Here is a 57,671-nt window from a genome sequence, read left to right on the forward strand (position 1 = left end):
ATTCGGTATCGGCAAGGCGTTTACATTCACAATCAGAAAGGTGAATACCATGAGCAAATACCGAACGCTTATGAAGTAGTCCGTAATGGTCATAGACATCTAGGTAACTGTCACGCTCTGGGAACAGCGATTTCACCCACTCGATCTCTTTCTCGTTTTCAGAAAGGTGAGTGTGCATGTACACGTCTGGATATTCTTCTAGCAGTTTACCGACAGTAGCAAGTTGCTCTGGTGTGCTGGTTGGCGCAAAACGAGGCGTTACCGCGTAAAGCAAACGGCTGCGGTTGTGCCATTTCTCAATCAGCTCCTTGGAGTCAGCGTAGCCAGATTCTGGTGTGTCGGTGAGGTAATCAGGCGCGTTGCGATCCATCAATACCTTACCTGCGATCATGCGTAGGTTACGCTTCTCGGCTTCTTCGAAGAACACGTTAACGGACTCTTTGTGCACCGTGCCGAACACGAGTGCCGTGGTGGTGCCGTTGCTCGCCAGTTCGTCTAGGAATAGCTTCGCCACTTTGTGTGCGTAGACTGGGTTTTTAAAGCGTTTTTCTTCTGGGAAGGTGTAGTTCTCTAACCAATCAAGAAGCTGCTCACCGTAAGACGCGATCATCCCTGTTTGAGGGTAGTGGATGTGCGTATCAATAAAGCCAGAGGTGATCAGCTTGTCTTTGTATTCTTTAACTTCGAGTGTTTTAGGTTGGCGAGCCAATACCTCATCGGCATGGCCCAAGTCGATGACATGGCCGTTCTCAACCACTAAAACACCATCTTCAAAATAGTCGTAAGACTCATCGATACCGACATCTTTTGGGTCGGCGACGCTGTGTAAAATACTGGCGCGATAAGCTTTGCGTTGTGTTGTCATGTTTACTTCCTTTTAATGACTTCAGCGACGTTATGGCCGCTAAAGCTTTGCGACTTGTGTTAGGCGATCTTCTCTTCCAATGGTGGTTCGCCTACGTCGCTTGGTTGACTGTGTTGATCGGTCAAATCCTGATTTCGATATTGTTTGGTTGGGCGCTTTTGTTCAAGGGCTTGGCCTTGATAGTGTGCGATCAGTTCACCCGCAACCGATACCGCAATTTCGGCAGGATGTTTGCCATTCACAGCACTAATGCCAATAGGGCAAACCATGGTTTCGATTTGTTCTTGGCTGTAGCCGCGCTGCTCTAAGCGGAAGTCGAACTTCTTACGCTTAGTGAGTGACCCAATCATGCCAAAGTAACGGCTGTCTTCACGGTCGATAATGGCTTTGGTTAGGTCAAAATCGAGCTGGTGGTTGTGCGTCATCACTAGGTAATAGCTGTTCGGTGGCATGTGCTTCACTTCACCGACTGGGTCGTCTGAGACAAGCTTTTTAACACCGTGTGGCAGCGTTTCAGGGAACACTTCTTCACGTTCATCAATCCAGGTCACACGGAAGGGCAGAGTCGCGACAATGTGTAGCAGCGCTTTGGCAACGTGGCCAGCGCCGAACAGCACAAGATGGTTCTGCTGAGTGCCAATCGGCTCAAAGCTTAACGTCGCCATTCCGCCACAACATTGGCCTAGACGAGCGCCTAGGTTGAAGCGTTCTACCTTGAGTGATTTCTCACTGGCAATCAGCATCTCGCGCGCCATTTTAGTGGCCACATGTTCAAGGTGACCACCACCAATCGTAGCGATGATTCGGTCACGAGTGACAAGCATCTTGGTACCCGCATCACGCGGCACTGAGCCTCTGTCTTCAAGCACTGTCACCATCACACATGGCTCGTAGTTCTCTTCCAGTTTTGCCAGTTCGTGAATCCAATTATCCTTAAACATATGTCCTCCTAAATCCCTTTTATGCTTCCTACGCTCTACATCAGCCTTATTAAGCCGTTTCTGATTGAGCATCGACCGAGGTCGGAGCCGTTTCAGTGACTTCCTGAATCGCCATCAGAATACGTTCTGGCGTTGCAGGGGTGTTGAGCTTAGGAATCGCGCCATCGACGGCGACATAGCTGATTGCGTCTTTCAGTGCGCTCCATACCGACATACCCAACATGAAAGGCGGTTCACCCACGGCTTTCGAGTTGAAGACTGTGTCTTCTGGGTTGCTGCGGTTTTCCAAAAGGTGCGTTCTGAAATCAATCGGCATATCAGCAATCGCTGGGATTTTGTAACTCGCAGGGCCATTGGTCATTAAGCGGCCTTGTTGGTTCCACACCAACTCTTCCGTTGTTAGCCAGCCGACACCTTGCACAAAGCCACCTTCAACTTGGCCGATATCAATCGCAGGGTTCAGTGAAGCCCCCACGTCGTGCAGAATATCGACACGTAGAATCTTGTTTTCGCCGGTTAGAGTATCGACGATAACCTCTGAACAAGATGCGCCATACGCGTAGTAGTAGAACGGGCGACCGCGTGCTTTCTCGTGATCGTAATAGATCTTCGGAGTGCGGTAGAAGCCAGTGCTCGATAGCGAGATTTGGTTAAACCAAGCCAGTTCAACAAATGAGTTGAAGGTCATGATCTCATCGCGGATCTGCACCATGCCGTTCTTAAATATGACTTCTTCAGGCCACACTTTGAAGTGCGAAGAAGCAAAGTCGATCAGGCGCTGCTTAATCGTTATTGCGGCGTTTTGCGCGGCCTTACCGTTGAGGTCGGCGCCCGATGAGGCTGCGGTTGGTGATGTGTTCGGAACTTTGTCTGTGTTTGTAGCGGTGATCTGGATACGTTCGACATCGACTTGGAACTCCTGTGCAACGATTTGTGCCACTTTGATGTTCAAGCCTTGCCCCATTTCCGTACCACCGTGATTCAAATGAATACTGCCATCGGTGTAGATATGGATGAGCGCACCTGCTTGGTTCAAGAAAGTCGCAGTAAACGAGATGCCGAATTTCACTGGTGTGATAGCAAGGCCTTTCTTCAAGATAGGGCTCTGCTTGTTGAACTCAGCGATTTCTTTACGACGTGCGTGATAGTCACTGCTGCGTTCAAGCTGTTCGGTTATCTCAGGTAAAAAGTTGTCTTCAACGGTTTGGTAGTAATGGGTCACATTACGGCCTTCTTCGCCGTAGTAGTTCGCTTTACGTACTTCCAAAGGATCTTTTTTCAGGTAACGCGCAATCTCGTCCATGATGTGTTCAATGGTCATCATGCCTTGCGGGCCACCAAAGCCACGGTAAGCGGTGTTCGATGCTGTATTGGTTTTGCATCGATGACCGACCACAGTTGCATCGCCTAGGTAATAAGCGTTGTCTGAGTGGAACATCGCACGGTCGACAATAGAGCTTGATAAGTCTGGTGAGTAACCACAGTTACCTGCAACGGTAATGTCGGCACCTTGAATCACACCATTGTCGTCAAAACCGACCGTGTATTGGTTGTAAAACGGGTGTCGTTTGCCGGTTTGCTGCATGTCTTCACTGCGCAGCAAACGCATTTTGGTTGGGCGACCGGTGAGGTGAGCAATAACCGCAGCCATACACGCTGGAGAGGCTGCTTGAGTCTCTTTACCACCGAAACCACCACCCATACGACGCATATCAATCACGACTTTGTGCATTGGTACGCCAATCACTTCCGCCACCAGTTTTTGAACTTCGGTCGGGTTTTGAGTCGAGGTGTACACGATCATGCCGCCGTCTTCGGTTGGCATCACGCTACTGATTTGAGTTTCTAGGTAGAAGTGTTCTTGGCCGCCGATCTCTAGGTCACCAGAGATCACGTGTTTCGCTTGTGCCAGTGCGGCTTTAGAGTCACCACGTTGTTGAGTGTGGCTCTCTGTGACGAAGTGTTCTTTCTCTAGCGCTTCTTTTACATCAAGAATCGCTGGAAGCTCTTCGTATTCAATGATCGCAGCGTGTGCAGCTTTGCGAGCGGTTTCTAAATCGTTAGCTGCCACGGCAATCACAGGTTGGCCGTAGTATTCCACCTTGCCATCAGCAAGCAGTGGGTCACCCGGAAGAATTGCACCAATATCCAGTTCACCCGGTACGTCTTTGGCTTGAATGGCAATTGCCACGCCTTCAAATTCGTAACACGGTGATAAATCTATTTTGGTGATGTTGGCGTGTGCTTGAGTGCTCAGGCGTGCGTAAACGTGCAGCTGATTTGGGAACTCAAGACGGTCATCAATGTATACCGCTTCGCCCGTGACTTGCTTGGCTGCACTGTCGTGTTTAACGCTTTTACCTACGCCAGTTTTTAGGTCTTGTTTTGCAATGGTAACCATCTCTTCGTGGGTCATCGCATGCTCGTGTGATTTAGACATAAGACGTTACCCTTGTTTCGATTTGGTTGTTTTTGTTCTGTTGTTCAATGAAGTAGCGACGCAGCATGTTGGCCGCCGACAATGAACGGTATTCTTGGCTTGCACGGAAATCAGATAGCGGTTCAAAGTCGTTATACAGTTCCTGCATCGCTAACTTAATATTAGCGTCTGTCCACGGTTTGCCTAATAACGTATTTTCACAACGCGCCGCGCGCTTAGGTGTTGCAGCCATACCGCCAAAGGCGATACGAGCGTAAGAAACCTTGCCGTCTTCGATTTGAATATCAAACGCACCACACACTGCGGAGATGTCGTCATCTAAACGCTTAGACAGTTTGTAAGCTCGGAAGCTATCGTTAGTTGGCTTAGGAATGATGATCTGTTCAATGAATTCACTCTCTTTTTGCGCCGTCACTTTGTAGCTGATGAAGTAATCTTCAATCGGCATGGTGCGAGACTCATCACCACAACGAAGTTTGATCTTCGCGTTTAGGGCTATCAGCAGAGGAGGGGTGTCTCCGATAGGCGAGGCATTCGCCACATTACCGCCGATGGTGCCTTGGTTACGTACTTGCAGCGAAGCAAAGCGATGCAATAGTTCACCAAAATCTGGGTAGTGTTTTTTCAGTAGTGAGTAAGAATCACTGATAGGCAGGTTAGCGCCAATGATTAAATCGGTGTCGGTCTCTTCACATACTTTCATGTCTTCAACAAGGTTCACGCTGATCAGCGTTTCAATCTCACGATGGAATTGCGTCACTTCCAGAGCTAAATCCGTACCGCCAGCAACCAGCTTAGCGTTCGGGTGGGCTTGAAAAAGCTTGGCCAGCTCATCGGTACTTTTAGGGGAAAAAGCGGTGAGGTGACCAAGGCGTAAGTTGGCCTCGGTGTCTTGAATATTTTCTAGCTTCTTGATGGTGTTGCGTTCGAGCTCTGCGAACTGGTCGATCAAAGGTTGGTCTGTTGAAAGCGACATCGCAGCATCAACAATTGGTCGGTAGCCCGTACAGCGACATAGGTTACCCGCCAGTGATTCCATGACGTCTTCTTTGCTCGCATCGGGTTTGTTTTTGCCTAGTGCAAACATCGACATGATGAAGCCCGGTGTGCAGTAACCACACTGTGAACCGTGAAAATCAACCACCGCTTTCTGTACAGGATGCAATGACTTATCTCGGTTTTGTAGATCTTCTACTGTGATTAGCTGTTTTCCGTGCAGCGCTGAAACGAACGTAAGGCAAGAGTTCACCGAGCGGTATTGCAACTGTCCATCAACCACTTCACCTAAAACGACGGTACATGCGCCACAGTCACCAGACCCACAACCTTCTTTGGTACCAGTTTTATTAACCTTGGTACGAAGGTAGTTGAGCACTGTCATATTCGGCGACAGATTGTCTTCACGTCTTATTTCCTGATTGAGCAAAAAAGTAATCAAGAGACCTCCTTGTATATCGACATATTTCCATGTGTATTCTTTTTGACTTCTAGGTCAATAATTATCCATCCTGACCCTGTGGTCAACTATTTATTTACAAAAATGCAACAATGAGATGTTGTTATGAATTGTATACAATTTATTTAATTGTCTATTTGTTTGTTTTATAAGGATTTGGTGGTCTTTTGGTAAGTTTAATCGTGTGAATGTGTTTTTAGCTATGTATACAAAAATTGTAGGGTTTTAAGGAAGCGAGTACATCGGTGTTATTCAGTTCTATAGCCTCATTCAGGCAAGTAATAACAAGGCGAACAGGGGAGGTAGTGGTGATTTTCTAACGATGGAAAAGGACTTTACGCATAAAAAAGAGAAGTAAACGCTGAGGCTTACTTCTCTTCTGTTTTGTTAACAAAAAGTTGTTAACAAAAGGTTCGGCTATCTAGTTAGCAGAACTATGATTTGCTCTTGAGCAGATCAGAGAACACCACATGCAGGTCGCTCGAAGCTGTGTTGCTGTCTAGGTTGAGCTTGGAGCGAATGTGGCTTAAATGCTCTCGCATTAGGTCAACGGCTTGCTCTTCATCGCCAGACTCTATCGCATCAAGCAATCCTTCATGCTCATCCAAAGAGCAATTTGAGTGGCTGCCGGTTTCGTACTGGGCAATAAGCAGAGAGGTTTGCGATACCAAGCTGCGTTGAAAAGCCAGCAGTGGCGCGTTCTCTGCCATTTCAGCCAGTTTGATGTGGAACTCACCAGATAAACGTAAGCCAGAACCATAGTCACCTTGGTCAAAGGCGCAGTTCTCTTTCGCGACCAGTTTTCTACACTCGTCGATTTGGGCTTTGGTTGCGTTCTTAACCGCTAGCTCAGTGATAGCAAGCTCCATCACTTCTCGCGCTTTAAATATTTGTTTGGCTTCGTCTACTGTTGGGGCTGCAATCACAGCACCTCGGTTAGGACGGATCACCACAACTTGTTCTAAGGAGAGGCGCAGCAAGGCACGGCGGATAATAGTACGGCTAACGCCAAAGATTTCTGCTAGTGCTTCTTCGCTTAATTTGGTGGCTGGTGGCAGCCTTTGTTCTAGTATCGCGTCGAAGATATGGCAGTAAACAACATCGTCTTGAGTCTGGCCTGTTACTTTCGTTTTTACACCTTTGGAGACAGAGTTTTTGAGAACTGTCATAGAGATAAGGACCCTTGTTTAGTCGAGTTAGCTTGGTCGAGAATAATTCATGAGTATTACTCTATATTGTATACATTTATCTATACAATGCCACTGGATGAAAGTGCGATGCACGCTTATTTGTTAATGACTTATAACATTTAGTTTGCAGAGAACTGTGTGCAATCTAGAGCTTTAAGTCATTCTCTCTAAAACTAGACGCGATTATCGCCGCAGCTGTACGCCACGATCTGGCTGATTTCGCTGAGGCTACGACCTGATTGTTGCTGCCACTCGTTGAAAGCCTTGCTCGCCGCGACTTGTGCTCGCTTGGTGTTACGACCGCTATCGACCACATCGGTGCTGCGTAGGTGCGCTTCAACGTCCGATGACAAGATGAAGGTATCTTTACCCATTTGACGTAGAGTGTAAGCGCCCGTATTACCACCTAATCGCTTGCCGTGTTTCTTCAGATAATCCCAAAGTTCAGTGATACGTTCTGATGGCCAGTCGGCAACCATTTGTGAGAATGAATCGGCTTCACGCTTGGCGTTGTGAATCATGGTGGCATTGGCAGGGATGGTCATCACCTTAGTCAGGTGACGAATAATGCGCGGGTCTTGTGCTTTCTGTTCCCACATTTCGTTCGGCAGCATCAGCATTTTTTCGATATTGAATTCAAAGAACACTTCTTCAAATTGCGGCCACTTCTTTCTCACCACATTCCATGAAATACCACACTGGAATACCTTTTCGGTAAAGGCAGCGAGCCAGCGGTCGTCGGTGATTTGCGATAACTCGGCTTGGGAAAGGGGCGCACGAACAATCTTTTCGAGCTCGGCAGCTCCGCCTTTACGGTGGGCCGCACGTTGATAAATAGTGTCGAATTTTTCTTGGGTCATTGGAGGTTCCAAACTAAAGCGATTCTTTATGATATGGGGACTAATTTCTATATGAAAAGGAGCTTAAGCCAGTGTCTTCAAATCAAATGAAAGCCAATTAAGAGAGCTTTAATTCCATCTGATACAAGGGCCATATTTGACCATTGAACTCTTTCACGCTCGGCTCTTTGTCGACCACCTCAAAGCCCGCTTTGTCGTAGCAGCGTTTTGCGCCGTGGTTTTGCTTGAATACGGCCAAGGTGATGGTGGTGACATCAGGGATTTGTTTCGCAGCGTCTAATGCACTTTCTATCATGGATTGCCCAAGCCCTTTGCCTCGTTGGTTTGGGTGAATCGCAACTCGGCAAAAGCGAAGTTCATTGTCTGACATGCGTTGAAATTCCATAAAGCCAAGCAAGTCCCTGGCGTTTGAGTTGGCGTTTGAATCGGCGTTCGGTTCAGAGTGTGACTTAGATGCAGAGAAGGTATAGAGCTCGACATGTGGCTCTTGAGAGCGTTCGATGATAGAGGCTGATTCTAATGGCCACCCAAATGTTCGTCCACCCCACAGAACGTAGTCTTCTAGGGATGTAAACCAAGTGACGATCTCTTCAGCGTCGGATGCTTTAAAGCGGTTTATTTCCATATCCTTCCCTCTCACTTATCGCGTGTCTCTTTTTTAATCCGTTAAACTTCTGCGCCCAACTGTTCTAGAAAACCGCGCATGTAGTCGGTGCGCTTGTTGGCTTCTAACTTGGCGGATTCTGTATTCATGGTTTCAGCCAGCTTAAACAGCTTCACGTAGAAATGGTCGACGCTGTAATGCTTGTCATCTAAGTCACGTTGCTTCGCGAACGGATCTTGATGGTTATAGAGTTCAGCGTTAAAGCTTTGGCCGACGTACAGGCAGCGAGCAATGCCAATCGCACCGAGAGAATCTAGGCGATCGGCATCTTGGACTATTTGAGCTTCCAAAGTTTCTGGTGTGATGTTGGCGCTGTAGCTGTGCGTGACAATCGCATGATGGATCTCGTCGAGATAGGGCGCAGGATACTCGATAGATTTGAGGAAAGAGATCGCCTTGTCTGCCGCCATTTGTGAGCTTTGGGCTCGGTCTGGGTGGTTCTTGGGAAAGGTGAAACAATCATGAAGGTAAGCGGCAGGCAGAACGACCTCAAGCTTAGCTTGTTCTTGAGTACATAAAGCCTTAGCAGCTTTGACGACGCGCTTGATGTGGCTGATATCATGCGCCGCATCTTGTGTCATTTCTTGTTGTGCAAAATCAAGCAGTTGGCTTTCAATTTTTTCAATCACGCGTCCCTTTCTCCCTTTCTAGACGTTATCAATGTTGCTTGTCAGTTAGCATCAGTTTCACATCGACTGTAACAGTTTCTAGCGCGATTTTTTATCTTTTATAAAAGGAATACCCACAAAAAAACCGACTCAGTGAGTCGGCTTAATATTGGTCTTAAATTGCTGTGATGGGCTTTTAAGCGGCGGCCTGTTGCAGCTGCGCCAATACATGATGCAGTGACGGGCTGATCGTGTGACCAAGCGCTTTAACTTCTTCGCAAGGTTCAACCAAATCTGGAATTTGGAAGCTGATCATGTTCGCTGCCATTGATGCACGAATACCGTTGTTTGAGTCCTCAAACGCTAGGCAGGTTTCAGGTGCAACACCTAAGCGTTCTGCCGCCAGTAAGTAGATCTCTGGGTGAGGCTTGCCGTGAGTCACTTCGCAGCCTGTGCTTAACGAGGTGAAGTACGAATCTAGGCCAGCCAGCTCAAGCTTCTTCTTTGCGATATCAAGCTGAGTGGAGGTCGCCACCGCGATTGGAATGTCGTTTGATTTTAGCCATTCAAGCAGCTCAATCACGCCATCTTTTACTGGGATTGCTTGGTTTTTAACAATTGCACTGTAGCGCGTGCGCCATTCATTATTCAGCGCTGGGTAGTCTAACCCTTCACCGTAACCATTTCGAAAAATCTGTTCGATGGTTTTTGCGTTACAACCAATGATGCCTAGGTAGACATCTTGTAAAAACGGAACACCTTGCGCGTGACATGCTTCTTCAAAAACCTGCATACAAAGTCGCTCAGTGTCGAGCAGCAGTCCATCCATATCAAAAATAGCAGCTTGAAAATTCATATACGTGGTTCTTTCTGTGTTGTCGTCGTGAGGGCAGGTATTTTGACATAGTGTCTAGTGATAGGCGAGTCAGCGTTCAGTAAGAATGTATCCAATCGGCTCGGCAATATGCTTCTGAATGACTTTAAGTGTGATTGATTGTAGTTGGAATAATATCGTTAAGTTATGAGCCTGATATTTTATAGGCCATCCAGATCTAACAGAAACAATTATGATTATTCCAAATAACAAATCTAGCTTGTGCGTCTGGCTTCTTATTACATTTCATAAACTTACGGGCGTGTTAGCGTGACCATAATCTTATAAAAAACAATTACCGGGAGCCTGCAATCATAGTGTGACCAAGCAATAAGTAAATGGCTGAACTTAGGGAGAAAATAACATTAGTCCACATTTTTAGCAGGGTTGCTTATGTTGTATTTTGAGTTTCTATTTTTATTAGTCGTCCTTTATATCGGGTCTCGGTATGGCGGTATTGGCTTAGGTGTTGTTTCTGGTATTGGTTTGGTTATCGAGGTGTTTGTCTTCAAGATGCCACCAACGTCTCCACCTGTCACCGTAATGCTGATCATCCTCGCCGTTGTTACTTGTGCTTCGATACTCGAAGCGGCTGGTGGCTTAAAATACATGCTGCAAGTAGCGGAAAGGGTGCTAAGAAAGAACCCGAAACGCGTCACCTTGATAGCACCGTTTGTGACTTACTCGATGACTTTCCTATTGGGTACTGGCCACGCGGTTTACTCCATCATGCCAATCATTGGTGATGTCGCACTGAAGAACGGTATTCGTCCTGAGCGCCCAATGGCAGCTGCGTCTGTCGCGTCTCAACTAGCCATTACGGCATCACCAATTTCAGCGGCTGTGGTTTACTACCTCGCACAGCTTTCTGATATTCAACACTCTATTACACTGCTTTCCATTTTGATGGTGACGGTTCCTGCAACCTTGTTTGGTACGTTTTTGCTTTCTTTGTACAGCCTGAAACGCGGCAAAGAACTGAACGACGATCCTGAATATCAAGCACGCCTAAAAGATCCTGAGTGGAAAAAGCGTATCGAAAGCACCACTGCGACGTCTTTGGATGAAGTACTGCCAACTTCGGCTCGTAATGCGGTATTGATTTTCCTACTTTCAATTGTCGTGATTGTTATCGTGGCGATGGTGCCTGAGATCAGAACCATCGTAGACGGCGACAAGCCAATCAAGATGTCGGTGATCATCCAAATGATGATGCTCTGCTTCGGCGGTATCATCTTGCTGACGACTAAAACTGACCCTCGTGACGTGCCAAACGGTGTGGTATTCAAATCCGGTATGGTGGCAGCGATTGCTATCTTCGGTATCGCTTGGATGTCGGATACCTACTTCCAATACGCAATGCCTCAGTTCAAATCTGGCATCGTGGAAATGGTGACCAACTACCCATGGACGTTCGCACTAGCACTATTCATCGTATCGGTTGTGGTGAACTCGCAAGCAGCAACTGCACGTATGATGCTACCGGTTGGCCTTGGCTTAGGATTAGATCCAGCACTACTTATCGGCTTGATGCCAGCGGTTTACGGCTACTTCTTCATCCCGAACTACCCATCAGACATTGCAACAGTTAACTTCGATGTGTCTGGCACTACCAAGATTGGTAAGTGGTACTTCAACCACTCATTTATGTCGGTTGGTTTAATCGGTGTAGTAGGCGCATGTTGCTTAGGCTACGCACTGGCACAGATTTTTATCGCTTAATGAATTAGCTAAATAACAAACAAAAACAGCGCCTGAATTGGCGCTGTTTTTGTTTAATCTGTCTTGGGAATTAGCTTTGATACGAGCTCTTAAGCAGTATTAGCGAGGCTCAAAAGCCAAAGACTGAATCGCTTCTTCGATCGTTAGGAAGTGGATCTTCATCAGGCACACTTCTGCTTTTTGGAACTCGTGATTTCGAATCAGTTTGGTCACGCTTTCAACCGAATACTGGTTGGCTCGTTTAGCTAGAGACAGTTGGTTAGAACTCGATTGAAGCGAATAGCTGTCGCCAACTGAATCAATCAGGTAATCATCTTCACCTAAGAGCATCTCTGAGCATTCCGCTTGAAAATCTTGTTCGGACGCGACGTAAATAAGCTCATCGTCACCGTCGAGTTTTACCAAAGATGGCCAACTGATCATTACTGCCCTTTCTATGTGCTGCTTACTGCTTTTAATAGTGGTGACGACAAGCAATTATGTAAAAGTTATCGTCATCTGCTTTATACACTAATCGATTCTTGTCATCGATTCGTCTTGACCAAAAGCCAGACAGGTTGCCGACTAGTGGCTCCGGCTTTCCAATCCCTTCAAAGGGCATTCTTTTGGCAGCTTCAATCAACTTATTTAGTTTCTTGAGCGTTTTCTTGTCTTGGGTTTGCCAGTATAGGTAATCTTCCCAAGCATTATCTGTAAATACAATCTTTCGATCATTCGTCATTATTCAACTCTCGAACGGTTGTATTTCCGGCTTCGAGTTGAGCAATGGATTCAGCCAATCTTTCAGCGTTTTTAGGCGAGCTCATTAGGTACAAGGTTTCTTGCATTGAATTAAAATGATCAAGAGACATTACCACGGCATCTTCTGAATCGCGTCTGGTTATTACCGTAACATCAGAATCGTCTACCACTCTATCGAGCACAGACTTAAGGCTATTTCTGGCCTCAGTAAAAGAAACAATATTCATCACTTATTTACCCTGTTGTTTTTGGATATGTTTAATCTTTCAATATACACAGAATAGTTAATCATTCATGGATTAACCATTATACATGTTCCGCTTGTCGTACATGTTATATCAGAGGTTGCACATGATCAACTTATGGTACATGTCATTCACTGTAAATCTGCAGAGTGCTACTGACTCAAAACGCTATTTACTTAAAGATCGGCCTAATGGTGCGAAGTAACCTTGCAGGGCTTGGTATATCTGTTCTCGGTGCGCCATATCAGGATACACGGGGTACATATCAGGCTTGGTTGTGCCATCCACTAGATAAGCGTTCTTGATATCGGAACACGATTCAATCACGGACTCAAAAGCACGCGCCATCATCTCTGTGGGTAGTGAGAAGTAACGGGCAGACATCACCTTGTCGGCAATAACGCTGCGAGCCACGTAATCGTGTTTGTCCAAGTTATTGTCGCTAAGCAAAGTGGCGTCAAACAAAGACATCAAACTCTCGTTTAATGGATGTGGTCTTACTTTTCTATCGTGTAGCCAACAGTCACTGGCGAACAAGATTTGCTTGCGAGGACCGGAGGTGTCACCAATCTCAAACGCCTTTTCGGCGATGTAGTGGTCAAACGCATGCCAGAACTCGTGTGCGAGCGCGCCAGCTCCAGCGTTCTTGGCGAGGGCTAATTCTCTCTGGTTTGGGGCGTAGTGTGCTTGTACACCCTTTCTGCCACCACTGCCGAACGCTAAGCCTAATGTGCCACGTAAGCCAATTGCTTCTGGTGGCAAAGCCAAGATGTAAGCCAAGTCGGCTAGCGAGTCGAATATCAGATTTGCGGCCAACTCTTTTTCTTCTTTCGTGACCCAAGCCCCCACACGAATGCTGCCCATACCGAAGGTCTGTTTGATGTCCATAAAAGACACCTGGTCGCCGTGTCGGTAGTCTGGGCCTTCGCGCGTTTTGTATTTAAAGTGAGTTAACTTCAAAAGGGTCCTTGGAAACAGACGTAAGAATGAATGGGGTGCTCAGCGAGATGCACTTGTGTGAGATGCATCTCTTGGAATTAAAGGACGTTAGCACTTTTGATAGCAAATTGCCGAACAAAATTAGTCTAGATTGAGTTCGAACGCTTCCCACGAGGTTGGGTTACCTTCACGAGTGAGTGGAAAGAGTGGCTGTTGTGGTTTTGCATAGCTTAATCGGTGCAGTCTTTGAGTTACGTGGTAGCTATCAAGCCCCGATACCGTGACTAAATCCAAAGCTTCTAGATCAAGGTAGCCATCCGGCATCACGGCGCGTTTGGGGGCGTGAATCGTTATAACCTCTCCGATCAACATTTGTGTTTGATTGCTTTCGATTGTGATCTGTTCTTTGAACGCTAACCCTATCTTTAAACTGCTCTCCAAGACGAATGGAACTGGGAATGTGTCGTCATAATAGGCCGTTAAGCCGACCGCGTTGAATTCTGAGACTGGTTTTGGGTAGCGAGCCGAGGTTTGATGAGCCTTTTTAACAAAGTCAGCACCAATGTTGTTAACGGTGAAGTACTTTGTTTCTAGAATGTTTTCTAGCGTATGACGGCGGCTTTTATCTGGGCGAACAATAAAACCAAGCAGCGCGGGATCAGACCCTAGATGAATGACAGAGCTTACTATCGCAAGATTTTCAAACCCCTGTTTATCGCAAGTACCAATTAGGTTGGCGCTTTTAAATCCAGACAAGGAATTAACCAAACGAATGCGGTGGCGCTGGTCCATTGTTTGGATATCTTGTTTAGAAAGGGTCATGTCTTTCATATCTTCTCTTCTTCTCATTTATTGTTATCTTCGAGCATGCTCACTAACGAACTTATATGTACGAAGAATCCGCTTTTATCGATCAAAGAGCGCTTAGTTTGGCCGTGGGCAGTTTGTCTCTTTTATCTCTGCTACAGCACAATGAACGAGATCCTTTGCATAGATTTACGCGCGTTGACGTCCCTTTACATCACAGGAGCTAAAGTAATGATGTCGTCTTTATGAGTGTTAAAAATGAAAACAGTCCGCAATATCATTTGGGCAATGATTGCCACAATGTCAGCCTTTTGGTTTGCGATGGAACCGCAATTATTCGCTTCAAGCGATGTCTTTGAATGGCGCTCAGCCATGATTCAGTACTCAGGTATTTTGTCTCTGATGTTAATGTCCATCACCATGATCTTGGCGATGCGTTTGCCTATGGTTGAGAATTGGCTGAAAGGTATGGATAAAGCATATCGAGTCCATAAATGGCTCGGTATCGGTGGTATTGCACTGGGTGTGACACACTGGTTGTGGTACCAAATTCCTAAGTCATTGGTGGTGTCTGGCGTGTTAGATAAGCCTGTTCGACACGATGGTTCAGGACCGCAAGCTGTTTTGGCTGGTTGGGAGTTATGGGTCAATGAATTGCGCGGTATTGCTCAGAGTATTGGCGAATGGGGCTTCTACTTATTACTCATTTTACTTGTGGCGTCACTATGGGCGGCAGTGAAGTACAAACCGTTTAAACTGTCGCACCGTCTGATGTCGGTTGCGTACCTGTTTATCGCTTTTCACTCAGTAATACTGCTTAAACGAGCGTATTGGGGAGAGCCTGTTTATTATCTAACTGTGGCATTTGCTTTGGTTGGGTCTATCGCAGCGATTTACAGTTTGTTGGGCTTGGTTGGGCGTCGTAATCGTCACTCAGCGACCATTACCTCGACTCGTTATTTTCCACAAGCTGAGGTGATGGAGCTTGTGTTAAAACCTGATGCATCTTGGCATGGTCATAACGCTGGGCAGTTTGCATACCTGCGTTTTGGTAATGAAGATCCTCATCCGTTTACTCTTGTTTCTGGCAGTGAAGACTCAGAGCTACGCTTTTTGATCAAAGAGCTGGGTGATTTTACTAATGGCCTATATGAACGAGTGAAAGCTGGCGATGCTGTTACGGTTGAAGGACCCTATGGTCGACTTGATTTTGACCTAAGCAAGCCACAAATTTGGATTGCTGGTGGTGTCGGGATAGCGTCGTTTTTTGCAACACTTGAAGCGCTCAAAACAGAACGAGATCATCCTCGTATTGAACTGTTTTATTGTACTCGTGGTGTTGATAATCAATTAATCGATGAGTTGTGGCACCTTGCACACGCGGTTGGTGTTAAGTTGACCGTGATAGATACCTTACATTCACCTCGACTGAACGCCGGAAGAATTGTCAATCAATGTGGCGATCTCAACGAATACGAGATGTATTTCTGCGGGCCGGAGTTGTTCTCTACATCACTGAAAAAAGAATTAGACACCTATCAATTTGATATTGAAAAGCACTACCACGAAGAGCTGTTTGTGATGCGTTAAAGCCACCTATTGGGGCTGTGACTGTTAAATGAGTCAATCGGCACAGTGCAAAAAGGCGTAAAGTCACTCAATTTGTTATTGCAGCGGTTTGCTATTGAGCGATACCATATAGGGCTGTTTCTTTGGTAAAGATGTAATTATGTCAGATGAAAAACTCGCACTCGAATGGATGCGCCAACAAGCTCATAAAGTTGACCCATACGTTATCGATCCATCGTTTGATGAATGCGTTGAGTTGCTTGATCCTGCCTTCAAGAAAGGCAAGAGTGTTGCTCAACTAAAGTATCTGTTATCAGAAGCAGATCGCCGAGCGGGCGCGGCAGAGCGTAAGCATGCAGCCTTAAAGTATGCCAAAGAAAAAAGCCCAAATGCTGGTCAGATTCTGCGTCTGCAAAGCAAACTTCAACAAGTCCAGTTGGCGTTGAAATTGGCGACTGGCGACAACAACATGACTATCTCTCAGTTCTGTTCAGAGTATGACGTGACTAAGCGTGACGGCAATACGGCATGGAATGAAAAGTTGGTGGAGCAGGGTAAGAGAAAGTAGCGATCTCTATTTTTATTTTTTGATTTAGTCGTTTTTCTATTGAACTTTAAATCATGCTCGCAGAGCTGTTAACTCGGTATCTTGAACCCCAATCATTGATATGCATTGCCGTGGTTTGAGCACGGCGTATTGTCTCAACGATGCCCTCATTATTTTGGTGACGCACTCATGAACCTCTCCCAGATTGACCTGAATCTTCTTTTCGTTCTTAAGCATTTACTCGAAGAAAAACACGTTTCCAATACTGCTATGTCTCTGAACATGAGCCAGTCTTCGGTAAGCCGTACCTTGCAGAAAATGCGTATCTTCTTTGATGATGAGCTGTTAGTACGTAAGAAGTATGGCTATGAGCTGACCCCAAAAGCAGAGTCGATTAAAGACGATATCAACACCGTTATTACTAACCTGGAAAAGTTGGTTCATAAGCAGTCGTTCGACCCAAGCAAGGTTGATAGTACTGTGAAATTTTATGGCTTACTGCCTCAAATTAATACCTTAATGCCCAAGGTGATCGCTAAGATCCGCAAAGAAGCGCCGAACATGATCGTGAGTTTAGATTCTGCGCCCAAGCGTCATTTCGAAGCCTTGGTCGCAGGTGATGTGCACTTTGCCTTATCTTCGCATCAGCCGCCTTCTGCTGAGCAAAATATCTATCGTATGACAGTGGCGAAGCGCACGTTCCGTTTGTTGATGAGCCGAGAGCACCCATTGGCGAATGAAACTCTGACCCCACAAAAGCTGGCGGAATATGATTTTGGCCAAGTATCACTACAAGGTGAGAAAAGGCTCTCTTTCGAACACAAGTACCAAGAACTCGGTTTAGCCAATAAAAAGCAGCGCCTGTCTGCACCTGTGCAGTTGAGTAACTTCAGCTCTGCACCAAGTATTGCTGCTGAAACCGATATCATCTTTCATCTTCCAACGCCTTTCGCAGAAGCGGCGTGTCATGATCCCCGTCTGATCACCAGAGAAGTCCCAGAAGAACTCCACTTGAGTTTTCAGGAAGTTTATTTGTACTGGCACAAGCGATTTCATGATGACCCGATGTGTGAATGGGTACGTGAAATCTTCAAAGACCTCTATGTAGGCAAAGATACGTACTCTTAAAAGAGAGTGACTTCTAGTTAAGTAAGCCCCGAAGTCTGAGTGATTTGAGAGCCGTTATTCGCTACATCATCAGTTTCATATCAAGCATAAGGTGAAGGTAACTATCCGTCTGGCGGATAGCGATATTCTATTTTGGCGATAGCATTATGCTTGAAGCGAATGATTTACGCTGCTCTAATTGAGAATGATTATTAAATGCAATCTCAATTTAAGTAGAGCCAAGATGAACACTATTCAAACGTTTACTCGTTCCCCCCTTTCTAAATCTATAGCTGCTGCGTGTTTTGTATTCCCTGTGATGGGCTTTGCTAACGAACAAGCAAATCAAGTTGATACCGAAGCTTTGACCATGGAAGCGACGACTATGGAAACCATGGTTGTGACAGCAGCTGGTTATGAGCAGGTTGTCACTGAAGCGCCAGCATCGATCAGCGTTATTACTCGAGAGCAATTGGAAAATCGATCGTATAAGGATTTGACGGATGCACTGCGTGATGTACCCGGTGTGATAGTGACAGGTGGTGGTTCGAGCCAAGACATTTCAATACGTGGTATGCCTGCAGAATACACGGCGATTTTGGTCGATGGACGCAAGCAGTCTGGCCGTGAAACACAACAAAACAGCAGTGGTGGCTTTGAGCAAGATTGGCTACCACCTCTAAGCGCGATTGAGCGAGTTGAAGTTGTGCGTGGCCCAATGTCGACGCTTTACGGTTCAGACGCGATTGGCGGTGTGATCAACATTATCACTCGTAAAGATTATCAAGAGTGGCATGGCAGCGTACGTGGTGAAACAACACTGCAAGAGAACTCAGACTCGGGCAATTCATATCAAAGCCAAGTGCATCTAGCGGGCCCTCTTATTGATGGTTTGTTGAGTGCTTCTTTCTCTGGTTTAGATCAAGAGCGTAAGGAAGATGAGATTCTTTACGGATACGGCGGCAAAACATTAGAGAGTTATCGTGGCGCACTACACTTGACGCCTACGGATGACGATACCTTCTCGTTTGATTACACCTATCACGATCAAGAACGTGTGACGACCGATGGAAAATCGAAAACCACAGATTCAGAGCGTGTGAACAATCGTCAATCATTGGGCCTATCTCACTCAGGCAACTACGACTGGGGATCGGGCACTTCATACATCAACAGTGAAACGGTTGAGAATGAAGGCGGAGAAATGGAAGTGGAAAACCTGACTCTGAACTCACAATGGTCTATGCCTGTGCTTGAGGCGCACTACCTAACTATCGGCTTCAACTATACACGTCAGGAGCTGACAGATTCTGGAGAAGATCATGTCTTCAAAAATAACCAATGGTCACTGTTTGCGGAAGATGAATGGTACATCACCGATTCTTTTGCTCTAACAACTGGCCTCAGATTTGATCAAAATGACGTGTTCGAGTCTCATCTGAGCCCTCGCGTTTATGGTGTGTGGAGTGTCGACTCATATTGGACAGTGAAAGGCGGTGTTTCAACGGGTTATCGAGCACCAGGCTTAACTGAGATGGAAGCGGGTTGGGCGCAAGAAAGTTGTGGTGGCGACTGCTCGGTTTACGGTAATCCTGATCTAAAAGCCGAGACGTCAGTGAACAGTGAAGTGGGCGTGTACTTTGTTGGCGATGCCGATTTAAGCTCGAACATCACCGTGTTCTACAGTGACTTTAAAGACAAGATCGACAAGAAAGAGCTGAGCACTAACTGTGGCCGACGTGGTTGTGATTCTACCTACGTGAACATTGAAGACGCGATGACTTACGGTGCTGAATACACGATAAATAAAGGCATTACCGAGACGATTTCTGTCGGTTCGACGTATACCTATACACATACTGAGAAGCAGTCTGGTGAAGATGAAGGTAAGCCACTAACGCAAATTCCTGAGCATTTAGCTACCGTAAATGCAGATTGGCAAGTACGTGATGATGTCCAATCTTGGATGCGAGTGACATACCGTGGCAAAGAGTCAGAACCGACAACGAGTAGTTCAAGAACACAATACGAAGCGCCATCAATTACTTATGTTGACTTAGGTGCCAACTGGTATGTGCAAAAGAACCTTAAGCTGATGGCTGGTGTTTACAACCTATTTGATGAACAAACCGATTACGAAGAGTTTGGCTACGTTGAAGATGGTCGTCGTTACTGGTTAGCAGCAGAAGCGTCATTCTAGATAAGAGGTTCACAATGAAAAAGATAACAAAATTACTGATGCTTTCATTTGTTGGATTATCGGCTGCTAATGCTAATGCTAATGCTAATGCTAATGCTAATGCTAATGCTAATGCTAATGCTAATGCTAATGCTAATGCGGTATACACAGTAGAAAAGGACATCTTGTTTAAGGCGGTAGAAGCACGAGAGATCAAGCTTGATCTCTACCTTCCCAAAACAGAAGCAAAGGTTGATGGAAAATATCCGTTGCTCGTTTGGGTACATGGCGGTGCGTGGAAGCGTGGCACAAAAGACGATATCCCGACTAAAAACCCGTTGTTGCTTAATTCTGTTTTAAGTGAAGGTTATGCGTTGGCTGCGGTCGATTATCGTTTAAGTGGCGAAGCAACCTTCCCAAAACCAGTCGCGGATATTAATGATGCCATTAACTATCTTCATGACCATGCTAACAAGTACAATCTTGCCGCCGATAACGTGGTTATGATGGGGCGTTCAGCTGGTGGTCATTTAGCGGGATTGGTCGGAGCAAGTAATACGCACGGTGACATTAGCTTTTACTCAGAACCTAAGTATCGAGTGGCTGGAGTTGTAAGCTTTTTTGGCCCGACGGACCTGCTGGAGCTAGGTAATAAAGGGAACAGACCGACTAGTAAAAAGTCGTCGGTGTCTCGCTTCTTAGGAGATATCCCGAGTGAAGTGCCAGATCTAGCGGCACAAGCTTCAACGACCAGTTATATAAACAGTGATGCTCCGCCTTACATTCAGTTCCATGGAACGCTGGATAAGCGAGTGCCTTTAGCGCAAAGCCAGATCCTCAAAGATGTTTTGGACAAATACGGCATTGAGAATAAGCTATTTGTCGAGGAAGGTGTTGGCCATAGTGCTCCGATATTTGATACCGATAAGTACGTACCGCATGTGATTGCGTTCTTAGAGCGACATTATCCAATTAAATAATCTCTACTTTTGTGGCATTACAACGCGCTAGAAAGCATTCATTGAGCCATTTAAAGTCAAGTTGATCACTCAAGTTCAACTTGGCTTTTTTATTGGATGCTTTCATAAGTATCTGGGTTCATTTCTAACTTCCACTTTTATGATTCGATCGTCATTTATTAGATCGAACAAAACCGTGTTCACTTTCGATAATCGAGTTATTCATCAGTTAAAGGTGACGGTTATTGTGTGATTCATCACGCTTTGTGCGTAATTGACTCTAGCTTATCGACGACCTTGATAAAGGCTTCAATGTGCGCGAGACACAGTTTTTCGCTTATTAATCAATTCCACTTGTGACAAAGTTATCAGAATTATGTATTTTCGGTAACGTTCCCGAAATTATCGATCTATCATCCAGGTAGATACAAAATATGAAGAGATCAACACAAGTGATTTCTATTTCTTCTTCGATATTAAGCTTGTACATCAAAGTATAAGCTTGAAATGCGCTTACGAATTATTTTGGGAACGTTTGCAATTCATCCAAAACAATTAACGTGAGAACATCAGAATGAAACGACACATTTTAGCGGTTGCTGTAACAATGGGGCTAATGACTACATCGGTATTAGCAAGTGAAGACGTTGCAGCATTAGAGCAACGTATTAATGAATTAGAACAAAGGGTTGCACAAACAGAGCAGGTCTCCGTCGAGGCCAATGAAAAGGCTTCTTCGTTTGAGTTTCACGGCTATGCTCGCTCTGGGTTATTGATCAACGACGACCTCAATGGCGCGACAGGCACTGGACCTTACATGACGGCAGCTGGTGCCATTGGAGCTCCAATTGGACGTCTTGGTGTTGAAGATGATCATTACGTTGAAGCGAACTTGATTCATAAGCGATTTGCAGACGATGGCTCTAGTGCCTTGTTTCGCATCATGTTGGCCGACAGTACGGAGACAAATAACGAGTGGACTGCCAGCGAAAGCCAGTTGAATGTGCGACAAGTGTATTCGGAACTGAATCGCCTGAGTATGTTCTCTGAATCCGAAGCGTTTTCTGAAGCAACGTTTTGGGCGGGTAAACGATTCGATCGCGACAATTTTGATATTCACTTTTTCGACTCGGATATTGTCTTCCTGTCAGGCACTGGCGCAGGTGTTTACGACGTTCAAATGAGCGACGACTGGAAAGCGAATTTCTCTATTTATGGCCGAGATTTTGGTGAGATTGATAGCTCATCAACCGATGTAGAAAACTACATTGCAACCATGAATAACCGTATTGGCCAGTGGCAGGTGATGTTGAGCGGTATGACCTCAGCAGACAACGATAGTCGTTTAAATGGTGCAGCCAAAAGCGGTGTACACGCAATGTTTGCGTACCATGGAGACAACTTTTTTGGTGTGAGCGAAGGCTTCTCTAAAACGGGTATGTTAGTGGGTAGCGGCCTTGGTGCAGAGCTAAAAGGCATCGGCTCAAATGGTGATCTGCTGGATGACGCGAAAGCCGTTCGCCTGTTTAGCTACGGTGTGACTCGCATTGGCGACAACTGGCGCTTAGCACCTGCATTAATGGCAGAGCATAGCCAAGACCGTTTGAAGAAGAATGACGAGTTCACATGGGCTTCTTTAAACGTTCGATTAGCTCAAGAGTTCACAGAGAACTTTGAGATGGTTTACGAAGGTTCATTGCAGTACATGGATTTGGACAACTCGACAGAGCAAGCGAGCGGCGGTTTCTACAAAGCGACAGTTGCACCAACACTAAAGCTTTCAACCAGTACTGGCTTTTTTGACCGACCAGAACTGCGTTTCGCTGTGAGCTATGTGGATTGGAGTGAAGACTTGAATGGTTACTCGATCAGCACTGACGCAGATGCAGCAACAATGGGTGAGGGCGGTGAGGTTCTATTTGCACTGCAGATGGAAACTTGGTTCTAATTGCTTGATATATCGTTTAGATAGAGAGTGTTAATCATGATGTGAAATTCACATCATTAAATGCCAACCTTATCGTTTCAACTCGAAGGTTGGCATTTTTTTATCTTGAGAGCACTTGAACTCTGAAGTAAATCGTTAGCAAGACTCTCGGTCAATGGTGGTGAAGGTCAACACCATCTTACTCATTTCAAAGCCTTTTTTCTCAATACGGTCGAGTAGCAGCTTGGCTCCATTTTCTCCCGCTTTATCAAATGCATAGTTAAACGTAGAAAGCGTTGGCGTACATACTGAAGCGAGCTCATCGTCACCCACACCCAACACCAATATATCCTTTCCTGGAACGAGCCCCGCTTCCTGAATCGCTCTGATCGCGCCGATTGCGATACGGTCAGTGGCGCAGAACAGGCCGTCGAGCTTGGTGTGTTCCTTGAGATACTGTTTCGCAAGCTTGTAGCCAGAATCGATGGTGAAGTCGCCACGGGCGTGAAATTGCAGTGTGAGATCGTTGAACTGAAGTGATTGAGCAAAGCCTTCCGATCTCATCTTATCAACCGCAATATCATCGCCTTGTACGCCAATGAACCCCATGTATTTACAGCCCTTCGAGATAAGGCGGTTGCCTGCTTCAAACCCTACACGAGTATCGTCGTGCACAATGCTTGGGATGTTAAACATTGAACCGTCTTGACCAACCAATACCACGGGTACGGCAGAGCTTTGAATCGCTTTGACCAATTGGTTGTCGAGGTGGGTTGCGTACAAGATAATGCCTTCAACACGCTTCTGGTTAAATATCTGAATATATTCAAGCTCTTTGTGGTGTGTTTGGTGCGTGCTCGCTAATAAAACATGCTTGCCCGCTTGCTCTAATACTGCGGTTAAACCGTCGACGCCTTGAGAGGTAGCATGGGAAGAAACCCTAGGAACAATCACGCCAACCAGGTTGGTTTTCTGAGATTTTAAGTCTTTAGCGACCTGGTTTGGGAGATAGCCACACTCTTCAACCGCTTTGCGAACTTTAATCTTGGTCGCGTCTTTTACGCCATACTCATCATTGATTACTCTTGAAACCGTCGACTTGGAAACTCCAGCGAGACGAGCGACATCATGAAGACTAGCCATTATAAATTATCCATTATCATTTTAGTTTTGGGATTGTTTGCAAACTGGTCATCAAATTCCCCTGTTTATGAGGAGATTTTAACCCTCTCTCCTCATCCTAGGGAGATAATTTAAAGATCATTCTCACACTATTGAGCAGTTATCTTTGATCATTTGTTATTTCTAGGCAAAAATTTGTTTTGCAAACGTTCCCGAAAATTCAAAAGCTCAAATGATAATCCAATGGGGTATGTAATGAATTATCCAAAAATAGCAAAAGAGCTGCTCACTCTATTAGGTGGTAAAAGTAATATCACTGCACTCGCACATTGTGCGACTCGTCTGCGTCTTGCTGTCGCAGACCAAGATAAAATTGATGAACAGGCGATTGATAACCTAGAAGGGGTTAAGGGCCAGTTTAAAGTAGCCGGTCAATATCAAATCATCTTTGGTTCAGGCATCGTCAATCAAGTTTATGCTGAGATGGCAAAGCTGACTGAGATGACAGAGATGTCGACTAACGATGTGGCGTCTGCGGGGGCTGAAAACCAAAACATCATACAGCGCGCGGTTAAAGGCCTGTCTGATATTTTTGTACCAATTATTCCTGCGATTGTAGCTGGTGGTTTGTTGATGGGTATCTACAACCTATTGACGGCTCAAGGTTTGTTCATTGATGGCAAATCTTTAATTGACGCTAACCCGGGTTTGACCGACCTAGCAAACATGATCAACACATTTGCTAATGCACCTTTTGTGTACTTACCTATTTTATTAGCATTCTCAGCGAGCAAGAAATTTGGTGGTAACCCATACCTTGGCGCGGCTTTAGGTATGTTGATGGTTCACCCAGACCTTCTTAACGGTTGGGGCTTCGGTGGCGCATCGGTGGCAGGCAATATTCCGGTTTGGAACATTCTAGGATTCGAGATAGAGAAGGTTGGCTATCAAGGTTCTGTACTGCCAGTTCTCGTTTCTGCGTTTATTCTCGCGAAAATAGAACTTGGCCTGCGTAAAGTTGTGCCTTCCGTTCTGGATAACTTGCTAACGCCGCTACTGGCTATCTTTGTGACAGGCTTACTCACATTCACAGTTGTTGGTCCATTGACTCGTGATATCGGCTTCTTGTTGGGTGACGGTCTGAACTGGCTATACAACAGTGCGGGCTTTATTGGTGGTGCGGTATTTGGCTTGATTTATGCGCCATTCGTTATTACAGGCATGCACCATAGCTTTATCGCTATAGAAACCCAATTATTAGCAGACATTGCCGTAACGGGTGGTACGTTTATTTTCCCTATCGCGGCTATGTCTAACGTGTCACAAGGGGCGGCGGCACTGGCTGTTGGTTTCATGACTCGCGATACAAAAATGAAGAGTATCGCTATTCCTTCTGGTGTGACGGGACTACTTGGTATTACAGAGCCTGCAATGTTCGGTGTGAACTTGAAGCTTCGCTATCCATTCATTGCTGCGGTTTGTGCAGCTGCGGTTTCAAGCGCATTCATCACCATGTTTAATGTGAAAGCACAAGCGCTCGGTGCTGCTGGTATTCCAGGTATCATCTCAATATCACCAGAAAAAATCGGTTACTACGTGGTCGGTATGATTATCGCGTTCGTGACTGCTTTTGCACTGACAGTTGTTTTAGGTCTGCGCGAGCGTAATAAACAAAACATTAAAGCAACGGCTTAACGTTTCTCCCTAGAAGTGAAGTCCCCCTTTTCACTTCATTTCCTAAGCTTTGGGGTGCTAGCTAGGTGATTTGGCTTAGCTAGCCTTTTTATATTTTCACATGACAGCGTGAAGTGTCACCTTGCTTTCGGTTGTCATGATTTTCAGTTTTAAGGTAAGAAAGATGAATCAAGTTTGGGTAACTGGAGACGCTGTTGTCGACCTCATTCCGGAGACAGATAAGACATTGTTGAAATGTCCGGGTGGTGCTCCTGCCAATGTCGCGGTAGCGATTTCTCGTCTTTTAGGCAAAAGCGCCTTTTTCGGCCGAGTGGGTAACGACCCGTTTGGCATCTTTATGGAAGTGACTTTGCAAAACGAAGGTGTGAATACCGAACGTTTGGTGAAAGATCCTGAGCAACGTACGTCAACTGTGGTGGTGGACCTTGATGACCAAGGCGAACGCAGTTTTACGTTTATGGTTAAGCCAAGTGCAGACCAGTTTATGTCTGTGGATGACATTCCTGAATTTAAGAAAAACGAATGGCTACACGTCTGTTCAATCTCTCTGGCCAATGAGCCAAGTCGAAGCAGTACCTTTGAAGCCATCCGACGCATGAAAGCGGCTGCTGGTTACATCAGCTTCGATCCAAACCTTCGCGATGAAGTGTGGCAAGATCCATCTGAAATCAAGCCTGTAGTAATGAAAGCGGTTGAGTTGGCGGATGTGGTTAAATTCTCTGAAGAAGAGTTAGATTTCTTAACCGGTTCAACTTCGATGGAGCAAGGTTTGGCTCATATTGCAGATCTTAACAACACGCTTGTTCTGGTTACACAGGGTGCGAAAGGTGTTTGGCGAGTATTTGAAAAGCAAGGCGTGTTGATTTCAGGTCGTTCAGTGACGCCAGTGGATACTACAGGGGCAGGCGATGCTTTTGTTGGCGGCTTGCTTGCAAAGCTTTCTCAACATGATGAGTGGAATAATCAACAAGTCGTCGATTCTGCAATTCAGTGGGCGAATGGTTGTGGTGCACTGGCGACAACGCAAAAAGGCGCAATGACCGCACTTCCAACGCAAGAAGCTCTAACTCAGTTTATTCAAAAAAACTCTTCAAATACGAATGCCGTAGAGGAGAGTGTATGAGTTTGAACTCGAACTGGACAGTAGAGCAAAGATATCGTCGTATAGAAGATATTTCTCAAGAGAGTATTGATGCGATGGTAGAGCTTCGCAAACAAGACTCTGGCTATCCAAGCTACCATGTTGCGCCTAAATTTGGCTTGCTCAATGACCCAAATGGCTTGTGTTTCTTTAATGGAGAGCACCACTTATTTTATCAGTGGACGCCCGTTGGTCCTGTCCATGGTATGAAGTATTGGTACCACCTTTCAACCAAAGACTTCGTTCATTTCGAAGACCACGGCATAGGCCTACACCCGGACCAAGATTACGATTCTCACGGTGTTTATTCTGGTGGCGCATTGGTTGAAAACGGCAATGCACTGCTGTTCTTTACGGGTAATAAACGTGATGAAAACTGGCAACGAGTCCCAACTCAATGTTTTGCCAAGATGTCTGCCGACGGCAAAATAGAAAAGCACGGCGTGGTTATTGAAAACGATCACTACACCGAACATTTTCGTGACCCAAAAGTGTGGAAGCAGGGTGACGATTACCTGATGGTTGTGGGGGCTCAAACACCTCAAGAAACAGGCTCAATGGCACTATATTGCAGTCGTGACCTGATGTGTTGGCAACACAAAGGCCCAATTCAGACTCGTTACAACAACCTTGGCTATATGTGGGAGTGCCCTGATTTCTTTGAAATAGATAATCAGTCGGTGATGCTATTTTCTCCGCAAGGCGTGTCTAGTGAAAACCCATACGACTTCAAAAATATCTATTCAGTGGCTTATATTTTGGGTGACCGCCTGAACCTAGATACGGCGAAACTGGAAAATCATCAAGACATCGCGCAGCCAGACTACGGCTTTGATTTCTACGCACCACAGACTTACTTAGATGACAAAGGCCGTCGCATTTTGATTGCTTGGATTGGTCTGCCTGAGATTGATACACCTTCTAATGCGCATCAGTGGGCGGGCATGTTGTCGTTACCACGCGAACTTCAAATCCAAGATGGCTATCTTGTTCAGTCTGCTTTACCTGAATTGAAAGCGCTACAGGGGGAAGCGGTTACGGTTGAAAATGCTCTTGAATTGGATACAGCCAGCTTCATGGTTGAGCTCGAAACGGATACTGATGAATTTGAGTTTACACTTGCCAACGTTGCGGGTGATAACATCGTGTTCAGTGCGACAGATAATGAGTTCATTCTTGATCGCAGCAATATGTCTCAACTCTACGCTGAAGAGTTTGGGTGTGTGAGAAAAGCGCCGAGGTTGAGCACCAAGCAAACCATCGAGGTTTATGTCGACAAGTCGGTCATCGAAATCTTCATCAATGGTGGTAAGCACACAATGACTAGCCGCTTCTTCATTGATGATTTAAGTATGCTGTCCATCAAAGGTGACGTAAAAACCGTTTATCGTTCAATGAGCCCAATTAAAGGGCTAGATGATTAAGCCATCTTTGTTTCACCAAAAAGCCGCTGCCCAACAGCGGCTTTTGTTTGAGTCTGTTGCATCGTGTTGTGCAGGCTTTCTGACCTTATCTGTTGCTCCAAGCAGTTTAGATCCAATACCCACACTAAGGTCGAATGTTATTGAAACTGACCTTTTGTGTCCCATCATCTAGGTTCTCCAACTTAATCACATCCCCTTGATAGTAATAAGGTTCCATTGGCATCTCGCTGTTGGTCGGCCTTGCGTAATGCAATACTGCTGGCTTCGCATCAACTTGCTGAGCGAACAAATAGCCAATCAGCGCATGCTCAAACTGGTGATAACCGTTGCCCCAATGGAAAGCTTTGGTGCGTTTTGGATCAAGCCCCACGCCGCCGTATTTGTGGTCGACCCATACATCATGAAAGGTGGGTAGGGTGTATTGCAGTGCGTCTTTCATTGAACCATCGACTAGCGAAACCGTCATGGCCGCTTGATCAAGCTCCGCCCATTCCCATGATGAAGCCCAATTTGTGTTTGGTCGGCTTTGCCATCCAGTTATCTCTTGTCCTTTCCACGCTTTCTGAAGTTCTTCGCCATAATATTGGGAGACGCTGGCGAACTCTTTCTGATATTGCGCTTGAGCGAGAGTGTGTTTCATCCCTTTGATGCCAAACTCTTTCCATTCAGAGTTATTCAATGTTTGGCCTGTTAGATAGGTCATCCAATATGCTTTGATGGTGTGTCCAAAATCATTGTGATTAGCATTCGGCATCATCGCTGCTTTATCGTGAATTGCACCGTAGAAGCGTTGTTCATCTTTAGAATGGTATTGGTCAATCATGGATTGCGTGAGCCAGTTTAAGTCATCAAGCCATTTTGATTTGACGGGCTCTTTGAGCAGAGGTGCGACCAACAACAGGTAGCCATTAATTTGATCAAGTTGTGCAACCAATTCACGTCGTTTTGCACTGCCATCTTCACCGTCAGCAAGTACCCAAGCAAGACCGCTGTTGTCGCTAAGTCGATATTTATCAAAGATAAACGCTTGTTGTGCGATGAGTGCTTCTTCTACCTTTTTGTCTTGAGTCAGGTAGTAGTACATGACAAGGCCAACCAGCGCATACGCTTGATCTTGAGAAGTACGTTGTTGCCAATCCTGGCCTACTTTTCCCTCTTTTGTGTAGCCGATAAAGCCGCCGTTTTGCTTATCTTCTAGCTGATCAATGATGTAGTAGGCTCCTTGCTTGGCAAGCGCTAAAGCCTGCTTATCGCCACTAAGGTGGTAGAGCACGCCATAGGCATAAGTTTGACGTGACTTCATCCGCGTAAACTCTTTGCTAAAGTGTGGCGTGATCCAGCCTTTGTTCAGTTCAGGGCACACATCGGAAACATCGAGCAAGGTACCGTCATCACAGCGGAAAGTAGGGAAGTTGCCTACCGGTTCTCCTTGAGCGCTAGGCATCAACCAGTAAGGTGCAAGCCCTTCAGTAGCATGATTGAGCCACTCTTCTCCAGAAGGAAGAGGGGCGTTGGCAGATACGGCGAAGCTAGTAACACTGAGTAATGCGATCGTTGCTCGTAACATGATGTTTATCTTAACTATTTGAATTTCGTTGAATATAAACAATCACACCTGCACATTGTGATTAGGTGATCACAATCGACCAAATTATTACGGAGTAGAGGAAGGTTTACAGATCATTGAGTGGTACCGGGATAGTCGAATTGTATCTAGCATTATCCAAAATTCGAATAATTCATAATGATTATAAGTCATTGGATGGGATTTGGTCTCGTTCGTATACTGGGCTCAAACAAAGGATGTTTTTTAAACAATTGAATGTTTCACCTTTACGAAGAGATATGCTCAACATGAAAAAACTTCTATTAGCTTCGCTACTTGCTATCAGCACAATGCCGGTCTATTCCCAATCATTCGATGATACAGATGACATCCTTAATCGCGCATCACAGATTGAAAATCTTGAATACAAAATGATGGTGCAGCGTGCCACTCAAACAGCAATCCATTATATGCCAGCTGTGACTCAAATTGATTTCCTAAAAGCGACTCGTCGTGACCTTGATGGCGACTTCAACGATGTGGTTTACGTGAACGAACCTTTTGGTTCAGAAAAGGGTTTTCTCACCGCGAACGATACCACCGCTTACGCTTGGGCAACGATAACGTCGAAGAACGGCCCGGTGGTGATTGAGGTGCCCGCAGCAACAGACAAAGTGAATTACTTTGGTTCAATCGTAAACCAATGGGAGGTTCCGATTGCTGATGTTGGCTACAAAGGTGCTGACGAAGGCAAAGGAGGGAAGTATCTATTCCTGCCACCAGGTTACGACAATAAATTAGGAACGAAGCAGGATCTCGAAAGTAAGGGTTACCTTGTATTTGAAACGGATACGTACCTGTATGGCTTTTCATTCAGACCATCGTTAACCAATGGGGCGACAGATTTGGATGCGGGGAACTACGCGAAGCAAATCAAAATCTACAACTTAGCCGATGCAGAAAACCCACCTAAGACAGATTACTTGGATGCAACGGATGTCGCTTATGACAGCCTCCCATATTACAACGAGACGTTTTTTCAAGACATTAATGACGTCATTCAAGAGAACCCGGTCAGAACGCAAGACAAAGCAATGGCGTCGTTACTAAAAGACCTTGGTATTGAAAAAGGGAAAAAATTCGACCCAACAGCTGAGCAGAAAAAAGCGATGAGTGAAGGTGTGCTGATGGCCTATGCGCACATGCAATCAAAGTTCGTTGAACCAGATCAAACGGTGAGTGCGCTATGGAGAGACGAAAACGGCAAACCTCTGTCGCAATGGTCTTTCTGGAATTTTGGCCCTCAAGCTCAGCTTGGCTTCCCATTTGTGGATGAAGATGAGGTGTTAGTTGATAAGCGTGCAGCGTCGTACTTTTACGTGACTTACTTGCCGAAGCAATTGGGCGGTTCAACCTTTTATCTAACGGGTTTACGCGATTCACAAGGTGAGATGTTAGATGGCAAAGCGACGTACAAGCTCAATGTACCAGCCGATACGCCTGTCGAGGACTTCTGGTCAGCGATTGTTTACAACATGGAAACCAAGAATTTTGTTAAAGGGGTCGATCGAGTAGGACTATCGTCTCGAAACGCTGACACGATGAAAAAGAATCCAGATGGTTCGTATGATCTGTATTTCGGCCCTGAAGCACCAAAAGGGCAGGAGGAAAACTGGGTTCCTACAGGTGGTGAAGATTACTTCTTATTGTTCCGACTTTACCGTCCAACATCGAAGACTTTCTTTAAAAACTGGATGCTAGAAGACATGGAAAAAATCAGTGGCTAGCAAGCAATAGAGACTCAACCATCTCTGGAAGTAAATAGCTTAATGCGTGCCCCTAAGTGAAGCATACAAATTGGGGCCGGTTAGGCGATGAGAATCATTTTAGACAAGAGAAAATATTATGAAAAAATCGATTATTGCTACGTTGCTGATTACTTTAGGTTGTTCATCTGTGGCGCTCGCTGAGCCTAAATTTAGTGCGCAAGTACCAGATAGCATTATTACGCCAAATAAGGTCGAATCTGCCTATCTAGGTGAGCTCAACTATACCGATGGTGCACCGACATTAGAAACGCACGCCAAGGTGAAAGATTTTGTGCAAGTATCTAATGCTGTTCGTGTTTTTCTATCCGGTATTCCAGTTGCTTCAATACAAGGGCTATTGTTGGGGCATGAGAGTATCGGCATGAAGCCTAATCAAACCATCGCAATTTCTGAAGACAACTTAGACGCCAATAGCCTTTGGTTAACAGCGAACACGACGACACCGTATATCACTTCGGAAATTGATGTAAAAAATGGCCCGGTGATTCTAGAAGTTCCTACTCCGGTTATGGGTTTACTCGACAATGCTGCATTTAAGTACGTTGATCGAATTGGTGTCACTCACCCAGACAATGCAGCTAAATCAGGCAAGTATTTTATCCGCCACTCTTCGTGGAAAGGCGACGTTCCAGAAGGGTACATTGAGGTTGTCAGCGAAGGGTATCAGCATTGGCTATTGCTGCGTTTAGTGAGCTCACCAGAGAGTATGGAACAGAGTATTACAACATTAAAAAACACCACCAAGCTGTATTCGTATGGCAAAGAAGATAAGACAGAGTTCATCAATATTTCTGGCGTCGATTACAACACCATTCATGCTATGGACGAGACGTTCTACGATGAGGTGAATGCACTTATTCAATATGAACCTACCGCTATTTTTGATGCTGAATGGTTGTCGTTGGCTAAAGATATCGGAATAGAAAAAGGACAAGATTTTGTGCCAAACACGCGTATGCAGCAAATACTGTCGGAAGCCGCAAAAATAGCGACTGCTGAAGTACGCTCAAGCTATTTCCACCCTAAAGAAGAGATGTTTCGCTACGATGATAGACAGTGGTTCACGCCGTTAGTCTCAGGCCATGAATTTAAAGATGAAAATGGCGTAATTGACTCCGATATGCGAGCAACATTCCACTTCATGGCAACCGGGATTACACCAGATATGGTGACGAAAACCGTAGGAAAAGGATCGGATTATCTGTTGGCGACACGTGATGCCAACAAGGAAGTGTTGGATGGCAGTCAGCACTACACGGTGACTTTGCCACCGAATGCACCAGTAGAGCAGTTTTGGTCATTTATGATCTACGATAACCAGACTCGCTCTATGTTAGAAACCGACCAAAAATCTGCTGGCCTTGATGGTTTGAGTGAAGATATTAAGAAGAACAGCGATGGTTCTATCACTGTCCATTTTTCGCCCAACGCTCCCAAAGGAATGGAACATAACTGGGTTCAAACGACGGAAGGCAAAGGTTTTAATATCATCTTCCGCATGTATTCGCCGACAGAAAAGTGGTTTGATAATTCATGGAAACCAAGTGATTTTGTTAAGGTGAAATAGAAGGTATCGCAAGTTTGAATGCACCCTATAAATGGGTGCATCTTTTCATGTTAAGGTTATTCAGCGCTTAGCACTGTTATTGCTCCAAGATAACTAGAGGATTTATGCAAAAAGACATGTCATATCAGTTGAATCGAGTCGACCTAAATTTGCTGGTGGCCTTTGATACATTGCTTAAAGAACGCAACGTAACCAATGCAGCAAAGGCGTTATTTGTGTCGCAGTCGGCCATGAGTCGTAGCTTAAAACGGCTGAGAGAAACCTTTGATGATCCTCTATTTATCAGAACATCTACGGGCCTAACACCAACATCAAAAGCACTAGAGTTAGGTCAAGAACTGCAACACATTCTGCCGCAGCTAAACGCGTTATTTCAGCGCAATCAATTTGATCCTCGAGAGTGCAACGATACGTTTTCGATCTCTTTACCGACCTTTCTAGGGAGCACCATTCTTCCTAATCTAGCCTTGGGATTATTTGAAGAAGCCCCTGATGTGAACTTGATAGAGATGGCTGCGAAAAGTAACCCTTATGACTTGCTCGACAAGGGTAAGTTAGACTTTGCGATTCATTATGCAAGCTCGTTAGATCAAAAATACCAAGCCACCAAGATAGGGACCATCTACCCCAAATTGTTTGTTAGAAAGGATCACCCTCTGGTTGGAAGGAAATCAACGTTAGATGAGATCATGCAATACCCAGTGCTTGCTATGAACGTTGAAGAAGACCACAAGCAAGCATTCAATACCCCTTTGCAACAGATCTTATTGGAGCTAGAAAGTGATAAACGCCCCAAGCTTCGAAGTACTCAAACTCATGTATTAATGGAAATCGCTTCTCGTTCTGATGCTGTGATTTTTGGTATGAACGCTTTAAATGCTTTGCCAGATTTCGATCATCGGTTTGTCGATATTTATGATTTTGTAGACAGCAAGCAATATCACGTAGACCTTTATTTATTGCAGCATCAACGTACATTTACATCCGCTTCGCATCAGTGGATAGCGTCTAGGTTTAATGAGCTGTTGAAGACCATACTCTGAAAAAACGCACTCTAGTGAAACATCTCTAATCGCTTAATATTGAATGAGTCTCGATACTATATCGAGACTCATCGCTATCGACTTATACTGGCTCACCCGCCTCGTCTTCTTCGACCACATCGGTTTCTAAACTTGCCTCTGCAAGCCATTTTTGTATTGATGGACTGTTAAGCACACGTTGTTGATACTGCGATGCCTTCTTTGAAAGCTCTATACCATAGGTTTCTACGCGCAATGCGACGGGTGCAAACATCGCATCGGCAATCGACCATTCACCAAATAACCATCCTTCAGAGTATTGTTCCATTTGTGTTGACCATATTGCATCAATACGTGCGATGTCTTTCAATGCCTCTTCACTGAGTGTGAGCTTTCGTTGTGCGCGGCAGTTCATCGGCATTTCATTTCTGACGGAAAAAAAACCAGAGTGCATTTCTGCGGAAATTGCTCGGGCATGGGCGCGTTCTTTCACTGAACTGGGCCATGCTTCGCCGTTCAAGTGGGCGTCGTTAACGTATTCGAGAATCGCCAGTGAATCCCACACCGTAACGTCACCATCAACTAAGGTGGGAACTTTGGCCGATGGTGTTACTTTTGCCAGAGTGTCGTAAAAATCAGAAGTGAAGAGTTTGAGCTTGATGACCTCTGCATTCAGATTGTAGTTGTCGAATATTAGCCATGCGCGCAGTGACCAAGTTGAGTAGTTCTGGTTTCCAATATAAAGCTGCATAGGGGCTTCCTTGCGTTTGGTGGGTATGCATTTGAGCCTAGGGGCATGCATTTGAGCTTAGGGGATTGTATTGCGGCGCACTAACGGATAATTTTGATGTAATACATTAATAAAAACGATGGGTGGTAATTTCAATATGGATATTGATGCTTTGCGAGGCTTTCTCGCGTTCGTAGAAACCAGTAGTTTCACACGTGCAGCGAAACAGATAAATCGCACCCAATCGGCATTCAGTGCGCAGATGCGTAAGTTGGAAGAAGAGCTCAGCGTGACTCTTTTCCAAAAAGAAGGACGTAACTTAATACTTACAGAAGCGGGCTTAGCGCTGCGTTCGCATGCCGAACAGTTGGTCGCCCTCCACAATACCGCGCTAAAGCAAGTAAAGCGTTACGAAGACAAACAACCTCTGCGACTCGGCTGCCCTGAAGACTACAACGACACCATTTTGCCGAAAGTGATTCGCCTGTTGCAGAAAGCAGAACCCACCTGTTCTATTCAAGTATTCAGCCTACCCAGCATTACGCTCAGAGAGTGGCTAGATGATGGCAGACTTGATGCGGCGATTGTCACCCGAGCGCCCGATAGTGAAGAGGGTTACTGGCTTACACATGATGTGGGTGTTTGGATAAGCAGCCCTGACTATGCGTTCGATGAGTCTAAACCAGTCCCACTAGCCTTGTTTCAGACCGATTGTAAGTACCACGCAGCGGCAGTGAATGGCTTAACCAAGCAGGGCACGCCTTATCAGTTATTGGCGTGTAGCAATACGGCTTCTGCACAACGTGCAATCGTTAAAGCCGGATTAGCCATTGGCGCGATGGGTAAGCTGAGCGTGACTTCAGACTTGAAAATACTTGATGATATGCCGCCGTTGCCTTCGGTCGATATTGTGTTGATCTTAGCGAGCAAACACCATCCAGTATTGGACAAAGAAGTGCTCAATCAACTTGTGGAGTTGGATTCTGAGTAGCTTAAATTCCTTTTCCTATTATAGGATTCCCAAGCTTTTCAGCTTTCGATAAATGGTATTGCGGCTGATGCCGAGTATTCGCGATGTCTTGCTGATGTTGCCTTGGTTCGCTTGATACGTTTGCAACAAGGTTTCTTCAACGGTACTTCTTAGATCGTTATTCGTTGTACCTTTGATGGTGTTAGGAGGCGTCAGTTGATGCTGATTATTTTGCGCTAATGAAGTGAGATGTTGAGCAAGGTGGCTAGGCACATGCTCGAGTGTGAGCTGTGCTTCATCGTTTGCCAGTAGGGCGGCAACTTTCAGTAGATTATCTAATTCGCGGATATTGCCCGGCCAAGCGTAAGCGCACAGCAAGCTCATCAAGTGCGGGCAGATTGTCTGTTCGTCTTCGGCGTATTTACGATGAATGTGCTCGATTAATGCGTGTTTGTCTTGTCGGTGTTGTAGGCTTGGCAAGGTGAAGGCTAAGCCGTTCAGGCGGTAGTACAAGTCTTGTCTGAACTCTCCTGTCGCAACTAACTGTTCTAGGTTTTTATGAGTGGCAGCGATGATCTGACAATCGACTTGGTAGCTTTGATTCGAACCCACGGGCACTACGGATTTGTCTTGCAGAACATGCAGCAATCGACACTGAGCCTCTAACGGCATATCGGCAATCTCATCCAAAAATAGAATGCCCTTATCCGCTTGGCGGATCTTACCTTGAAAACCTTTGTGGCTTGCGCCAGTAAAAGCGCCCGGCGCGTAGCCAAACAGTTCTGACTCGATAAGATCTTTCGGTAGTGCGCCACAATTTACCGCCACCAAGGGCGAAGACTTACGCTGGCTTTGCTTGTGCAGCGCTTTAACAAACTCGCCCTTACCAACTCCTGTTTCACCTAAGATCAACAAACTGATCCCTTTATCGATAACCTTATTAGCTTGCTGCCAAGCGTGTTCAATTTGTTGCTCGCCATGGTGTAAATTACACGATGCCGAAATAGAGCGAGTGCGTTTTGCAGTTGCTTGTTTGAGGTGCTGTTTCTCAAATACAAAAGGCGTGTCTAATGAGGTTCGATTGAACAGGGTATCTATGCATTCGCCAACTATTGAGGTTTGATCCAGCAGCTGAGAGGCAACCTGATTGTGCGCGACTACCTCGCCAGCTTCGTTCGCTATCACTATCCCTTGCCAACCACTGTGTAATAACGACTTCTCACATGCGAGGTCGATGCGAGTAGTGCCTTGCGGGATATGACTTAATAGCTGATTTTCAATAAGCTGAACCATATTTTGAACGAGTAGCTGCACTGAACTGTCGTGTTGTTGCTGCTCGCTGGTGATGTCCAATACACCGACCATTTGGCCTTGATGATCAAACACCGGGCTTGCTGAACAGCTGATAAATCGATGCTGGTGGATGAAGTGTTGTTCACCAATGATGGATACTGGCTTGGCTTCAACAATGGCGGTGCCAATCGCGTTGGTGCCTTTCAGTTGTTCCTGCCAACAGGCTCCAGAGCTGAGTGCGATTGATGTCAGCTTCTCCTTAAACCGCTCCTGTCCCCAACTCGCCAGAATCACCCCTTCAATATCGGTCAGAATCAAACGACTGTCGGTACGAGCAAACATCTGATTAAACAAAGGCAGCGCATTGCGTTCGACGATGTGGATCAAGTCAGCCGATTGATAACGTCGCTGCTTAAGAATCGATTGAGGCAGGCGAATGTCTTCGGGAAGTCGTCTCTGTTTTAGACCCGCTTCTGTGCTGCGGTGCCAAGAGGACGAAAGCCAATCTGAGATGTTTGCTTGTTGAAGGTGCATGACTGTTCCATGTCTTAACAGTGAGGGTGTACCAATTTGGAACAGTTGAACACTGGAGTGGTTTCCATACGTCCGTTCAATGCCAACTCACTTTGGGTTGTAAACGTTTGGTAATCATAGTTTTACAATTTATTAACAACAAGTTTTGAAGTTCTGGCGTGTGATTTGCGTTGTTACTGTTGTGAAGAAAACACGAAGTATCAGTGTTTTAAACAGAAAGTATAAACATGGGCGTCTCGCCATGAGTTCTTTTCTCAAGGGGAGCCGCCACAAAAATAAGACAGCTCTAGCTCAATAACGAATATCAAATCGAAGAAGGATCTAACTATGATTTACGCACAGCCGGGTAGTGACAACGCAGTGGTGAACTTTAAAGCGCAATACGATAATTTTATCGGTGGCGAGTGGGTGAAGCCTGTCAGCGGCGAGTATTTTGATAACACTTCCCCAGTGAATGGTCAGGTGTATTGCCAAGTGGCACGCTCAACCGAGGCGGACATTAGCTTGGCACTGGATGCGGCGCATGCAGCTCGTGCGAGTTGGGCTGCGACTAGCGTGACTGAACGTTCGAACATTCTACTTAAAATTGCTGACCGCATTGAAGCGAATTTAGAAGAAATCGCGGTCGCGGAGACGTGGGAAAACGGCAAGCCTGTGCGTGAAACTTTAGCAGCAGACATTCCGTTAGTCGTTGACCACTTCCGTTACTTTGCGGGTTGTATCCGAGCGCAAGAAGGCAGTGCAGCAGAGCTCGATTCAAACACCGCAAGCTACCACTTCCCAGAACCAATTGGTGTAGTCGGCCAGATCATTCCTTGGAACTTCCCGATTTTAATGGCGGCTTGGAAATTGGCACCTGCACTGGCTGCGGGCTGTTGTGTGGTGATGAAGCCCGCTGAGCAAACACCGACATCGATCTTGGTGATGATGGAGAAGATCGCTGATCTTCTACCAGCAGGCGTAGTGAACATCGTCAATGGTTTTGGTAGTGAAGCGGGTCAAGCGTTAGCAACCAGTGATCGCTTAGCGAAGTTGGCATTCACAGGCTCGACAGAAGTCGGCCACCATATTCTGAAATGTGCGGCTGAAAGCTTGATTCCATCAACAGTTGAGCTTGGCGGTAAGTCTCCAAATATCTACTTCCCAGACATCTTTAACCATGAAGATGAATACTTAGATAAGTGTGTCGAAGGCATGCTACTTGCGTTCTTTAACCAAGGTGAAGTGTGTACCTGTCCGTCACGTGTGCTGATCCATGAATCGGTGTACGACAAGTTCATCGCCAAGGTGGTCGAGCGTGCTCAAACTATTAAACAAGGTAACCCGCTAGATACTGATACTCAGGTGGGCGCACAAGCTTCTAAAGAGCAGTTTGATAAGATCTTGAGCTACCTAGAAATCGGTCGTCAAGAGGGAGCGAAAGTGCTGACAGGTGGCGAAGTTGCGCAGCAATCAGATGATCTCGGTAATGGTTATTACATCCAGCCAACCATGTTGGAAGGGCACAACAAGATGCGTGTATTCCAAGAAGAGATCTTCGGCCCTGTAATCGCGGTGACGACGTTTAAAGACGAAGCAGAAGCGCTAGAGATAGCCAATGACACTGAATATGGCTTGGGTGCAGGCGTGTGGACTCGTGATGCAAACCTAGCGTATCGCATGGGTCGTAACATCGAAGCGGGGCGTATTTGGGTGAACTGTTACCACGCTTATCCAGCACATGCCGCGTTCGGTGGTTATAAGAAATCCGGCATCGGTCGTGAGACACACAAGATGATGCTCGATCACTACCAAAACACCAAGAATCTATTAATCAGCTACGATACGAATCCGTTGGGCTTTTTCTAAAATAGATAGGTTCTAGAACAGTCTAATTAGGAAGTCACTAGCAACGAGATGGCTTAAACAATATAAGTAAAATGAAAAGCAAAACGCCAAGTTCTTATGAGCTTGGCGTTTTTATGTTTGAATCGCTTTAGTTTTTCGAAAAGAAGATCTCTGGCTTATGGTTCGGGCCATAGTTGCCTTCTAGCTGAGTGAGCTCTAAACCTTGCTTTCCGATCAGAGTACCGACCAACTGGCGGTTAAACGGGTAGCTGTCGGGGTTGTTAATATACTCTTCAACATCAATCCATTTAGCTTCTGCAATTTCATCGGTGTCTTGAATCGCTACCTCTTGAGTTTGGGCTATAAGGTGGCATACAAAGTAGAGGTTCGATTTTCCAAACTGGTATGGGTGCCTTGTCGCCATGCCAACCACTGAAACGAACGTGGCTTCGATGCCAGTTTCTTCCAAGGTTTCTCGAACCACCGATTCTTCAATGCCTTCACCCAACTCAATATGACCGCCCGGTAATTTGTAGCCTGTCATGCCGTGCTCTTTGATCATCAGAACTTGATTTTGTTCGTTAGTGATTAACGCACCTGCGCCCAAGGTGTGGGTGGGAATGAAAGGCACAAACTCCACAATCTCGGATTTATGGATTAGTGTAATCTCGTCTTCTAAGCAGTTGTGAAACACAAAGCCAAGCTCAGTCGCTACAGGAATAAGGTGCGAGAGTGAAATAGGTAAGCTAATCCAAATAATGCCTTTGCTATTCTGCTTTGAAAATTCGGCGATCTCGCTGAGTTCTGCATTGAATGAGTCAGCATTGTGAGGGATTGTTGCTGGGTCGATGATGATGCCGTTAAATTTGTCGAGCGTAAATTCCACGGGTGATCCTTTATTGTTTTTGATTTATTGGGCGTCGAGCATAGTCTGAGCTTATCGTATCTAAAGAGCTTATAACACCTTGAGAGTAAGGGCAGTAGTGAATCAAAAGTAGGCAATGCAGTTTATGTCGACTGGGTCGGGATAAGTGGAGGGTGTTTCTAGAAACAAAAACTGCGCTTGGAAGCCAAAGCGCAGTTTTAAAATGAGGTTTATTGCAGTTCGATTTTAACGAATATAGTTCGCGTTAATACTCACGTACCAGTGTTGAAGCTTGCCATCAGATTTCTTGATCCACAAATCGTTGGTGTAGCTATCAATCTTGCCGTTAACCGTAAGGTTGAATGTGTTCTCGTCGAATTCGCCAAGCTTCACGAACTGGTCCGTGGTAATCAGGAATGGGTCCATGTCGTCTACGCCAACTACATCTGAAATCACATAGTAGTGGTAAGTCAGTGGCTTGCTCGCATCATTCGGGTTGCTGCGGTACGCCACAAGCTTGAATGGTTCCGTTAATGGAACGTCGAGCGTTTGCTTGTCCATGGTCGCTGGAATCGGAATAAACAGCCAAGCGGTAAATAGACCGCTCAATAAAACCATCAGGAAGAAAAGAGTCTTAATTGCTTTCATAGCAACCTTCAAATATGGGGGATGTTAATGGGGCTATGGTAACTAGGGAGAGTAAAGATGCAAGCTCTGTTATTACCCTATCTTATCTCAGCTTAATCTAGCGCAAAGAAAGCGGTTCGGTTAACTCGAAATGGAAACACGAGTGCTTAACTCATGATTATGGCTTAAGAGAATTCGTTATTTGAACCAATCTTTGTTTTTAATCAGTCTCTCGAAACAAGGCGAAGAACTGTCGCGAAATGACCTATATAGATAAAACTTAGTACGATAAGAATAGCGCATGAATATTTTTTGAGCGTTTTCTTATGCATTTAAATCCACGGTTAAGTGGTGAATACCATTCTTATGTCGATCACTCATTTCGTATCGATTGCTCACTCGGCTCTAATCCATTTGGCGCACCAGAAATTCCTGAACACGTGGTCAAAGATATTATCTACGGTATTGATAAGTACTATTGCCATAGGGAGCTTTCGGAGCTGACCTATCTGACTCGCCAGTTTATTGGGATTGAAGATTGTCGTATTACGTACACCACGGGCTCTCTTGGGGCGCTAGAACTTATCTTCAATAAACTTATCGATCACAACAATCGCACCATGATAGGCATTGGCCCTCAGTTTGTTGAAGCAGTATCAGAGTTCACTTTGGTGGGCGGGAAGTACCAGTCCATCAACATGTTTGGTTATCAAAACGAATCTGATCTGTTCGGTGTGTTGGCCTCAAAAATAAGCAGCCAAAAGCCAGCCTTGGTGTATATCGACAATCCCAACAACCCTACGGGTCGAATCTACGATCGAGCTTATCTGGTCGAGATAGCGAAATTATGTGAGCGTTCTGGCGCTATTTTGATTGTCGACGAGGCCTATGGTGAATACCTGACCCCTGAGCAGTCTATGCTCGATCAGACCTTGGTCTTGGACAACTTAATAGTTTTACGAACCTTTTCTAAGGGCTTAGGCCTTGCAGGTATTCGACTCGGTTACTTAGCCAGCAGTGAAAACCTGACTTCTGCAATCGAAGCTGCGGTGAGTGTTTTTACGCCGACTTACCCTTCAATAAAAATCGCATCGGCGACCTTACCCAATGCGAAACACTTCTTAGAAATGAACCGCAGCAAAACCGAATACTTTAAGCAGCAAATGATCGACTTGTTGTATGAGCACAATATCGAGGTGCTTGGTACGTCAATATCGACGCCCATTATGTTGTTGAAAAAGAGAGGAACTCACCTTTCAAAGCTATTTGAGAATATCGGCATTAAGACATGTTCAGGTGTCGATTTTGCTATTACGTGCGACGCGATGACTGAAGAGTATGTTCGATTACGAATTGTTGGAAATGATGTGGATTTAGAAGCGTTAAAGCAGCGTATTCATCAGCTATAAAAGCAACAGTAATAAAATCAGTAGGCATAAAAAAGCCCGCACCTTGCGTTTACAAGGTGCGGGCTAAATTCATCTGGCTACTTGTTCAGGTAAGCTGCGTGGAACTCAATGTGTTCATCAATAAAGCTAGAGATGAAGTAGTAGCTGTGGTCGTAACCTGGCTGCATACGTAGCTCTAAATCGGCATTGGTTACCTTAGCGGCTTCGACTAATTGCTCAGGTTTAAGCTGTTCAATCAGGAAGTTATCAGCTTCACCTTGGTCGACCAACATTGGCAGTTTAGTGCCTTTGGTTTTTAGAAGCTCAGAAGCATCGTAGTGTTTCCACTCTTCAATATCTAAGCCTAGGTATTGGTTGAAGGCTTTTTGTCCCCAAGGGCATTGCATTGGGTTCGTGATTGGGCTGAATGCCGAGATAGAACGGTAGCTATCTTCGTTTTTAATGCCAATCGTTAGGGCACCGTGTCCACCCATGCTGTGACCAGAAATCGATTTCACAGAAGTCACTGGGAAGAAAGATTCAATCAGTGCTGGGAGCTCTGTTACCACGTAATCATACATGTGGTAATGGCTGTCCCATGGTGCTTGAGTGGCATTCACGTAGAAGCCTGCACCTTGGCCGAGATCGTAATTTTCATCGTCGGCAACACCTTCGCCACGTGGGCTAGTGTCTGGTGCAACAATCGCGATGCCTTGCTCAGCCGCGGCTTTGAAAGCGCCGGCTTTTTGCATGAAGTTTTCATCGGTACAGGTTAAGCCTGATAACCAATACAAAACAGGAACTGGGTTTTCTTTGCTTGCGTTAGGTGGCAAGAAAATCGCAAAACGCATATTGCAGTCAAGCGTTGCAGAAAAGTGGGTGTATTGTTTGTGCCAACCACCAGCAACCTTTGCTTGGCTAATGTTTTCGATTGTCATCTATTTTGCTCCGTTAGGTTGATGGTTTGGGGAGTAACATGTCTATAGGATTTAAAGTTTCACCACCCACCGGGCAGGAGGTGGTGAAGACAGTTTCGCTCTGATGTTTAAGTCAGAACTGTGGTCTCGACACCGAAGTATCGAGACCAAGGAGAATTATTTATCCATGTGTAGAACAGTACGGATAGATTCACCTTTGTGCATTAGGTCGAATGCTTCGTTTACGTCTTGCAGACCCATAGTGTGAGTAATGAACTCTTGAAGACCAAACTCCCCCGCCATGTAACGGTTAACGATTTCTGGAAGCTCAGAGCGGCCTTTAACACCACCGAAAGCAGAACCACGCCATACACGACCAGTTACTAGTTGGAATGGACGAGTAGCGATCTCTTGACCTGCACCCGCAACACCGATGATTACTGATTCGCCCCAACCTTTGTGGCAGCACTCAAGTGCTTGACGCATCACGTTGACGTTACCGATACACTCGAAAGAGTACTCAACACCACCGTCTGTCATCTCAACGATAACGTCTTGGATTGGTTTGTCGAATTTAGTTGGGTTGATGCAGTCAGTCGCGCCAAGCTGTTTTGCTAGTTCGAATTTGCTCTCGTTGATATCAACACCGATGATGCGGTTAGCACCAGCCATGCGAGCACCAATGATTGCAGAAAGACCGATGCCGCCTAGGCCGAATACAGCAACGTTGTCGCCTTTTTCAACTTTAGCTGTGTTTAATACAGCGCCCATACCCGTTGTTACACCACAACCTAGAAGACAAACTTCTTCAAGTGGCGCTTCTTTGCTTACTTTCGCTAGAGAGATTTCTGGAAGTACTGTGTACTCAGAGAAAGTAGAGCAACCCATGTAATGGAAAATTGTTTCGCCATTAATAGAGAAGCGGCTTGTACCGTCTGGCATTAGGCCTTTACCTTGCGTTTCACGAACCGCTTGGCATAGGTTAGTTTTACCAGATTTACAGAACTTACATTCGCCACATTCAGCTGTGTAAAGTGGGATAACGTGGTCGCCAATCTCAACACTTGTAACGCCTTCGCCGATCATCTCAACGATACCGCCACCTTCGTGACCAAGGATTGAAGGGAAGATACCTTCTGGATCGTCACCTGATAATGTGAATGCGTCAGTGTGACAAACACCAGTAGCAACGATGCGAACTAGAACCTCACCAGCTTTAGGAAGTTGTACATCAACTTCTTCCATTTTTAGTGGCTCGCCAGCTGCCCATGCAACCATTGCTTTTGATTTGATATGAGTTTGACCAGGTTTAATTTCGATTGTCATTGGATGTTTCCTATATATGTCAGTACAGCGGATAACTGTGCAATTAAATTCAACCCGTTAAGCGTAGTTGAGCTTAATTGTTTCCGCTCTCTCGTTTTGTTGGAGCTAGTATAGGTGTGAGTACCTGTTTTGATAATCCCCATAAATAGAAAATGATTATTACGTATTTGTAATAATTAGTATGGAGCGGTCAGTTTTCTTATTGGCAACTCTCTTAGCTAGAGCGACTCAGGTTTGAGGACAGGCGACTTATCCAAACGGTCTGAATACATTGTTTTTACAGATGTTTAGGTGGGGTTTTTATGGTGATTTATATATTAATCTCCGATTCGTATTGTTGAACTATCAGCTTTTAGGATGAATGATAACTTGTTGAATTTTAACGATTGAAGCAATGTCGCATAAGCGTTCGTTGTGCGACGTTTTGTAAGATATAAGAAACAATAGTGTCATTTTTCTCATCTAGTCTCCTCGCCAAATTTTGAGTTCTAACTTTTTGGGAAGAGAAAATGAGAAAGAGTACATTGACCGTGCTGTCAGGCTTAATAGCAGCCACATTAGCTGGTTGTAATTCAAGTTCACCAAGTGACGACAGCGGCAATCTAGATAGCGCAGTGCAAGTCGCATTCATGCCTGATATCCATTTCCATGATGTTTACGGTGATTTTCAAGACGGTTCGTTCGCTGGCTTACCGAATTCCATGAGTGATAAAAACGCTACGATCAGAACGATGGAGTCTCAGATGAACTCTACTCGTCTATTTAATGAAAACTACTTTGCGATGATAGCGGCGCTTGATGACGTGGTTGAGCGTGGCGTTAAATACGTAGCCTTGCCTGGTGACTTTAGTGATGACGGTCAGCCGATTCATATGCGTGGCTTGGTTAGCATCTTTGATCACTATCGCGAGACTCACGGTCTTGAGTTTTTTGCAGCGCCAGGCAACCACGATCCAGTACGTCCATTTACAATCCCTGCAGGTAAATCTGATTACCTAGGCGAGGGTGGCAAGAAGCAGCGTATCTATAGCCGCGGTAAAGAAGAGTGTGTTGGTTATGACGATGAGTGGACGACTATTCCCGGAGAAGGTGACAACTTAGCAACTATTTGTACTGAAGAAGTACGTGAATGGGGCTATGAAGAGATCATGAGCATCCTAGGCACTCACGGCTTCTATCCTCAGCAAGATTATCTCTACTTTGAAACGCCTTACAGCAGCGACCAAGCTCGAGCTAGTTACAGCTATGATTTAGCCAAAGAAGAAGCGGCTTTTGATAAGCGAATGTACGAGATCTGTTATGAAGGTACGGGTGGCAGCTACAAAGAAAGTGGTTACTCAAGCTGCTCTGAAGTGCCGGATACCAGCTATTTAGTAGAGCCTGTGAAAGGACTTTGGTTGCTGGCGATCGACGCGAACGTTTATCGCCCGAAAGAAAACTCGTCTGATAGCTCTGTCGATGGAAACACGTTTGATGGTTCAAGCAGCGCTGGTTATAACATGATGTTGACTCACAAAGAACACGTGATCGATTGGATCTCTGATGTTGTAAAAGCAGCGAAAGAGCAGAACAAGACGCTGGTCTCTTTCTCGCACTTCCCAATGACCGACTTCTACAATGGTGCCTCTGAAGAGATTGAAGATCTGTTTGGCGAAGGAAGCCATCAACTGGCTCGTGAACCGGATGACAATACCAGCCGCGCATTAGCTGCGACTGGCCTAAATATCCACGTTGGTGGCCACATGCACTTTAACGATACGGGTAAGAAGAGCTTCAATATTGATGGTGTACAGCACACTCTATTTAATATCCAAGCGCCATCGCTAGCTGGTTACATTCCTGCGTATAAACTGTTGAACATTCGTCCTGATAATCAGATTGAAGTTGAGACGGTGGTCATCGATCAAGTTAAACGTTACAACGAGCTATTCAGTCACTATGCAGAAGAGCATGAATACCTTACTCAAGCTGCGAATGGCGATCCTGATGCAGAAGCTAAGATTTGGAACAAAGATATTCTGAATTCAGAGAGTTACTACGAACTGACTGATTGGCACATCCGTGAACTAACACGTCTGCGTTTTCTTCCGGGTGACTGGCCGTTAGAGATGCGCGCTATGATCATGGAAATGAATGGCGAAGAGATGATGATCATGTCTCAGTTAGAAACCAACTTTACCGTGTGTCAGTTAGCTAATGAACTGGGTTACGATGTTGGTGCTTGTGTGGAAAATGGTGTTGATGACTACGATCAATTCCAACAAGACTGGCAAACAGCTAAAGTTGTCGCTGAGAAACTGGCTTCTTTAGAGGGACTAGAGTTAGCTGAATTTGCAGAGTGGAGTGGTGAGTTGTTAGCGACCGACTTCTACCGTTTACGTAACGCAGACGAACTGGCATTTCGTGATATCGGTGAAACACAATTGCGTCAATATGAGTTGCTAAGTCGTGAACTTTCAGAGTTCGATGGCACTGTGGATTCAGAATTGGGTGACCTTGGCCAATATACCGTCGGTGAAGTGTTCCGCTCTCGTTTCGGTAGCTTGTTCGTGATTCTTGAAAAATTTGCAACAGGCCAAGCAAGTGACCATTTCTTGATTGATATCGACCAACAAACCTTGACCGATCTTAAAGGTGAAGTGAAGCGCGATATCCTAAGAGGCTCAACATCAGCAAATTAAGCTATTTAGATTGTTAGCTGATTAACTAATTAGCTTATTTGAAAAGAGCTCTACACATGATGTTGTAGGGCTCTTTTTGTCTTTCTGTTCTTCGATGAATGAGCCATCGCACTTAAGAACTTTTAAGGTAAGTCATAATAATTGCTTACTGAAAATCGCATGAATTGGAAATAAAACTACAATATTCTGAGCGCCGTATTTAATGTTGTGGACTCAAACATGCTTTTATCTCTTCCGCCTCCAGTGATGCTGTCACTTGCCATCGTGCTTGAAGTTGTCGCGACTTCTCTATTGCCTAAAACGCAGCAATTTACTTCCCTTCCTGCGACCGCCGCAGTACTCGTCGGTTATGGCTTTGCTTTTTATCTGTTGTCTCTCACGGTTCAAACCATGTCTTTGGGTGTGGCGTATGCGATTTGGTGTGGGGCAGGGATAGTGTTGGTCGCGGCGTTGTCTTGGCTGGTCTACGGGCAAAAGCTAGACATCTACGCGATCATTGGCATCGCTTTGATTCTGTCTGGTGTGGTGATCATCAACCTGTTTTCAACGTCGGTGAGTCACTAAGAGTCTATTTCCTACTTCTGAAGGAACAAACTAATTGGAATCTAGAGTTGTTAACCTCCAACTTAAGATATTGAATATAAAATAGTAATTCCAATAAATGCATTTTGTGCATGTATTTTATGAAAACAGCTCACTTTACTCATAGATTGGTCGGTTTAGTATAGCCAGCAGAAACCAATGATTATAAATAATCATCGATACTGTCTGTTTATCAATAACTTAGGAGGTCATTATGACTATTCCGACAACCGATATGATGGAAGCTTGGGCGGGATTTCAAGCTGGCGACTGGCAAACATCCGTTAATGCACGTGATTTTATTCAGCGAAACTACACCCCTTATGAAGGTGATGAATCTTTTCTTGCGGACGTGTCGGACTCGACGACACAGCTATGGGAATCGGTGCTAGAAGGTATTAAAGAAGAAAGCCGCACTCACGCCCCTGTCGATTTTGATACTGATATCGTTTCCACTATCACCTCACACGATGCAGGTTACATTGCAAAAAACCTCGAAAAAATCGTGGGTCTACAAACCGATAAACCACTGAAACGCGGCATCATCGCTAATGGCGGTATTCGAATGGTGAAAACGTCGTGCGAAGTGTACGGTCGTGAACTAGAGCCACAAATCGAAAAGATCTTCACTGAGTACCGCAAAACGCATAACCAAGTAGCGTTCGATCTTTATACTGACGAAATTAAAGCATGTCGCCGTTCTGGTATTATTACTGGTCTGCCAGATGCTTATGGTCGTGGACGCATTATTGGCGACTACCGTCGTCTTGCTTTGTACGGTATCGACTTCCTAAAATCAGACAAAAATGAGCAGTTCAAATCAACTCAGAAGATGCTTGAAACGGGTGGTGATTTAGATAAGACATTGCGTTTACGTGAAGAGCTTACTGATCAAATTCGTGCCCTTGATGAAATGCGAGAAATGGGTTTGAAGTACGGCATTGATATGTCTTCTCCTGCTCGTACTGCGCAAGAAGCAATCCAATTTACCTATTTTGGTTACTTAGCTGCGGTTAAGTCTCAAAATGGTGCTGCGATGTCGCTAGGCCGCACATCAACCTTCCTAGATGTTTACATCGAACGTGACCTTAAACTTGGTCTGATTGATGAAAAACAAGCGCAAGAGTTGATTGACCATTTCATCATGAAGCTTCGTATGGTTCGTTTCCTACGCACTCCTGAATACGATTCATTGTTCTCTGGCGACCCAATTTGGGCAACAGAAGCAATGGCTGGTATGGGCGTTGATGGTCGTACTCTGGTTAGCAAAACGACTTTCCGCTACTTGCACACATTGCACACGATGGGCCCAGCACCAGAGCCGAACATGACGGTTCTATGGTCTGAACAACTGCCTATCGCGTTTAAACAATACGCGGCTAAAGTGTCTATCGAAACCTCATCACTTCAGTATGAGAACGACGATCTAATGCGTGCGGATTTTGATAACGACGATTACGCGATTGCGTGTTGTGTAAGCCCGCAGGTGGTTGGCCAACATATGCAGTTCTTTGGTGCTCGTGCAAACCTTGCCAAAGCGCTGCTTTACACCATTAACGGTGGTGTTGATGAAAAATCTAACATGCAGGTTGGCCCTCAAGTTGCTCGTATCGAAGATGAAGTTCTCGATTTTGACCGCTTAATGCCTCACTTTGATGACATGATGGATTGGCTTGCAACGCAATACGTCACTGCGCTGAACGTGATCCATTACTCGCATGACCGTTACAGCTATGAAGCATCGTTAATGGCATTAATGGATCGCGATGTTCATCGCACAATGGCTTGTGGTATTGCAGGGCTATCGGTTGTTGCTGACTCGTTAGCGGCTATCAAATACGCGAAGGTAACACCAGTACGTAACGAAGATGGCATCGCTGTCGACTTTGAGATTGAAGGCGAATATCCAAAATTCGGCAACAACGATTCACGTGTCGATGATATTGCTTGTGATTTGGTTGAACGTTTTATGAAGAAAATTCAGAAAATGAATACCTACCGTGAAGCGGTTCCTACGCAATCTATCCTTACGATTACTTCAAACGTTGTATATGGTAAAAAAACCGGTAACACACCAGATGGTCGCCGCGCAGGTATGCCATTTGGCCCGGGTGCAAACCCAATGCACGGTCGTGACGAGAAAGGGGCGGTGGCTTCACTTTCTTCAGTTGCCAAACTGCCGTTTGAATTCGCTAAAGATGGTATCTCTTACACCTTCTCAATCGTACCAAATGCATTAGGTAAAGATGACCTAAGCCAAAAAGTGAACCTAGCAGCACTAATGGATGGTTACTTCCACCACGAGGAAAGTGCAGGATCGATTCGTGTTGAGGGTGGACAGCACCTTAACGTGAACGTGCTTAACCGTGACATGTTGTTGGATGCCGTTGAACATCCAGAAAAATACCCACAGTTAACCATCCGAGTGTCGGGTTACGCTGTGAGGTTCAACTCGTTAACACGTGAGCAGCAACAGGATGTAATTAGCCGTACGTTTACTGCTAAGATCTAACCGTAAACTTCGAGTTATACGGTTCTAAAAAAGCGCGAGAATGACATCCGTCTCTCGCGCTTTTTTTGTGCGTGGAGCATTGTGCTAATGATGTCGTTGGGCGTCGCGTTGTCTTGGTTGGTTTAGGGACAAAACTCGACATGCACAGGGTGATTGGAATTAGTTTGATTCTGTCTGGTGGTCACTAGGGCCTCTAATTTATTTTTGCCCCAATTGTTGGATAGACCTTTTACTTATTCATAACCTGTTCATGGGGTTTTGCCCTGCTAAAAGTTATCCATTCTTTTAATGCTGTTCGTTGTAACCCCGAGCTGTATCACAGAGGGAAATTCAACGCACTTATAGCGCTCTTGGAACCATACACGACACAAATCTGGATTAAGCCTTAATTTTTCAGGCAATTCATTCAGGTTTTCAGATATAGTAGTAATTCCATCAGTTTTATTGATGACAGTTTCATAATTAGCGCCATATACGAAGAAGGTTAGAAAAGTGGGAAAGTTCGAATTATTCTCTCATAGACAAAAAAAATTGAGAGGCGATGTGCCAGACGTATATACGTATGATTCAATGCCAGATGCTTTAAAAGCTCAGATCGTTCATATATTGAGCGATGCATTGGGTTCTAATAATCAATACTTTCAGGTGCACAACGTTAGAGACACTTATAAGTTTATTGTTGATACCCTTTGTCGTGAATATGGTGTATTCCGCCTCCCACATGCAAATACTTATGGTGAACGCGACTACTGGCGAGAACTGATTGACTACTTTTTGGAAGAAGACGACGTTGAAAACTTGCTTGATGTCGTTGAGTTGTCTTTCAAAGCTGTTAATGCTTTTACACGTCAATACGATTACATGTACAACACCAACTATGAAAACATTGCAGATAGTGCTTTGGATGAGCTGAACATTCGTTTCAAAGAACATGCTTTTGGTTTTCAGTATGAAGAAGATGAGATTCTGAGAGTTGATTCAGAGCTTATACATGCGGAAGTCGTTAAGCCAGCATTACGACTTTTATCGGGTGAATGCTATCAAGGTGCGCAGCAGGAATTTCTTTCGGCGCATGACCACTATCGGAATAGACGTTATAAAGAGTCTTTGAATGAATGTTTAAAGTCTTTTGAAAGCACAATGAAGTCTATATGTGACAAACAAGGATGGAAGTACCAACCGACTGCTACCTCGAAAAGTCTCATTCAGGTTTGTTTTGATAATGATTTAATCCCTAAATTCTGGCATCAAAAAATGACTTCTTTGAGAAGTTTGCTAGAGAGTTCCATTCCTACAGGAAGAAACAAGCTAAGCGGTCATGGTCAAGGTTCTGAAACTATCGATATTCCGGAACACATTGTTTCCTACATGCTTCATATGACTGCTTCTACACTAGTTTTTCTAGTTTCTGCAGAGCTCTCATTAGATAAAACTGAGTAATAAATTAAGGCTCCTCACGGAGCCCTTTTACATTTCAGCTTTGCTCTTGCAATCCAGAGCCAATATGTTGACGTTTTATTTCCAAATCAGATTGAATTTCTAGTAAGGCCATACCAGCCAAAACCTGTGGAGCGCTAACTAACTGTCCTGTTGGTCGTTCCAAACTGTCATGATGCATTTTGACTTTTAGATGGCCTTAGTTCTGGTCCTTTAGCATCCTCATGAGTATTTACACTCGGGTGGGATTGGCTTTCCCTCACCCTAATCTATGACAGTTCTCACACTTTTAAAACATAAGTCTGGTGTTTCATCTCTAGTGAGACAGCAATTGTACTCAGGAAAAATGTAATTCTTGGTCATCTTCCGATGGTGCATCCCCCCCTTTTATTATGAGATGGTTCACATATTGCGACCCGATAGGCGTAACTAATGCCTCATAAGTGGGCGGACAAAGTGCGTACTGTACTAAGGCGTACTAATTGGCAAGCTTGCCTAATAAAAAGTTATTTATTAATCGCTAATACTAGAATTCTTGAAACTCATTTATGTCCAGAACCTTCATAAGCTGAATTTTTTCTGTGGCATTTTCTAGTTCAAAGCCCCCTTTCCTACTTAGAACCGATCTCTATATGAGTTGTCGGGAGATTTTCTTTTACCCTCCCGACATCAAACGGATACAAAGCTGATCTTCCTGGCGACCTACAACGTAAGAGGTTCGTTAAAAGGGAGAAAACAATATGGCCACCGTCTATGTCAGCATCGGAAGCAACATTAACCGCGAACATCACGTCACAGAATCTCTCAAAGCATTGACTAGCTGCTTTGCACCTCTGCACATTTCTAATTTCTACGATTGTGAGCCAGTTGGTTTTGAAGGGGACAACTTCCTGAACCTAGTCGTAGGGTTTGAATGTGACCTTTCTATCGCTGAACTGGCAAAGGTTCTGCATCAAATCGAATTAGAGAATGACCGAAAGCGTGAAACTAAAGAATATGCCTCGCGCACTATGGATATCGATATCCTTCTTTACGGTAACGAAGTGGGCATTATTGATGGAGTAGAGCTGCCTCGAGGTGAAATCACCGAGTACGCTTTTGTACTTCGACCGTTAGTTGATGTTGCCGCGCAAGAACTTCATCCCACTCTAGATATCTCTTTTCAGCATCTCTGGAACAACTTCGATCAGCTGAGTCAGAAAACCGAACTTATACCTTTCAAGGTCAGCTTCACTTAGTCCCTGCAACGGCTTTAAACAGAACGCTTGAGCTTTATTGATCTTTTCCTCTAACAGGCACGTAACTCACTCTACCTTCTAAGGATCGGAAACTGTTATGAATCACAATGCGATTATCACCATCACAAATCTCAGATTAAGAACCTTCATTGGCTTCAACGAAGAAGAAAAAACGAAGCAGCAAGACATAGTCATAAATGCGGAGATACATTACCCCGCAAACAACCTTTGCCTCTCTGATGATGTGGAGAACGCACTTAACTACAAAAATATCTGCAAAAAAATTATTGAACATGTTGAATCTGGACGGTTTCTGCTTTTAGAAAAGTTAACCAGTGACGTACTCGGCATTTGTATCGACCATTCATGGGTCCGATACGCTCAAGTGAGAATTGACAAGCCTCATGCTCTACGTTTCGCCGATTCCGTCTCGCTCACCCTGAGCTATGAAGCAGAACTCGAAGATTAATTCATAAGGAGCGACTCAATGCTAACCACACAAGCTGAAAAAGTAAGAGAAGCTTTGCTCGAAAAGGGGCTAGAAACCCCGATGACATCGAGCGAAATGAATCCCGACCAGAAGTACAACCGCATCAAAGGACTTTTGACGGAAGTCGTCAGTACGCTTGGACTGGATTTAACCGATGACAGTCTCGCTGAAACACCTCATCGCATTGCAAAGATGTACGTTCACGAGATATTTTCAGGGCTCGACTACAATAACTTTCCAAAAATCAGTGTTATCGACAACAAAATGTCGGTTGATGAAATGGTCAAGGTATCGGATATAGATTTAACTTCGACGTGCGAACATCACTTCATCACCATCGATGGTTTAGCTCAAGTGGCCTATATCCCTGAATCCAAGATTCTTGGGCTATCTAAAATAAACCGTATTGTTCGGTTCTTTGCTCAGCGCCCGCAGGTTCAAGAGCGCCTTACTCAGCAAATCTTGGTCGCGGTACAGGCTCTGGTTGAAACAGAAAATGTGGCTGTGACGATTAAAGCAACTCACTACTGTGTTAAATCGAGAGGCGTTATGGATGCAAACTCTGAAACCACCACAACCGCGCTTGGTGGCAGTTTCAAAACTAACCCTCAAACTAGAGCTGAGTTTTTACGATGAGTGAAACGATTCTAATAACTGGAGTGGGGAAGCGATTAGGATTCGCTCTGGCTCAGCAACTTTTATCTGATGGATACAAAATGGTTGGCACTTACCGAAGTGACTATCCTCATTTGCAATTACTGCGCGACAGTGGAGCCGACTTGCAACAGGTAGACTTTTATCAACAAAGCAGCCTAGAGGGTTTTCTGCATTATGTTGGTCAAGAATACAAGGCGCTCCGAGCCATCATTCATAATGCTTCCGACTGGCAACCGGAGAACAAAGAAAATCCCAGTGAAAACGCATTACATATCATGAACCAGATGATGACGGTTCACGCTACCGTGCCTTATCTGGTTAATTTAACGCTCAAAGACCAACTAATGTCTGGCGATAAATCGTCGGACATCATCCACATCAGTGATTACGTTGCGGAAAAAGGCAGTAAAAAACACATCGCTTACGCGGCCAGTAAAGCTGCGCTCAACAACCTGACGTTGTCGTTCTCAGCGATGCTGGCTCCCAAGGTGAAAGTTAATACTGTCTCTCCAGCCATGATCAAATTCAATGAACATGACGACGAGGCCTACAAAACCAAAGCTCTGAAAAAAGCACTGATTCCCGCCGAGGCAGGCTTTGAAGAAGTGATCGATGGCATTAAGTTTGTTTTGGCTAGCCACTATATGACAGGAAGGACTTTGCACCTTGATGGCGGTAGGCATTTGAAGTGAAGTTCATGTGTTGCGAGCTTGAGGTAGCATAGTCAACGTAGCTATCTAAATTTGATTGATGACAGAGTGATGGTCTGCATGAGGAGAAAGCTTATGTCACCTCTGAGTGAACTGCATCAAGGTGGTTTCCCAATATGAAAATGTCCAGACACTTGTCATGATTTTTTATCGCGAGTTAGATTAATAGCGACAAGCCCCGAAATTATAATGACAGTGCCAATTACATGATAGCTCTCAATATCTTCACCTAAGATTATGTAACTCAACATGGCGGCAATTACAGGCATGAAATTCATTGATAGTGAGGTTTTCATCGCGCCAATCATGTCGATTGCCTTTTTCCAAAGATACGTTGAAATGATGGAAAGGAAGAATACGGCATAGACGATGAGTGGTATTGACTCAGTAGAAGGAATATATGATTCACTAGTAACGAGCATAAGGGGAAATAATAGCACTGAAGCAACAAATAGTTGGCAATACAATAGTGTCCAACCTGACATTATTATGGGGTTCTTGTTGAGAATAATACTATATAGGGAGTAAGAAAATGTTCCGACTAGCATCAGGATATCCCCATAATTAAACTCTAAGCCCTGTAAAACTTTCATGTCCCCCTTAATGAGTACATATATGACGCCGAGTAGTGATACTAACACCCCAATATATTGACCAATAGAGAGCCTGGTTTTTAGTATGACAATGCTCATTGCCAAGGTTACAGCGGGTATTAGAGAGTTAACTAATGACATATTGATGGGAGATGTATAGTGACCAGAGAAGTAAGTCATTGATTGACTTAATCCCATCCCGAAAAAGCCTAAATACAATAAAGTGAGGTGGTTTTTCTTAATGACATCAATATTCTGCTTGATTTGAGGTAGACAAATAGGTGTTAAGACTAAGAATGCAAACACGCATCGGTAGAACGCAAGAGTAGCAGGTTCTATTACACCGACAGCCATCTTGCTAACAATGTAGCTTCCTGCCCATATAGCAACAGTGAAAAATGAAATTAAGTAGCCAGTGTACATTTATTTAAGTCGAATAATGATAGAAGTAGCCAGTGTACTAGTAATTAGGATGAATTACTGTTCGCATGTGTATATGTAGCCTACTCCAGACTAATCTTCCTCACACTCCAACACCGCCACAAACGCATCCAAATATTTCTCGATAGTCAAATCCGCAGAAACGGGCGGTAGCTCCACGGTAATACACGGCAGGTTTCTTTCTTGGCACCATGTCCCGAATGAGCCTGGGGTTTCGTAATCTACGTCTTCAACGAGTGGTAAGTTGAATTGCTTACCTAGCCAAGTAGCGAGTTCGGATTGATCGGGGTCGTCGACCATGGCGAGTGGTTCGTGAAAAGATATGACGAATTTAGGCTTACGCTGTTCGATGAGGTTGATGATCGATTGCACTTCAGGTTCAAGCTGTTCGGCTTGACCAGTTTTCACTTTTACATCTCTGACTGGGGTGTGAGAACTCCAGCGATAGACGGTGTCATTTTCTGTCCAGTTTTGAGTTGGAAAGGCGCGGTTCAGATCGACTTGGTTTGCGTTGGCGCGAGTGCCTAATTGATTGCCATCTGGGTTCATCGACAGAATCACATCGTGTCGCAAGTTGGCGGCTGGCAAGCTTCTCAGCGCACAAGATAATCCCGCAATAGAAGCGGTTTCATCACCGTGTGTGCCTGCTAAGATCAGCCCGCGAGACTCGCTTTCTATTTGCGCGGGGAAATAGAGCAAAGGCGCACCCAGCACTGATTTTCCATATGACAGCGGCTTTATTGAAAACGCAGCTCTTTCCGTTCTTGGAATTAAACTCACCTTAATCTCCTGATTGATCAAGTACTATCAAGTATTCACTATTGGCTATATTAATCATTAACTAAGTCCATTAGATGAACCCCTTTAAATAAACCATAGCGTCAAAACTCGTCAACCGTCGCATCGTTAATTTTATTACTTGCTTCAAAGATAGGCTAGGAGAGCAAACAAACATGGATTTTAAAAAACATTCAACGGCTTTACTCATTTCATCTTTCTTGACCCCTTTTATATCAGTAACTGCCGTTGCTGAAACCTTACCTGCCGGTGTTTCGCTGGCAAAAGACCAGCATTTAGTTCGTGCGAACGATGCAGAAGCGGCGACGCTTGATCCTGCAAAAGCAGAAGGCCTGCCGGAAATGCACATTCTACGCGACCTATTTGAGGGTTTAGTGATTCAAGATCGCGATGGCAATATTACTCCAGGTGTCGCGGAATCTTGGGAAACCGAAGACAACCAGACGTTTGTATTCCACCTGCGTAAAGACGCGAAATGGTCGAATGGCGATCCGGTGACGGCCGATGATTTCGTGTATGCGTTAAGACGTGCGGTTGACCCTAAACTCGCTTCGCCAAACGTGTGGAACCTCAAGCTCACCAAAATCAACAACATTGCTGACGTAGCAGAAGGTAAGAAGCCCGTTGAAGAGCTCGGTATTTCCGCTGTCGACAAGCACACTGTGAAGTTCGAACTCGATAGCAAAGTGCCATACTTTGTTGCGATGACGGGCCACACATCCATGATGCCCGTTCATAAGGCTACGCTAGAAAATAGCGCTAAGCCGTGGAGTGACCCTAAGCAGTTTGTCGGTAATGGCGCGTTTGTGTTGGACGAGTGGGTGGTTAACGAACGCATTGAACTGAAGAAGAATCCTAACTACTGGGACAGTTCAGATACCAATCTAACCCAAGTGACTTACATTCCGTTCGAAAACCAAAACGCTTCGATTAACCGTTATGCAGTGGGTGAGGTCGATATCACGTCTGATGTGCCGACACACATGGCGCAGCAGCTCAAAATCAAATACCAAGATGCGTTTACCGCGGTGCCTCTGCTGTGTACTTACTACTACGCGTTCAATACCAC

49 protein-coding genes (1 of these 49 cut by a window edge) are annotated in these 57,671 nt (G+C 45.1%); 25 read left to right on the plus strand and 24 right to left on the minus strand.

The window, feature by feature from the left end:
• The 9 genes from guaD to IQQ51_RS10250 all read right to left on the minus strand — a co-directional run.
• Positions 1–865 (minus strand): guanine deaminase (gene guaD, locus IQQ51_RS26905; RefSeq protein ID WP_228012792.1); only part of this gene is annotated, 865 nt, incomplete at its 3' end.
• Between the two features lie 59 nt (positions 866–924).
• Positions 925–1,806 (minus strand): xanthine dehydrogenase accessory protein XdhC, encoded by an 882-nt coding sequence (xdhC, locus tag IQQ51_RS10215; RefSeq protein ID WP_171349845.1) that lies wholly within the window; start codon positions 1,804–1,806, stop codon positions 925–927.
• 49 nt (positions 1,807–1,855) lie between these two features.
• On the minus strand, positions 1,856–4,246 hold the full coding sequence (gene xdhB / locus IQQ51_RS10220) for a xanthine dehydrogenase molybdopterin binding subunit (protein ID WP_193840984.1): 2,391 nt from the start codon (positions 4,244–4,246) through the stop codon (positions 1,856–1,858).
• On the minus strand, positions 4,239–5,684 hold the full coding sequence (xdhA, locus tag IQQ51_RS10225) for a xanthine dehydrogenase small subunit (protein ID WP_193840985.1): 1,446 nt from the start codon (positions 5,682–5,684) through the stop codon (positions 4,239–4,241). The genes xdhB and xdhA overlap by 8 nt, the downstream gene beginning before the upstream one ends.
• 452 nt (positions 5,685–6,136) lie before the next feature.
• On the minus strand, positions 6,137–6,871 hold the full coding sequence (locus IQQ51_RS10230; protein WP_060981010.1) for a GntR family transcriptional regulator: 735 nt from the start codon (positions 6,869–6,871) through the stop codon (positions 6,137–6,139).
• A gap of 194 nt (positions 6,872–7,065) precedes the next feature.
• Positions 7,066–7,752, minus strand: coding sequence for a DNA-3-methyladenine glycosylase I (locus IQQ51_RS10235; RefSeq protein ID WP_017101307.1), 687 nt, complete (start codon positions 7,750–7,752; stop codon positions 7,066–7,068).
• A gap of 97 nt (positions 7,753–7,849) precedes the next feature.
• On the minus strand, positions 7,850–8,377 hold the full coding sequence (locus IQQ51_RS10240; protein ID WP_193840986.1) for a GNAT family N-acetyltransferase: 528 nt from the start codon (positions 8,375–8,377) through the stop codon (positions 7,850–7,852).
• Between the two features lie 41 nt (positions 8,378–8,418).
• Complete coding sequence (locus tag IQQ51_RS10245; RefSeq protein ID WP_193840987.1) at positions 8,419–9,045, minus strand: HD domain-containing protein; 627 nt, start codon at positions 9,043–9,045, stop codon at positions 8,419–8,421.
• Between the two features lie 175 nt (positions 9,046–9,220).
• Complete coding sequence (locus tag IQQ51_RS10250; protein ID WP_010432777.1) at positions 9,221–9,880, minus strand: HAD family hydrolase; 660 nt, start codon at positions 9,878–9,880, stop codon at positions 9,221–9,223.
• Positions 9,881–10,291: 411 nt separating this feature from the next.
• Between IQQ51_RS10250 and IQQ51_RS10255 the strand changes: the two genes are divergently transcribed.
• Positions 10,292–11,620, plus strand: a complete 1,329-nt coding sequence (locus tag IQQ51_RS10255) for an anaerobic C4-dicarboxylate transporter (protein ID WP_193840988.1) — start codon at positions 10,292–10,294, stop codon at positions 11,618–11,620.
• Positions 11,621–11,719: 99 nt separating this feature from the next.
• Here the strand turns inward: IQQ51_RS10255 and IQQ51_RS10260 are convergent, their stop codons facing one another.
• From IQQ51_RS10260 to IQQ51_RS10280, 5 genes are all read right to left on the minus strand, one after another.
• Positions 11,720–12,043, minus strand: coding sequence for a DUF4144 domain-containing protein (locus tag IQQ51_RS10260; protein WP_193840989.1), 324 nt, complete (start codon positions 12,041–12,043; stop codon positions 11,720–11,722).
• Positions 12,044–12,074: 31 nt separating this feature from the next.
• Positions 12,075–12,341, minus strand: a complete 267-nt coding sequence (locus IQQ51_RS10265; protein WP_019821272.1) for a Txe/YoeB family addiction module toxin — start codon at positions 12,339–12,341, stop codon at positions 12,075–12,077.
• Complete coding sequence (locus IQQ51_RS10270; protein WP_017061616.1) at positions 12,331–12,588, minus strand: type II toxin-antitoxin system Phd/YefM family antitoxin; 258 nt, start codon at positions 12,586–12,588, stop codon at positions 12,331–12,333. The genes IQQ51_RS10265 and IQQ51_RS10270 overlap by 11 nt, the downstream gene beginning before the upstream one ends.
• A 186-nt stretch (positions 12,589–12,774) precedes the next feature.
• Positions 12,775–13,566: a CLCA_X family protein gene (locus tag IQQ51_RS10275; protein ID WP_193840990.1), complete on the minus strand. Its 792-nt coding sequence runs from the start codon at positions 13,564–13,566 to the stop codon at positions 12,775–12,777.
• Between the two features lie 120 nt (positions 13,567–13,686).
• Positions 13,687–14,376: a flavin reductase family protein gene (locus tag IQQ51_RS10280; RefSeq protein WP_193840991.1), complete on the minus strand. Its 690-nt coding sequence runs from the start codon at positions 14,374–14,376 to the stop codon at positions 13,687–13,689.
• A 234-nt stretch (positions 14,377–14,610) separates the two neighbouring features.
• Here IQQ51_RS10280 and IQQ51_RS10285 point away from each other — a divergent pair, with 234 nt between their 5' ends.
• The 6 genes from IQQ51_RS10285 (at position 14,611) to IQQ51_RS10310 (ending at position 22,661) form a co-directional block, all read left to right on the plus strand.
• Positions 14,611–15,942 carry a ferric reductase-like transmembrane domain-containing protein gene (locus IQQ51_RS10285; protein ID WP_193840992.1) on the plus strand — a complete coding sequence of 444 codons (1,332 nt, stop codon included), beginning with the start codon at positions 14,611–14,613 and terminating at the stop codon, positions 15,940–15,942.
• A 139-nt stretch (positions 15,943–16,081) separates the two neighbouring features.
• On the plus strand, positions 16,082–16,489 hold the full coding sequence (locus tag IQQ51_RS10290; protein WP_017061620.1) for a hypothetical protein: 408 nt from the start codon (positions 16,082–16,084) through the stop codon (positions 16,487–16,489).
• 168 nt (positions 16,490–16,657) lie between these two features.
• The gene (locus tag IQQ51_RS10295; protein WP_048613931.1) at positions 16,658–17,596 is read left to right on the plus strand and encodes a LysR family transcriptional regulator; all 939 of its coding nucleotides are present in this window, start codon (positions 16,658–16,660) and stop codon (positions 17,594–17,596) included.
• A gap of 298 nt (positions 17,597–17,894) precedes the next feature.
• The gene (locus IQQ51_RS10300) at positions 17,895–19,775 is read left to right on the plus strand and encodes a TonB-dependent receptor domain-containing protein (protein WP_416222609.1); all 1,881 of its coding nucleotides are present in this window, start codon (positions 17,895–17,897) and stop codon (positions 19,773–19,775) included.
• Positions 19,776–19,789: 14 nt separating this feature from the next.
• Positions 19,790–20,734 (plus strand): alpha/beta hydrolase, encoded by a 945-nt coding sequence (locus IQQ51_RS10305; protein WP_193840994.1) that lies wholly within the window; start codon positions 19,790–19,792, stop codon positions 20,732–20,734.
• Positions 20,735–21,287: 553 nt separating this feature from the next.
• Positions 21,288–22,661 carry a carbohydrate porin gene (locus tag IQQ51_RS10310; RefSeq protein ID WP_193840995.1) on the plus strand — a complete coding sequence of 458 codons (1,374 nt, stop codon included), beginning with the start codon at positions 21,288–21,290 and terminating at the stop codon, positions 22,659–22,661.
• Positions 22,662–22,796: 135 nt separating this feature from the next.
• Here IQQ51_RS10310 and IQQ51_RS10315 read toward each other — a convergent pair whose 3' ends face one another.
• Positions 22,797–23,783: a LacI family DNA-binding transcriptional regulator gene (locus IQQ51_RS10315; protein ID WP_050632499.1), complete on the minus strand. Its 987-nt coding sequence runs from the start codon at positions 23,781–23,783 to the stop codon at positions 22,797–22,799.
• 234 nt (positions 23,784–24,017) lie between these two features.
• Between IQQ51_RS10315 and IQQ51_RS10320 the strand changes: the two genes are divergently transcribed.
• The 3 genes from IQQ51_RS10320 to IQQ51_RS10330 all read left to right on the plus strand — a co-directional run bounded on the left by IQQ51_RS10320 (position 24,018) and on the right by IQQ51_RS10330 (position 28,022).
• Entirely contained in the window at positions 24,018–25,457 is a 1,440-nt protein-coding gene (locus IQQ51_RS10320) for a sucrose-specific PTS transporter subunit IIBC (protein WP_017076937.1), read from the plus strand.
• Positions 25,458–25,620: 163 nt separating this feature from the next.
• Positions 25,621–26,580, plus strand: coding sequence for an aminoimidazole riboside kinase (locus IQQ51_RS10325; RefSeq protein ID WP_193840996.1), 960 nt, complete (start codon positions 25,621–25,623; stop codon positions 26,578–26,580).
• Positions 26,577–28,022, plus strand: a complete 1,446-nt coding sequence (locus tag IQQ51_RS10330; RefSeq protein ID WP_193840997.1) for a sucrose-6-phosphate hydrolase — start codon at positions 26,577–26,579, stop codon at positions 28,020–28,022. Before IQQ51_RS10325 ends, IQQ51_RS10330 begins: the two co-directional genes overlap by 4 nt.
• Before the next feature lie 124 nt (positions 28,023–28,146).
• Here IQQ51_RS10330 and IQQ51_RS10335 read toward each other — a convergent pair whose 3' ends face one another.
• Entirely contained in the window at positions 28,147–29,589 is a 1,443-nt protein-coding gene (locus IQQ51_RS10335) for an N-acylglucosamine 2-epimerase (RefSeq protein ID WP_193840998.1), read from the minus strand.
• 287 nt (positions 29,590–29,876) lie between these two features.
• Here IQQ51_RS10335 and IQQ51_RS10340 point away from each other — a divergent pair, with 287 nt between their 5' ends.
• The 3 genes from IQQ51_RS10340 to IQQ51_RS10350 all read left to right on the plus strand — a co-directional run bounded on the left by IQQ51_RS10340 (position 29,877) and on the right by IQQ51_RS10350 (position 34,007).
• Entirely contained in the window at positions 29,877–31,355 is a 1,479-nt protein-coding gene (locus IQQ51_RS10340; protein WP_048613884.1) for a DUF1214 domain-containing protein, read from the plus strand.
• A 118-nt stretch (positions 31,356–31,473) separates the two neighbouring features.
• The gene (locus IQQ51_RS10345) at positions 31,474–32,964 is read left to right on the plus strand and encodes a DUF1254 domain-containing protein (RefSeq protein WP_193840999.1); all 1,491 of its coding nucleotides are present in this window, start codon (positions 31,474–31,476) and stop codon (positions 32,962–32,964) included.
• A gap of 104 nt (positions 32,965–33,068) precedes the next feature.
• Positions 33,069–34,007 carry a LysR family transcriptional regulator gene (locus tag IQQ51_RS10350; RefSeq protein ID WP_193841000.1) on the plus strand — a complete coding sequence of 313 codons (939 nt, stop codon included), beginning with the start codon at positions 33,069–33,071 and terminating at the stop codon, positions 34,005–34,007.
• Between the two features lie 82 nt (positions 34,008–34,089).
• Here the strand turns inward: IQQ51_RS10350 and IQQ51_RS10355 are convergent, their stop codons facing one another.
• Positions 34,090–34,737 (minus strand): glutathione S-transferase family protein, encoded by a 648-nt coding sequence (locus IQQ51_RS10355; RefSeq protein WP_193841001.1) that lies wholly within the window; start codon positions 34,735–34,737, stop codon positions 34,090–34,092.
• Between the two features lie 118 nt (positions 34,738–34,855).
• Between IQQ51_RS10355 and IQQ51_RS10360 the strand changes: the two genes are divergently transcribed.
• On the plus strand, positions 34,856–35,707 hold the full coding sequence (locus IQQ51_RS10360; RefSeq protein WP_193841002.1) for a LysR family transcriptional regulator: 852 nt from the start codon (positions 34,856–34,858) through the stop codon (positions 35,705–35,707).
• 18 nt (positions 35,708–35,725) lie between these two features.
• Here the strand turns inward: IQQ51_RS10360 and IQQ51_RS10365 are convergent, their stop codons facing one another.
• Positions 35,726–37,513, minus strand: coding sequence for a sigma-54-dependent Fis family transcriptional regulator (locus IQQ51_RS10365; RefSeq protein WP_193841003.1), 1,788 nt, complete (start codon positions 37,511–37,513; stop codon positions 35,726–35,728).
• A gap of 327 nt (positions 37,514–37,840) precedes the next feature.
• Here IQQ51_RS10365 and IQQ51_RS10370 point away from each other — a divergent pair, with 327 nt between their 5' ends.
• On the plus strand, positions 37,841–39,361 hold the full coding sequence (locus IQQ51_RS10370) for an aldehyde dehydrogenase family protein (RefSeq protein WP_048613901.1): 1,521 nt from the start codon (positions 37,841–37,843) through the stop codon (positions 39,359–39,361).
• Positions 39,362–39,488: 127 nt separating this feature from the next.
• Here IQQ51_RS10370 and IQQ51_RS10375 read toward each other — a convergent pair whose 3' ends face one another.
• Together IQQ51_RS10375 and IQQ51_RS10380 are read right to left on the minus strand one after the other, a co-directional pair.
• On the minus strand, positions 39,489–40,226 hold the full coding sequence (locus tag IQQ51_RS10375) for an NUDIX hydrolase (protein ID WP_193841004.1): 738 nt from the start codon (positions 40,224–40,226) through the stop codon (positions 39,489–39,491).
• A 225-nt stretch (positions 40,227–40,451) separates the two neighbouring features.
• A complete protein-coding gene (locus IQQ51_RS10380; protein ID WP_017061631.1) occupies positions 40,452–40,853 on the minus strand; it encodes a hypothetical protein in 402 nt (133 codons plus the stop codon).
• A gap of 305 nt (positions 40,854–41,158) precedes the next feature.
• On the opposite strand from IQQ51_RS10380, the gene IQQ51_RS10385 reads away from it, so the two are divergent.
• Positions 41,159–42,241 (plus strand): aminotransferase class I/II-fold pyridoxal phosphate-dependent enzyme, encoded by a 1,083-nt coding sequence (locus tag IQQ51_RS10385; RefSeq protein ID WP_193841005.1) that lies wholly within the window; start codon positions 41,159–41,161, stop codon positions 42,239–42,241.
• Positions 42,242–42,318: 77 nt separating this feature from the next.
• Here IQQ51_RS10385 and fghA read toward each other — a convergent pair whose 3' ends face one another.
• Both fghA and IQQ51_RS10395 read right to left on the minus strand, forming a co-directional pair.
• The gene (gene fghA / locus IQQ51_RS10390) at positions 42,319–43,158 is read right to left on the minus strand and encodes an S-formylglutathione hydrolase (RefSeq protein ID WP_012601125.1); all 840 of its coding nucleotides are present in this window, start codon (positions 43,156–43,158) and stop codon (positions 42,319–42,321) included.
• Positions 43,159–43,314: 156 nt separating this feature from the next.
• On the minus strand, positions 43,315–44,463 hold the full coding sequence (locus tag IQQ51_RS10395) for an S-(hydroxymethyl)glutathione dehydrogenase/class III alcohol dehydrogenase (RefSeq protein ID WP_017076927.1): 1,149 nt from the start codon (positions 44,461–44,463) through the stop codon (positions 43,315–43,317).
• Positions 44,464–44,972: 509 nt separating this feature from the next.
• Here IQQ51_RS10395 and IQQ51_RS10400 point away from each other — a divergent pair.
• The 8 genes from IQQ51_RS10400 (at position 44,973) to folM (ending at position 54,752) form a co-directional block, all read left to right on the plus strand.
• Complete coding sequence (locus IQQ51_RS10400) at positions 44,973–47,144, plus strand: metallophosphoesterase (RefSeq protein WP_193841006.1); 2,172 nt, start codon at positions 44,973–44,975, stop codon at positions 47,142–47,144.
• 219 nt (positions 47,145–47,363) lie between these two features.
• On the plus strand, positions 47,364–47,708 hold the full coding sequence (locus tag IQQ51_RS10405; RefSeq protein ID WP_017069768.1) for a DMT family transporter: 345 nt from the start codon (positions 47,364–47,366) through the stop codon (positions 47,706–47,708).
• A gap of 232 nt (positions 47,709–47,940) precedes the next feature.
• Entirely contained in the window at positions 47,941–50,238 is a 2,298-nt protein-coding gene (pflB, locus tag IQQ51_RS10410) for a formate C-acetyltransferase (protein WP_193841007.1), read from the plus strand.
• A 492-nt stretch (positions 50,239–50,730) separates the two neighbouring features.
• On the plus strand, positions 50,731–51,678 hold the full coding sequence (locus IQQ51_RS10415; protein ID WP_193841008.1) for an STM4504/CBY_0614 family protein: 948 nt from the start codon (positions 50,731–50,733) through the stop codon (positions 51,676–51,678).
• A gap of 737 nt (positions 51,679–52,415) precedes the next feature.
• Positions 52,416–52,913, plus strand: coding sequence for a 2-amino-4-hydroxy-6-hydroxymethyldihydropteridine diphosphokinase (gene folK, locus IQQ51_RS10420; RefSeq protein ID WP_193841009.1), 498 nt, complete (start codon positions 52,416–52,418; stop codon positions 52,911–52,913).
• A 97-nt stretch (positions 52,914–53,010) separates the two neighbouring features.
• Positions 53,011–53,382: a dihydroneopterin triphosphate 2'-epimerase gene (gene folX / locus IQQ51_RS10425; protein ID WP_017067658.1), complete on the plus strand. Its 372-nt coding sequence runs from the start codon at positions 53,011–53,013 to the stop codon at positions 53,380–53,382.
• 18 nt (positions 53,383–53,400) lie between these two features.
• Complete coding sequence (gene folE, locus IQQ51_RS10430; RefSeq protein WP_193841010.1) at positions 53,401–54,039, plus strand: GTP cyclohydrolase I FolE; 639 nt, start codon at positions 53,401–53,403, stop codon at positions 54,037–54,039.
• Positions 54,036–54,752, plus strand: a complete 717-nt coding sequence (gene folM / locus IQQ51_RS10435) for a dihydromonapterin reductase (protein WP_193841011.1) — start codon at positions 54,036–54,038, stop codon at positions 54,750–54,752. The genes folE and folM overlap by 4 nt, the downstream gene beginning before the upstream one ends.
• Before the next feature lie 155 nt (positions 54,753–54,907).
• Here folM and IQQ51_RS10440 read toward each other — a convergent pair whose 3' ends face one another.
• Positions 54,908–55,786 carry a DMT family transporter gene (locus IQQ51_RS10440; RefSeq protein WP_193841012.1) on the minus strand — a complete coding sequence of 293 codons (879 nt, stop codon included), beginning with the start codon at positions 55,784–55,786 and terminating at the stop codon, positions 54,908–54,910.
• A 90-nt stretch (positions 55,787–55,876) separates the two neighbouring features.
• On the minus strand, positions 55,877–56,584 hold the full coding sequence (gene mpaA, locus IQQ51_RS10445; RefSeq protein WP_193841013.1) for a murein tripeptide amidase MpaA: 708 nt from the start codon (positions 56,582–56,584) through the stop codon (positions 55,877–55,879).
• A 173-nt stretch (positions 56,585–56,757) separates the two neighbouring features.
• Between mpaA and IQQ51_RS10450 the strand changes: the two genes are divergently transcribed.
• On the plus strand, positions 56,758–57,671 hold the 5' portion of the coding sequence (locus IQQ51_RS10450; protein ID WP_193841014.1) for an ABC transporter substrate-binding protein. 712 nt of this gene lie beyond the right edge of the window; the window shows 914 of its 1,626 coding nt (coding positions 1–914); it begins with the start codon at positions 56,758–56,760; the stop codon falls past the right edge of the window.

Origin of the sequence: Vibrio sp. OPT18, assembly GCF_015163615.1 — a bacterium.
Lineage (GTDB): Bacteria > Pseudomonadota > Gammaproteobacteria > Enterobacterales > Vibrionaceae > Vibrio > Vibrio coralliirubri.

Excerpts from the sequence above, each read along its gene's own strand:
- xdhC (WP_171349845.1), bottom strand. The coding sequence starts at position 1,806 with ATGTTTAAGGATAATTGGATTCACGAACTGGCAAAACTGGAAGAGAAC.
- IQQ51_RS10290 (WP_017061620.1), top strand. The coding sequence starts at position 16,082 with ATGTCAGATGAAAAACTCGCACTCGAATGGATGCGCCAACAAGCTCAT.
- IQQ51_RS10330 (WP_193840997.1), top strand. The coding sequence starts at position 26,577 with ATGAGTTTGAACTCGAACTGGACAGTAGAGCAAAGATATCGTCGTATA.
- IQQ51_RS10255 (WP_193840988.1), top strand. The coding sequence starts at position 10,292 with ATGTTGTATTTTGAGTTTCTATTTTTATTAGTCGTCCTTTATATCGGG.
- IQQ51_RS10260 (WP_193840989.1), bottom strand. The coding sequence starts at position 12,043 with ATGATCAGTTGGCCATCTTTGGTAAAACTCGACGGTGACGATGAGCTT.
- folM (WP_193841011.1), top strand. The coding sequence starts at position 54,036 with ATGAGTGAAACGATTCTAATAACTGGAGTGGGGAAGCGATTAGGATTC.
- IQQ51_RS10325 (WP_193840996.1), top strand. The coding sequence starts at position 25,621 with ATGAATCAAGTTTGGGTAACTGGAGACGCTGTTGTCGACCTCATTCCG.
- IQQ51_RS10355 (WP_193841001.1), bottom strand. The coding sequence starts at position 34,737 with ATGCAGCTTTATATTGGAAACCAGAACTACTCAACTTGGTCACTGCGC.
- folX (WP_017067658.1), top strand. The coding sequence starts at position 53,011 with ATGAATCACAATGCGATTATCACCATCACAAATCTCAGATTAAGAACC.
- IQQ51_RS10360 (WP_193841002.1), top strand. The coding sequence starts at position 34,856 with ATGGGTGGTAATTTCAATATGGATATTGATGCTTTGCGAGGCTTTCTC.
- IQQ51_RS10315 (WP_050632499.1), bottom strand. The coding sequence starts at position 23,783 with ATGGCTAGTCTTCATGATGTCGCTCGTCTCGCTGGAGTTTCCAAGTCG.
- IQQ51_RS10320 (WP_017076937.1), top strand. The coding sequence starts at position 24,018 with ATGAATTATCCAAAAATAGCAAAAGAGCTGCTCACTCTATTAGGTGGT.
- IQQ51_RS10440 (WP_193841012.1), bottom strand. The coding sequence starts at position 55,786 with ATGTACACTGGCTACTTAATTTCATTTTTCACTGTTGCTATATGGGCA.
- IQQ51_RS10265 (WP_019821272.1), bottom strand. The coding sequence starts at position 12,341 with ATGACGAATGATCGAAAGATTGTATTTACAGATAATGCTTGGGAAGAT.
- IQQ51_RS10270 (WP_017061616.1), bottom strand. The coding sequence starts at position 12,588 with ATGAATATTGTTTCTTTTACTGAGGCCAGAAATAGCCTTAAGTCTGTG.
- IQQ51_RS10405 (WP_017069768.1), top strand. The coding sequence starts at position 47,364 with ATGCTTTTATCTCTTCCGCCTCCAGTGATGCTGTCACTTGCCATCGTG.
- xdhB (WP_193840984.1), bottom strand. The coding sequence starts at position 4,246 with ATGTCTAAATCACACGAGCATGCGATGACCCACGAAGAGATGGTTACC.
- IQQ51_RS10285 (WP_193840992.1), top strand. The coding sequence starts at position 14,611 with ATGAAAACAGTCCGCAATATCATTTGGGCAATGATTGCCACAATGTCA.
- IQQ51_RS10395 (WP_017076927.1), bottom strand. The coding sequence starts at position 44,463 with ATGACAATCGAAATTAAACCTGGTCAAACTCATATCAAATCAAAAGCA.
- folE (WP_193841010.1), top strand. The coding sequence starts at position 53,401 with ATGCTAACCACACAAGCTGAAAAAGTAAGAGAAGCTTTGCTCGAAAAG.
- IQQ51_RS10400 (WP_193841006.1), top strand. The coding sequence starts at position 44,973 with ATGAGAAAGAGTACATTGACCGTGCTGTCAGGCTTAATAGCAGCCACA.
- IQQ51_RS10235 (WP_017101307.1), bottom strand. The coding sequence starts at position 7,752 with ATGACCCAAGAAAAATTCGACACTATTTATCAACGTGCGGCCCACCGT.
- IQQ51_RS10340 (WP_048613884.1), top strand. The coding sequence starts at position 29,877 with ATGAAAAAACTTCTATTAGCTTCGCTACTTGCTATCAGCACAATGCCG.
- IQQ51_RS10230 (WP_060981010.1), bottom strand. The coding sequence starts at position 6,871 with ATGACAGTTCTCAAAAACTCTGTCTCCAAAGGTGTAAAAACGAAAGTA.
- IQQ51_RS10310 (WP_193840995.1), top strand. The coding sequence starts at position 21,288 with ATGAAACGACACATTTTAGCGGTTGCTGTAACAATGGGGCTAATGACT.
- IQQ51_RS10365 (WP_193841003.1), bottom strand. The coding sequence starts at position 37,513 with ATGCACCTTCAACAAGCAAACATCTCAGATTGGCTTTCGTCCTCTTGG.
- IQQ51_RS10370 (WP_048613901.1), top strand. The coding sequence starts at position 37,841 with ATGATTTACGCACAGCCGGGTAGTGACAACGCAGTGGTGAACTTTAAA.
- IQQ51_RS10240 (WP_193840986.1), bottom strand. The coding sequence starts at position 8,377 with ATGGAAATAAACCGCTTTAAAGCATCCGACGCTGAAGAGATCGTCACT.
- pflB (WP_193841007.1), top strand. The coding sequence starts at position 47,941 with ATGACTATTCCGACAACCGATATGATGGAAGCTTGGGCGGGATTTCAA.
- IQQ51_RS10380 (WP_017061631.1), bottom strand. The coding sequence starts at position 40,853 with ATGAAAGCAATTAAGACTCTTTTCTTCCTGATGGTTTTATTGAGCGGT.
- IQQ51_RS10295 (WP_048613931.1), top strand. The coding sequence starts at position 16,658 with ATGAACCTCTCCCAGATTGACCTGAATCTTCTTTTCGTTCTTAAGCAT.
- IQQ51_RS10385 (WP_193841005.1), top strand. The coding sequence starts at position 41,159 with ATGCATTTAAATCCACGGTTAAGTGGTGAATACCATTCTTATGTCGAT.
- folK (WP_193841009.1), top strand. The coding sequence starts at position 52,416 with ATGGCCACCGTCTATGTCAGCATCGGAAGCAACATTAACCGCGAACAT.
- IQQ51_RS10300 (WP_416222609.1), top strand. The coding sequence starts at position 17,895 with ATGGGCTTTGCTAACGAACAAGCAAATCAAGTTGATACCGAAGCTTTG.
- IQQ51_RS10280 (WP_193840991.1), bottom strand. The coding sequence starts at position 14,376 with ATGAAAGACATGACCCTTTCTAAACAAGATATCCAAACAATGGACCAG.
- IQQ51_RS10335 (WP_193840998.1), bottom strand. The coding sequence starts at position 29,589 with ATGTTACGAGCAACGATCGCATTACTCAGTGTTACTAGCTTCGCCGTA.
- IQQ51_RS10305 (WP_193840994.1), top strand. The coding sequence starts at position 19,790 with ATGAAAAAGATAACAAAATTACTGATGCTTTCATTTGTTGGATTATCG.
- IQQ51_RS10350 (WP_193841000.1), top strand. The coding sequence starts at position 33,069 with ATGCAAAAAGACATGTCATATCAGTTGAATCGAGTCGACCTAAATTTG.
- IQQ51_RS10250 (WP_010432777.1), bottom strand. The coding sequence starts at position 9,880 with ATGAATTTTCAAGCTGCTATTTTTGATATGGATGGACTGCTGCTCGAC.
- IQQ51_RS10345 (WP_193840999.1), top strand. The coding sequence starts at position 31,474 with ATGAAAAAATCGATTATTGCTACGTTGCTGATTACTTTAGGTTGTTCA.
- fghA (WP_012601125.1), bottom strand. The coding sequence starts at position 43,158 with ATGACAATCGAAAACATTAGCCAAGCAAAGGTTGCTGGTGGTTGGCAC.